The sequence below is a fragment of the Marinifilum caeruleilacunae genome (assembly GCF_013141825.1).
In the GTDB taxonomy this organism is placed as follows: Bacteria; Bacteroidota; Bacteroidia; order Bacteroidales; family Marinifilaceae; genus Marinifilum; species Marinifilum caeruleilacunae.
In genome coordinates this window covers 1-48,444 of sequence record NZ_RZNH01000043.1, presented here as the reverse complement: position 1 = coordinate 48,444, position 48,444 = coordinate 1, and the positions used below count along the sequence as shown (strand labels likewise).

The 48,444-nt window shown below is 37.7% G+C and carries 34 protein-coding genes; 5 read left to right on the top strand and 29 right to left on the bottom strand.

Annotated elements, in window-relative coordinates; translation table 11 throughout:
- Positions 1 to 424: 424 nt before the first annotated feature.
- From ELS83_RS18880 to prfA, 4 genes are all read right to left on the bottom strand, one after another.
- The gene (locus tag ELS83_RS18880; protein WP_171597101.1) at positions 425 to 1,459 is read right to left on the bottom strand and encodes a potassium channel family protein; all 1,035 of its coding nucleotides are present in this window, start codon (positions 1,457 to 1,459) and stop codon (positions 425 to 427) included.
- A 64-nt stretch (positions 1,460 to 1,523) separates the two neighbouring features.
- The gene (locus tag ELS83_RS18875) at positions 1,524 to 2,813 is read right to left on the bottom strand and encodes a DUF2851 family protein (protein ID WP_171597100.1); all 1,290 of its coding nucleotides are present in this window, start codon (positions 2,811 to 2,813) and stop codon (positions 1,524 to 1,526) included.
- A gap of 108 nt (positions 2,814 to 2,921) precedes the next feature.
- Positions 2,922 to 3,749, bottom strand: a complete 828-nt coding sequence (gene pyrF / locus ELS83_RS18870) for an orotidine-5'-phosphate decarboxylase (RefSeq protein WP_171597099.1) — start codon at positions 3,747 to 3,749, stop codon at positions 2,922 to 2,924.
- A gap of 63 nt (positions 3,750 to 3,812) precedes the next feature.
- Entirely contained in the window at positions 3,813 to 4,898 is a 1,086-nt protein-coding gene (prfA, locus tag ELS83_RS18865; RefSeq protein WP_171597098.1) for a peptide chain release factor 1, read from the bottom strand.
- Between the two features lie 417 nt (positions 4,899 to 5,315).
- Here prfA and ELS83_RS18860 point away from each other — a divergent pair, with 417 nt between their 5' ends.
- Positions 5,316 to 5,642 (top strand): hypothetical protein, encoded by a 327-nt coding sequence (locus ELS83_RS18860; RefSeq protein ID WP_171597097.1) that lies wholly within the window; start codon positions 5,316 to 5,318, stop codon positions 5,640 to 5,642.
- A 52-nt stretch (positions 5,643 to 5,694) separates the two neighbouring features.
- On the opposite strand, the gene ELS83_RS18855 is transcribed toward ELS83_RS18860, so the two are convergent.
- The 11 genes from ELS83_RS18855 to ELS83_RS18805 all read right to left on the bottom strand — a co-directional run bounded on the left by ELS83_RS18855 (position 5,695) and on the right by ELS83_RS18805 (position 24,435).
- Entirely contained in the window at positions 5,695 to 6,864 is a 1,170-nt protein-coding gene (locus ELS83_RS18855; RefSeq protein WP_171597096.1) for an AIR synthase related protein, read from the bottom strand.
- A gap of 99 nt (positions 6,865 to 6,963) precedes the next feature.
- Positions 6,964 to 9,321 carry a PorE family type IX secretion system protein gene (gene porE / locus ELS83_RS18850; RefSeq protein WP_171597095.1) on the bottom strand — a complete coding sequence of 786 codons (2,358 nt, stop codon included), beginning with the start codon at positions 9,319 to 9,321 and terminating at the stop codon, positions 6,964 to 6,966.
- Positions 9,322 to 9,444: 123 nt separating this feature from the next.
- On the bottom strand, positions 9,445 to 11,634 hold the full coding sequence (locus ELS83_RS18845; protein WP_171597094.1) for a glutamine synthetase III family protein: 2,190 nt from the start codon (positions 11,632 to 11,634) through the stop codon (positions 9,445 to 9,447).
- A 254-nt stretch (positions 11,635 to 11,888) separates the two neighbouring features.
- Positions 11,889 to 12,983: a hypothetical protein gene (locus ELS83_RS18840; RefSeq protein WP_171597093.1), complete on the bottom strand. Its 1,095-nt coding sequence runs from the start codon at positions 12,981 to 12,983 to the stop codon at positions 11,889 to 11,891.
- Between the two features lie 17 nt (positions 12,984 to 13,000).
- Complete coding sequence (locus ELS83_RS18835; RefSeq protein WP_171597092.1) at positions 13,001 to 14,188, bottom strand: metallophosphoesterase; 1,188 nt, start codon at positions 14,186 to 14,188, stop codon at positions 13,001 to 13,003.
- 244 nt (positions 14,189 to 14,432) lie between these two features.
- Positions 14,433 to 15,971 carry a RagB/SusD family nutrient uptake outer membrane protein gene (locus tag ELS83_RS18830; RefSeq protein WP_171597091.1) on the bottom strand — a complete coding sequence of 513 codons (1,539 nt, stop codon included), beginning with the start codon at positions 15,969 to 15,971 and terminating at the stop codon, positions 14,433 to 14,435.
- 19 nt (positions 15,972 to 15,990) lie between these two features.
- Positions 15,991 to 19,020 carry a SusC/RagA family TonB-linked outer membrane protein gene (locus tag ELS83_RS18825; protein ID WP_171597090.1) on the bottom strand — a complete coding sequence of 1,010 codons (3,030 nt, stop codon included), beginning with the start codon at positions 19,018 to 19,020 and terminating at the stop codon, positions 15,991 to 15,993.
- 34 nt (positions 19,021 to 19,054) lie between these two features.
- Positions 19,055 to 20,197, bottom strand: a complete 1,143-nt coding sequence (locus ELS83_RS18820; protein WP_171597089.1) for a dipeptide epimerase — start codon at positions 20,195 to 20,197, stop codon at positions 19,055 to 19,057.
- Between the two features lie 13 nt (positions 20,198 to 20,210).
- Complete coding sequence (locus ELS83_RS18815) at positions 20,211 to 21,386, bottom strand: C40 family peptidase (RefSeq protein ID WP_171597088.1); 1,176 nt, start codon at positions 21,384 to 21,386, stop codon at positions 20,211 to 20,213.
- A gap of 150 nt (positions 21,387 to 21,536) precedes the next feature.
- Complete coding sequence (locus tag ELS83_RS18810) at positions 21,537 to 23,000, bottom strand: glycoside hydrolase family 10-like protein (RefSeq protein ID WP_171597087.1); 1,464 nt, start codon at positions 22,998 to 23,000, stop codon at positions 21,537 to 21,539.
- A 1-nt stretch (position 23,001) separates the two neighbouring features.
- Positions 23,002 to 24,435 (bottom strand): transglutaminase-like domain-containing protein, encoded by a 1,434-nt coding sequence (locus ELS83_RS18805; protein ID WP_171597086.1) that lies wholly within the window; start codon positions 24,433 to 24,435, stop codon positions 23,002 to 23,004.
- A gap of 113 nt (positions 24,436 to 24,548) precedes the next feature.
- On the opposite strand from ELS83_RS18805, the gene ELS83_RS18800 reads away from it, so the two are divergent.
- Both ELS83_RS18800 and ELS83_RS18795 read left to right on the top strand, forming a co-directional pair.
- Complete coding sequence (locus ELS83_RS18800; protein WP_249414506.1) at positions 24,549 to 25,823, top strand: exo-beta-N-acetylmuramidase NamZ family protein; 1,275 nt, start codon at positions 24,549 to 24,551, stop codon at positions 25,821 to 25,823.
- Positions 25,824 to 26,082: 259 nt separating this feature from the next.
- A complete protein-coding gene (locus ELS83_RS18795; protein ID WP_171597085.1) occupies positions 26,083 to 27,009 on the top strand; it encodes a hypothetical protein in 927 nt (308 codons plus the stop codon).
- 61 nt (positions 27,010 to 27,070) lie between these two features.
- On the opposite strand, the gene ELS83_RS18790 is transcribed toward ELS83_RS18795, so the two are convergent.
- The 10 genes from ELS83_RS18790 to nagB all read right to left on the bottom strand — a co-directional run bounded on the left by ELS83_RS18790 (position 27,071) and on the right by nagB (position 41,170).
- Positions 27,071 to 28,180, bottom strand: a complete 1,110-nt coding sequence (locus ELS83_RS18790) for an acyltransferase family protein (protein ID WP_171597084.1) — start codon at positions 28,178 to 28,180, stop codon at positions 27,071 to 27,073.
- Between the two features lie 4 nt (positions 28,181 to 28,184).
- On the bottom strand, positions 28,185 to 28,712 hold the full coding sequence (locus ELS83_RS18785) for a GDSL-type esterase/lipase family protein (protein WP_171597083.1): 528 nt from the start codon (positions 28,710 to 28,712) through the stop codon (positions 28,185 to 28,187).
- 3 nt (positions 28,713 to 28,715) lie between these two features.
- A complete protein-coding gene (locus tag ELS83_RS18780; RefSeq protein ID WP_171597082.1) occupies positions 28,716 to 30,005 on the bottom strand; it encodes an MFS transporter in 1,290 nt (429 codons plus the stop codon).
- A 96-nt stretch (positions 30,006 to 30,101) separates the two neighbouring features.
- Positions 30,102 to 31,424 carry a SpoIID/LytB domain-containing protein gene (locus tag ELS83_RS18775; RefSeq protein WP_171597081.1) on the bottom strand — a complete coding sequence of 441 codons (1,323 nt, stop codon included), beginning with the start codon at positions 31,422 to 31,424 and terminating at the stop codon, positions 30,102 to 30,104.
- A gap of 117 nt (positions 31,425 to 31,541) precedes the next feature.
- Complete coding sequence (locus tag ELS83_RS18770) at positions 31,542 to 32,459, bottom strand: GNAT family N-acetyltransferase (protein ID WP_171597080.1); 918 nt, start codon at positions 32,457 to 32,459, stop codon at positions 31,542 to 31,544.
- Between the two features lie 50 nt (positions 32,460 to 32,509).
- Entirely contained in the window at positions 32,510 to 33,496 is a 987-nt protein-coding gene (locus ELS83_RS18765) for a DUF4922 domain-containing protein (protein WP_171597079.1), read from the bottom strand.
- Positions 33,497 to 33,529: 33 nt separating this feature from the next.
- Complete coding sequence (locus ELS83_RS18760) at positions 33,530 to 34,414, bottom strand: N-acetylmuramoyl-L-alanine amidase-like domain-containing protein (RefSeq protein WP_171597078.1); 885 nt, start codon at positions 34,412 to 34,414, stop codon at positions 33,530 to 33,532.
- Between the two features lie 93 nt (positions 34,415 to 34,507).
- On the bottom strand, positions 34,508 to 35,962 hold the full coding sequence (locus ELS83_RS18755) for a glycosyltransferase family 2 protein (RefSeq protein ID WP_171597077.1): 1,455 nt from the start codon (positions 35,960 to 35,962) through the stop codon (positions 34,508 to 34,510).
- Positions 35,963 to 35,983: 21 nt separating this feature from the next.
- On the bottom strand, positions 35,984 to 39,106 hold the full coding sequence (locus ELS83_RS18750; RefSeq protein WP_171597076.1) for a golvesin C-terminal-like domain-containing protein: 3,123 nt from the start codon (positions 39,104 to 39,106) through the stop codon (positions 35,984 to 35,986).
- Between the two features lie 81 nt (positions 39,107 to 39,187).
- Positions 39,188 to 41,170, bottom strand: a complete 1,983-nt coding sequence (gene nagB / locus ELS83_RS18745; RefSeq protein WP_171597075.1) for a glucosamine-6-phosphate deaminase — start codon at positions 41,168 to 41,170, stop codon at positions 39,188 to 39,190.
- Positions 41,171 to 41,442: 272 nt separating this feature from the next.
- On the opposite strand from nagB, the gene ELS83_RS18740 reads away from it, so the two are divergent.
- A complete protein-coding gene (locus ELS83_RS18740) occupies positions 41,443 to 42,273 on the top strand; it encodes an ATPase (RefSeq protein ID WP_171597074.1) in 831 nt (276 codons plus the stop codon).
- Positions 42,274 to 42,283: 10 nt separating this feature from the next.
- The gene (murQ, locus tag ELS83_RS18735) at positions 42,284 to 43,120 is read left to right on the top strand and encodes an N-acetylmuramic acid 6-phosphate etherase (protein WP_171597073.1); all 837 of its coding nucleotides are present in this window, start codon (positions 42,284 to 42,286) and stop codon (positions 43,118 to 43,120) included.
- 82 nt (positions 43,121 to 43,202) lie between these two features.
- Here the strand turns inward: murQ and ELS83_RS18730 are convergent, their stop codons facing one another.
- The 4 genes from ELS83_RS18730 to gpmI all read right to left on the bottom strand — a co-directional run bounded on the left by ELS83_RS18730 (position 43,203) and on the right by gpmI (position 47,992).
- Positions 43,203 to 43,919 (bottom strand): FadR/GntR family transcriptional regulator, encoded by a 717-nt coding sequence (locus ELS83_RS18730; protein ID WP_171597072.1) that lies wholly within the window; start codon positions 43,917 to 43,919, stop codon positions 43,203 to 43,205.
- A gap of 320 nt (positions 43,920 to 44,239) precedes the next feature.
- Entirely contained in the window at positions 44,240 to 45,613 is a 1,374-nt protein-coding gene (locus ELS83_RS18725; protein WP_171597071.1) for a dipeptidase, read from the bottom strand.
- A gap of 172 nt (positions 45,614 to 45,785) precedes the next feature.
- Positions 45,786 to 46,367, bottom strand: coding sequence for a DUF3109 family protein (locus ELS83_RS18720; protein ID WP_171597070.1), 582 nt, complete (start codon positions 46,365 to 46,367; stop codon positions 45,786 to 45,788).
- Positions 46,368 to 46,462: 95 nt separating this feature from the next.
- Positions 46,463 to 47,992, bottom strand: a complete 1,530-nt coding sequence (gpmI, locus tag ELS83_RS18715) for a 2,3-bisphosphoglycerate-independent phosphoglycerate mutase (RefSeq protein WP_171597069.1) — start codon at positions 47,990 to 47,992, stop codon at positions 46,463 to 46,465.
- Positions 47,993 to 48,444: the final 452 nt, after the last annotated feature.

Genomic DNA, 48,444 nt, shown 5'->3' with positions numbered 1-48,444 from the left:
ACTTGCAAATGTTTTTTTAACTTTTTTTCAAGCTAGATTCTCCCGAAAGCCTCATAGATACTAGTGCTCCAAAGAATCTTCTCTCTTACAAAAGCGGCTGCAAAGATAAACACTTTATTTTTACAAATCCAAAACTTTTTTGAAAAAATTAAAAAAAAATAAAATTGGATGCTTAGTAGGTGTAAACAATCATAAAAAAGATTCCTACGACCACCCTACCACTGCCTATAAAATACTACTAAACAACCATTTTATAAATCCACTCTCCGTTGAAAGTGGATGCAAATATAATAGACACGAAGGCAAACTTCCAAACATTTTTTAAAGAAAAATCGAAGAAAAATCACAAAGGCTTGATTTACAACAATAAAAAAATCACAATTATATTGTGATTTGAATACTAAGCTATTTTAACATGATAAAACTAAGTTCCATTTAGTAGTAATTCTTTCAAACTATTCAACTGTTCTTTATTCCCCAATACAAAAAGATGATAGTTTTTCTGTAACACCAATTCAGGTGAAGGATTATACACATACCCTCCTTGTTCATCTTTCAATCCAATAATATTTGCACCCGATAAATTACGCACATTTAAATCCTTTATTGATTTCCCGACAAAACCCTCAGAGAGATTTTGACAACTAACCTCTTCGAGATTAACACCTTTCATTGGCTGAAGCAGGATATTATCCAAAAACTCGATGACATCAGGCTGCGCAACCAGCTTTGCCATTTGTTGGCCACCTAATCGATCTGGCATAATCACATTATCAGCACCAGCTCTTTTTAACTTACTATCTGATTGACTATTAGATGATCTAGATATAATCTTTAGGCCAGGGTTCATTTCACGAGCAGTTAATACTACATACACATTCTCTGCATCGTTTGGAATGGCGGTAATAAGTGCTTTAGCTTCTGATATATTAGCCATATCAAGAACCTCTTCCATGGTGGCATCACCTTGAACAAACAGTAAATCAGAAAATGTACGAATCCTATCAATTGCCGATTCGTTAGAATCTACAACAACAACGTCTTCTCCATGCTCCACTAATTCAATACTAGCTTGTTTTCCATTACGACCGAAACCACAAACAATTACATGACCACTTAACTTTTCTATTTTCCTCACAATCCTATAATCTTTTAAATTTCTACGAAATACACCATCTAAAATGAACCTGGTTATGGCCGAAGCCAGGTAACCAAAAATCCCAAAGCTTATGAATATTAAAAATACGGTAAAAATTTTCCCCGATTGAGAAAGCGGGTGAACCTCCTGAAATCCTACAGTAGAGATGGTAATCACTGTCATGTATAAGGCATCGACAATACTGTAAGCTTCATTGATATACATAAAACCAGCAGTACCAACAAATACCGTCAGCACCAGAAAAAACATGGCAATACTTAAGGTTCGGATATTTTCTTCCCAGAGCTTTTGTCTATTCATACCGGTAATATCAATATTAAACTAAGATAAACAATATCCTCAAATGAGCGATAGAAGTGAAAATTTATTTATGGCAAGCCGAATCATTTTTCATACGGATGATTCGATTCCCAAATTCACAATGGAGGCATTTTGATTGATCGCAATAATTGAGTTTAAGCTGCAACAAGGCTTGTGAGTGCCATGCTGTCTTCACTTCTACACCACAACTCTTCCACTGATTGATAATCGAATTCTTTTCCGAAGGGATATTTTCCAATAAGCTCAGAACCTTTTCTTTTATATCCTCGTTGCGGTTTATTTCTCCATAGCAAAATAAGCATGGTACCACTGCATTAATCAGAATAGTATGAATGGTCATTTTTCCCAAATTCTTGTTTTGAAATTTGGACTCTATCCCAAACTGGTAATGAGTTTTCCAATAAACTGAAACTTCTACATTAAATAATCTCATAAGATCCTGCACTTCAACACCTGCCAACACCTTCGAAAAAAGGGCTGATGAGTTATGGATCAATGCCGCCAATTGCGCAATCCTAATCGTTGGGAAGTTTCCAGGCCTTAATCGTAACCATTTCCACCGATGTGCAGGTAATGGCCTGAGTTTGTATTTATTGGACAAAAATTGGTATTCACTTTGTAGCTTTATATAGTAATCATCATCGATAGAATCGAATAACATTCCTGCCTGGCCAAATAGTAATGCTTCAATTTGAAACAATGAATTCTTTTGTTTTGCTAAAATCTTTAGAGGCAACACCTGCGCCAACTGCTGAAAGGGATCTGCATTCACTCTCATTCCAAAATACCGGGCAAGCACCTGGTAAAATGTTTCCTCCCAGGAATTCTTATTCAACTCTAAAACTTTCTTTACATCTTCAGATTTTCTTTCGAGTCGCTCAAATATCATTCTATCGAGCCAGTTTCGAACAAAGAATTTTTCTACAGAGGTAATTTCATCATAACAAGGAATCCATTTTGAGGAATGCATTAGGTAGTTGTAGTTTTCCAGCAGGTTTAAATCGAATTTCAAAAGCAAACAAGGTAATTTCCTGCCTTCATTTATTGTCACATCAATATCCTCTTCGTAAACTACATGCAGAATCACATTGTCATATGAAGAATTTTGCTGATGATTGTGCTGGTACCACAAGGAAGATTTGATATGAATTTCTACATTTCCCGCCCACAATACGCCATTGATTTGAATTCGTGCATCGAAAAAATCTGGACCAGCATCGCGATTTTGCTTGCCAACATCAAGCACTTCAATCCGATCCCCTTTTGTCGAATATAAGTTCTGCTTATCGAATAGCTTATGATTCCATATAAATTGTAAAAATTCCTCAGTCATACAATAATATTTTATCGCAAAGCATCTAATTTAACAATTCATATAGAAAAAGACAATAAAAAAGCGACGCTTATACAAACGTCGCTTACTTATAATAGATTGATTTTCTTACAAAATTGACTTTTCTTTCAACAAATCCTCCATTTCCAATTGAAGCTCTTTGGCTTTTTGTCCTGCAACACTTGCAAAATTTTCAGAAGTGTCAGCAAAAATAATTCCTCGCGATGAATTCACTAATAAACCACATGATTGATTCATTCCATATTTTGCCACTTCCTGCAAACTACCACCTTGTGCACCTACACCAGGCACCAACAAGAAATGATCAGGAGCGATTTTTCTAATATCACCCAACATTTCTGCTTTGGTAGCACCAACTACATACATCATATTTTCCTTGGTTCCCCAATCTTGTGATTTTTCCAGCACTTTTTCGAACAATTTTTGCTCTCCTTCCTGGAAAAACTGTAAATCGAAAGCACCTTTATTAGAGGTTAAGGCTAAAAGGATTACCCATTTGTTGTCATACTCTAAAAATGGAGTTACCGAATCTTCACCCATATAAGGAGCAACTGTAATAGAATCGAAAGGCATATTTTCAAGAAATGCACTTGCGTACATTTTTGATGTATTTCCGATATCACCTCTTTTTGCATCGGCAATCAAGAAAATTTCAGGGTATTTTTCCTTGATATAATTTACTGTTTTCTCAAGAGTAATCCACCCTTGGGCACCTCGACACTCATAAAAAGCAATGTTTGGCTTATAGGCAACTGTATAATCGGCTGTTGCATCCACAATTGCTTTATTAAATTCGAACACCGGATCCTCTGAATCTAACAAGTGTGCTGGAATTTTTTTAATATCGCTATCCAAACCCACACAAAGGAAACTTTTCTTTTTCTTGATTTGTTCAAATAATGCCTGATAATTCATGTTACTATTGGTTGTTTACTAGTTAATACAAAAAAGGCAGCGGTAACACCACTGCCAATATCTTTATAAACCACTTTCTTTAAGTCGTTCTGCGTTTTCTTCAATTTGAAGCTTATCTATAATTTCCTGAACATCGCCATCCATGACTGCCGACAAGTTATATAGAGTAAGATTGATACGGTGATCGGTTACACGCCCCTGCGGATAATTGTAAGTTCTAATCTTAGCAGAACGGTCACCTGTTGAAACCATAGTTTTACGTTTCGATGAAATTTCGTCAAGGTATTTTTGATGCTCCATTGCATAAATACGTGAACGAAGCTCAACCATCGCTTTTGCAAGGTTCTTCAACTGCGATTTCTGATCCTGACATGTAACGACAATACCGGTTGGAATGTGGGTTAAACGAATAGCCGAATAAGTTGTATTTACCGACTGACCTCCAGGTCCGGAAGAACAGTAAGTATCTTTACGGATATCACTTTCCTTTACGTCTACATCAAACTCTTCCGCCTCTGGCAATACTGCTACAGATGCTGCACTGGTATGAACACGTCCCTGTGTTTCTGTCTGAGGAACACGCTGCACACGATGCACACCCGATTCGTATTTCAGTACACCATATACACCATCACCGTTAACATTCATTACAATCTCCTTGTAACCACCCGAAGTTCCTTCGCTAAAGCTCGATATCGAAACTTTCCATCCTCTGGCCTCACAATATTTGGTATACATTCTTGCCAAATCACCAGCAAAAATACTTGCCTCATCACCACCAGTACCTGCTCTAATTTCAAGAATTGCATTCTTAGAGTCTTCAGGATCAGCAGGAACAAGTAGAAGCTTAATATTTTGCTCCATACCCGGAAGTTTCACTTCCAAGTCTTCTAATTCCATTTTCGCCATTTCTCTCAATTCTTCGTCAGATTCATTTGCAATGATATCTTTCGACTCGGCAATTGTATCAACAGCATTCTTATATTCTTTGGCAGCTTCGGTTACTGCTTCCAATTCTTTATATTCTTTGCTTAATTTTACAAAGCGCTTCATGTCTCCCATCACCTCAGGGTCGGTAATCAATTGACCAACCTCTTTAAATCTGATGAAGACACCTTCTAATTTATCTAGGATCAAATTATTGCTCATGCTACAATATTCTAAATTTTGCACAAAATTAGAAAAATAAAACGACTTTGAAGCTTTAGTAGGAAATTATAGTTCATTAGCTACTTAAATTAGATCAGATTAGGAAAATTCAGATGAAACAAAAAGCTTACCAAAATCTTAATATTGGCTTGATACAAGCTTAAATTATCATGAATTTAAATTGAGAAAATTTTAATCTGCCTATTTACTTTTTAAAGATCAAAAACTAATTTTATTTATAGAGAAGAAGAAGCAATTCGGTAAATCTATTTACAAAACCAAATACCCTTTAACCAGAATGGTTTTACCGGATATCACATTTGCCAAAAGGGCAAATTGCAACTTCTAATTTTATCTGTAACAACAATTTTTTGAATTTTATTATTCGATTAGTTATCACCGCCTAATCTAATGCTTATGGTTAAAGTTAGAATACCCCGGAACGAAGATCAATTATTGGGATTGTTAGGAAAAATTAACAAAAGGCACGAATGCAATAAGAAAAAGAGTCTTTTGAATGGAGCTGTTAACATGGATCGCCTAGTTGAAAAATCTAAAAAAATCAGAAATTTTAAAGATCTGGAATCAGAACCAAGTGCAAAAAAACAATCTTTTGATCGCTCAAAGAACAATGATTTAAAGTTTATCTCAAGTGAAATTCGCAGCATTAGGAATCTACTTCTTGCTGTTTATCCTGACGAGCCCAAAGTGATTAAGGAATGGGGCTTCGAAATAAATGAATAAAAAAAATACCACTCAAGTTGAGTGGTATTTTTTTATATGTCGTGATTATCGATTAGTAAACGAATTCACCAAATTCGCTTTTAATCGTTAATTTCTTGCCTTCGTATGCTTCGCATCTACCAACAATTTTCGCATCTACATTAAATTCTTTCGAAATTGCAATAATATCTTCAGCAATTTCCTGAGGAACATACAACTCATATCGATGACCCATATTAAATACCTTATACATTTCGTCCCATGCGGTTCCACTTTGCTGGTGAATCAGCTTGAACAATGGAGGCACATCAAACATATTGTCTTTAACAACATGCAGATTATCAACAAAATTCATCACTTTTGTTTGCGCTCCACCCGAGCAGTGAATCATTCCATGAATTTGAGTGCGGTATTTATCAAGTATTTTTTTAACAATCGGTGCGTAAGTTCTTGTTGCTGACAAAACCAATTTTCCAGCATCAATATCAACACCTTCAACCGAATCTGTCAATTTGCAATTTCCCGAATAAACCAAATCTTCAGGAACTGCATTATCAAAACTTTCAGGATATTTTTCTGCTAAATATTTCGAGAATACATCATGACGTGCCGAGGTCAATCCATTCGATCCCATTCCACCATTGTACTCTGTTTCGTACGTTGCCTTACCCGAAGAAGAGAGACCAACAATTACATCTCCTGCCTGAATTTTCTCGTTGGTAATTACATCCTCGCGCTTCATACGACAAGTAACGGTAGAATCAACAATAATAGTTCTCACCAAATCTCCAACATCAGCAGTCTCACCACCGGTTGAATGAATATTTACTCCAAGTTTTGCATATTCCGCCAGCAGTTCTTCTGTCCCATTGATAATGGCAGAAATCACTTCTCCCGGAATTAAATTTTTGTTTCTACCAATTGTAGAAGACAATAGAATATTATCAACTGCACCTACACAAAGCAAATCATCGATATTCATAATCAATGCATCCTGGGCAATTCCTTTCCAAACAGAAATATCGCCAGTTTCTTTCCAATACATGTAAGCCAATGATGATTTGGTTCCGGCACCATCGGCGTGCATGATGTTGCAATATTCATCGTCGCCGGTTAAATAATCAGGAACTACCTTGCAAAAGGCATTAGGAAACAGACCCTTATCTAGATCTTTAATTGCACTGTGCACATCCTCTTTCGAAGCCGATACGCCTCTAAGATTATATCTTTCGTCTTTTCTCATGGTTGTTTAGAATAAAATGTAAAAGCAAATCAACAAAATCAAAAGTTCTTCATTTCACCAAAGGCAACATTCACAAGTACTTCCAATCTTACCGTTATATTACTCCTTCAATTTTTTAGCTTCGGCAAAGGTAATCTTTTTCCCTTTATAGTATGCGATTACGAATGCTTTAATTCCTTTCTTACTGATCTTTTGTGATTCCACTTTTGCTTCTTCGTAAGAATCATATATACCAGTGGTATATCTTACGGCTTTTTCATTAACCGGAGCTTTGAAAACAACCTTGAAGTTTTGAATAACACCAGGAACAGTATTTTTGCTAAAAGCTCCTATCTGCACAGTATAAAAAACACCTTGCACTTTATTTAAATCTTTGATTAAAGTATTTCCCAACTGATTTGGTGAGGAGCCAGGTTTTATCTTAGAATTTGGCCCTGGTACGTAGTTGGTTGATAAAACTTTAAACTCTGTTCTTCTATTCAATTGATTGGCAATTTCTTTCTGTTCCGAGGTCAGTTGCCAAATATTTTTTTCACTAAGAATTGTTTCCTCTGCCAGAAAATCATATTCTTCAGAAATATCTTTACTCACCACTCTTGGTTGCGATTCTCCATAACCATGGGCCACCAGGCGATCCCAATAAATGCCATTGTCTATCAAATAATCTACTACAGACTGAGCTCTTTTCTGAGAAAGACTTTTGTTCGTAGCTTCGCTGCCCACAAAATCGGTATGCGATCCCAGCTCTATTGTAATTTTAGGATTATCGTTTAAAGTTTCTACCAATCCGTCCAAAGCTTCTTTCGACTCTTCGCGCAAGCTCCACTTTCCAAAATCGTAGAAAATATTTGGCAATTCAATTGGTTTTTCGATCGGTTTTAAACCAATCATCGATTTAAAATTTCTACTCACCTGTATTCCAACAGTACTAACCTGCTCTTTTCCATTCAAATAACCATCCTTCGAAACCATAGCAATGTATTCTAAATCAGGTTTCAATTCAAAGTGGAAGTTTCCCTGATCATCAGTTTTTGCCTGCACTTGCTCACCATCGGTCGAAACCAGGTTGATACTTGCTCTTTCAACAGGTTCTTTCGATTCTGAGTCTACAACCTGGCCTAAAAAGGTGAACTGCAGTGGCACATAATCAAATCGATAGATATCATCATTTCCTTTTTTACGAGAGGAAGAAAACATCCCTTTTTCATTATTTGGTTGAAAATGAATTGCAAAATCATCGGCAGTTGAATTAATCGGATATCTCATATTGTCAACTTCCCACACTTCGGATTCAGTTCTTTTTGCCATATAGATATCCAAACCTCCCATTCCACCATCACGATCGGAAGCGAAATAAAGTTTCCCGTTGTCACGGATATGAGGAAAGAGTTCGTCCTTCTCTGAATTGATTGGCTTACCAAGGTTCTGAGGTTCGGTCCATCCACTCCCACTTTTCTTACTCATCCAGATGTCATTTCCTCCATAACCTCCCGGCATATCGGAAACAAAATACAAAATTGAGCCATCAGCTGATATGGAGGGATGACCAACAGATAAAGAATCTGGAACCAGTTCCTGAAGCGCCACTCTTCCCCATTCACCATTTTGTCTTTGCACTGCAAAAATCTTTGTTCCCTGGTTGTTCTTGTTCACTTTTTGAGAAGAGGTAAAATAGAAAATATCTCCTTCTGAGCTAAAGCAGGCTGCTCCTTCGTTCCATTCCGTGTTAATGGTATCACCTATTCCCGAAGGCTTGCTCCATTGGTATGTATCGGTTAAAACTTTACGAGTTTTGGCTTTTCTTCCCTTCTTCTTTCTTGATTTACGAACTACTTCGTTTGAATAATGCGATTCCAGAATGTTGGTGTAATACTCACCGGTAACACCATCTTTTCTAAGTTTATCTTTCAGTTTTCGATCCGATGTAAAAAAGATCACATTGGTATCCTGTCCCATATATATAGGAGCAAAATCGCTGGATCCAGAACTAAATTCCTTTAAAATTTCTACTTTATATCTTCCTGGAAATTCTTCCCAGTACGAAATTCTTTTCAAAATTTTGGCTGCATCATCATCCTGTTCTGCTTCCGGTTTTAAATCCAGATACTCCCAGAAATTCTCCTCTGCCTCCTCCAGTCTGTAATTTTTCAACTCGGCATATCCCAGATTTTTCACTGCATCAACAAAGGTATCCCTGTTCATAATTGCTTTCCGATACCACGAAGCTGCTTTTCGAGGTCGATTGATCTCATCAAAACAATTGGCATTCATAAATGCAATTTCAGCTTTTCGTTCTCTATCTTTTTCCTTTTTATATGCTTTTTCATACATAGTCTGCGCATGGAAATACCTGCCAGATTCCAACATTTTATTTCCACGATTTACGTATGATTGAGAAGAGCACGAAATTAATAAGCCTATGATACAGAGTAATCCTGTTAAAGAATGAATTTTCATCAGATGATATGTTCGATTATAAAGTATAAAAATAAATATTTTATTCTATTGGCAACCTATCAAAAGCGAAAAGGATGTCCATTATATATGAACATCCTTTTTCTATAAATATTATTGTGGGAATTAGTTATTGAATAACAATTCGCGATATTTCGGCAATGGCCACATTTCATTATCTACAACAAGCTCAAGCTTATCGATATGGTAACGAATATCCTCAAGGAAAGGACGAACTTTTTGGTCGTATGCAAATGCCATTTTGTGACCATCTTCGATCACATTACATTCTTTACGTGCTTCAACCATACCTTTCACCTTTGCTTTAATAGAAGAAATATGTCCTGAAATTTCCTTAATCAACTCTTTTCTTGCGCCAGCTAATTCTTCAAATTCATCAGCAGAGAAAATATCTCTTAATCCCTGAACGTTTTGGATAAGCTTGGTTTGATACGCAACTGCAGTTGGTACAATGTGGTTGATTGCTAAATCACCCAATACACGAGCTTCGATTTGAATTTTCATGGTGAATTTTTCCATTTCCACCTCAACACGAGCTTCAAGCTCTTTCTCTGTCATTACACCACTTTCGATCAGAGATCTTTTAGCTGGTGCGTCAAGATATTTAGATAGAGATTCAGGTACACTTGTAATATTTGTTAAACCTCGTTTTTTTGCTTCGATCACCCAAGCTCCTGAGTAACCATCACCATTAAAACGGATTGGTTCAGATTCAATAATCATTTTCTTAAGCACCTGGAAAATGGCCTCATCTTTTTTAATTCCTTCATTTACCAATCTGTCTACTGCCGCTTTAAAATCTTTCAACTGAACAGCCATTGCTGCATTTAAGGCAGTCATTGCTGCTGCATTATTAGCAGAAGATCCAACAGCACGGAACTCAAATCGGTTTCCTGTAAAAGCAAAAGGAGAGGTACGGTTACGGTCGGTATTGTCCAAAATAATTTCAGGAATACGACCAATACCCAATTTCAAGGCTGTCTTTTCATCTGGAGTCATTTTTTTCTCTCCAACTTCCTCAACAATTTTCTTTAACATTCTTGATACTTCATCACCAAGGAAAACAGAAACAATTGAAGGTGGCGCCTCATTAGCTCCCAAACGGTGACTATTCGAGGCTGTTAGAATTGATGCACGAAGCAGATCCTGATTCTTATATACAGCCATTAAAGTATTTACCACGAAAGTAAGGAATTGCATGTTTCCTTTTGGATTTTTTCCTGGAGCCATTAGCACAACTCCTGTATCGGTACTTAATGACCAGTTATTGTGTTTACCTGATCCGTTAACACCTGCATAAGGCTTTTCGTGGAAAAGAACACGGAATTTATGTCTACGAGCAACTCTCTTCATCACATCCATCACCAACTGGTTGTGATCATTCGCCAGGTTAGCCTCTTCGAAAATTGGAGCCAACTCGAACTGAGAAGGAGCCACCTCGTTGTGACGAGTCTTAACCGGAACACCCAATTTATGACATTCCAATTCCAAGTCGATCATAAATTTAGAAACACGCTCTGGAATAGAACCAAAGTAGTGATCATCCAACTGCTGATCTTTAGAAGAAGAGTGTCCCATTAAGGTACGACCTGTAAGTGCCAGATCTGGGCGAGCCTGGTACAATGCCTCATCGATTAGGAAGTATTCCTGCTCCCAACCTAAATTTGCATTTACCTTGGTTACATTTTTATCGAAAAACTGACAAACTTCAACCGCAGCTTCATCCACTGCATTTAATGCTTTTAAAAGAGGAGTTTTATAGTCAAGTGCTTCTCCTGTGTACGAAATAAACACGGTTGGAATACAAAGTGTTGTTCCAATTATAAAAGCAGGTGAAGAAACATCCCAGGCTGTATATCCACGAGCTTCAAAAGTCTGACGAATACCTCCCGAAGGGAAAGATGATGCATCAGGTTCTTGCTGAGCCAATAATTTACCTGAAAAATTTTCAATCATATTACCACCATCACCATAGTCGATAAAACCATCGTGTTTTTCTGCAGTACCATCTGTTAAAGGTTGAAACCAGTGAGTATAGTGAGTTGCACCTTTTTCAATCGCCCAGGATTTCATTCCCAAAGCGATACCGTCCGACATTTTTCGGTCGATCGATCCTCCTTTTTGATTCGCAGTCATAACTGCTTTAAAAGCATCTTTTGAAAGATACTTTCGCATGGATTCTACATTAAAAACTAAATCGGCATAATAGTCTGTCACCTTATTAGAAGGCAACGACACCGACTTCGGCTGTCTCGACAGCAATTCACTCAACGCTTGAAATCTAATGGTGGCCATAAACTTAAAAATTTTAGTTAATAGTTAATATTGTCTTTATTTTGATAGGGGTATTCAGTAAAATTTAGTTGTTTTTCACTCAATACCCCCATTTTGATATAGTACAAAAATGAGAAAAATTTTACTTTCTGCAAAACCACTCCTCTCATTTAAGGGGTTATTGATAAAAAAAATCGATAAAAACCTGGCAAGAACCCCAGTTTTTTATCGATTGCGCTAATATTTTTAAGTTTTTTCTAAAAAAACTACAATTTTTATCGAGTCTTAGGAATTTTTGGTGCTTTTTTCTCGATTACCTCTTTCACATCCTTTCTTGTGTTAATTAAATGGTAAAACTCTTCGATATAACCCAGGAGCTTATATCGATTGGTTTCTTTTAGGTATTCACATCCATTTAAAAGCTCCAAAAATGTCGGTTTTAGCTCATTAAAATTTGCAAAAGCCTGTTGTAATTCTTCCTGACTCCATCGCATCCCTTTATACAATCTTTTGTATTTGGCATCGGGTGCAATTTTTGGAGAAAGCGTAAAGTATGAATGATTAATGATACCAGACCAGTCGAAATCGTATGGAACCACAACAGGAATACTATGGTCGCTCACCGACATGATATCGATATTATGCAGCCTTCCAACATCCCAATCTGCATTTCCAATCATCAATTGAAACAATGAGAGCATCACCATATTTTCTCTCAGAATTTCGTATTGCTTCATGTTCTTGTAGTTTAGAATTTGTTTTCCATTCCTTAAAGCAACATCATCTTTATCTTCGAGAAAAAAGCCAAATTTCTTAATGGTATCAGAGGTGTTTGTATCAATAAAAGAAACCTGAGCCAAGCGTGCACGGTAACTATGATCTGAGACCAGGTTATACATTTTGTAAATGAGATATTCCTCGATTGTATGCTGTTCGTAATCTTCAATAAAAGATTGACAGTGGCTTACATATTTCAATTTAGATTGACCTTCGAACTCGGTTCCTTTTGCTTCCCTGGCAGGAATTTTAAATCGCAAAGGTGGAAAATTACAGTTTTGTTTTCTGCGGCGAAAGTTTCCTCTTGTTTTCACCTTCACACTTAATTGAACCTGCTCAGCGCCCTCATTTAATACAAGCAAATCACTTTCGTGATAGTCTCTTTTTTCAGCTATATCATTTATAAGAGTTGTCAAATCGGTTTTAAGTTCGATTTTAAGAAGGTGTTCATTTTTAAACAATGGCAAATTTAGAAGGCTATCTCGTTCTTTTGCTGTAAGCGGATTTGCCAATACTCCATTTCCTATGCATATCCAAAAGAATAACCACAATACTCTGTTCACTAAACTGTTTTTTACTATTCCGTACTTCATTTTCTTTACAGCAATGTTTATTTCATTAATTCTTTTGTACCATCCTTGAAGGTGCGATAGTATTGACCATCCTTAATCATCAACACTTGTGGTTTTATTTCATCGTATCCCATAGGAACATTTACAGCAACCAATTTCCCATTCTTCAAAAACCTGATAGCTTCCACCTCGGTATGTCCAAAAAATATTCTTTTTACATCATAATAGCTTAAAACCTTATCAAGTTCTTCATCTGTAATAATAGAATAGTTCCTTGTTTTCATAAGGTATCCACGATACCAAAGCGGGTTACCAGGGAAGTATATATCTTTCATTAATTCAGCCTGCGTTTTACCATGATCTGGCTTCAGGCTCATTCTTATCTCCTCATTAATCTGATTTAATGACATATCTTTTTCGATCATTTCCGGCGAAATTCCCGCATGAACAAAAAGTAGGTCGTTTAATTTAACAGCAGAGTTGAGCGATCTGAGCCATTTGCCCAATTCTGTATCTTCTTTAAAGAAACGTGAGTAATTAATCATCAATCGCTTACTCATTTTCTTATACTTTGGTGCAATATACCTTGCATCGTTCATCAAAACCATGATTTCATGATTCCCCAACAAGAGGTGCACCCTACCCTTATTTTCTTTCGCCTGGCGTTGTAATTTTTTTACCAGGTAAAGACTTTCAGTTACTTTATCTCCCCTATCGAAAATATCTCCAATAAATACCAAATGACCATCATCCCAACACCAATTCAAATCTTCATCGATCACTTGAGCCGATTTTAGGAGTTTCACCAGTGAATCATACTCTCCATGAACATCCCCAACCACCAGTATTTTATCTACTCCCGAAAACTCAGCCTTCTGAATCGGATAATCTCCTTTTCGAAGCCAATATCTATTCTTATCCCCTTTTAGTCCTTTCACCAAAACGGAATCGCTTTTTACCTTTACCCTTTTTTCTTTTATACTGATTGTATTTCCTTCGTGCAAGTGCTCGATATACCACATTCTTACTTCCTTTGAATCGATCCATGAGAAATGAGGCCCATCTAAATAGTCAGGTAAATTAATATCATCAACATTTCCTCTAAATACCTTATCATATTTAGAGAATGCACCTGAACTTAACTTTTTCTTCTGCCCAAAGCTCGGAAAAAGCGTACAAATACAAACTAATAAGGTAAAGTATTTAAAATGTTGAACTGAATTCATACAATCGATTTTTATATATCAAACAAAAGACCATTCTGTATAGTTTTCTTTAAATCAAAAACTAAACCAAAATTCGGCAAGCATTTGGAAAAACAAAATTGTTCGAAAGCATTACAAATTAACGCACGAAATCGAACAGAAGATATGTGTCCATGAAGTTACTAAAATATTTATAGAATAATAAGGATAAAAAAACAGGAGCCCTTTCGAGCTCCTGTTACACTACTACTACAATGTACCTGGATTAATAACCAGGGTTTTGAATGATTTCGCCAGTGGTGTTATCAATTTCGGCCTGTGGTACTGGCCAGTATTTTTTAGCTTCTGTCCAATAAGGAAGAATGTTAGCACGATTTGTACGTACAAGGTCATGGTAACGATCATTCTCACCAGCCAATTCTAAACGGCGTTCAGCATAAATTGCATCAATTAAAGCAGAACCCGAAGCAGTTACATCTGATAAGCCTGCGCGACTGCGAACTTCGTTTAATGCAACTCTTGCATTTTCATCATCAGAAGTTTGGGCACAAGCTTCAGCATACATCAACAAGACTTCTGCATAACGCATTACTCTAGTGTTATTTGCATTGTTTCGAATTGAAGCAGCACGATTTTCCGGAGCAACATAAATCTTCTCCTGATAGTAACCCGTTCTGTTGAAAGTTAAAGTAGCTTTCCACTGATCCAATGAGTCATTAGCGACCGTCATGTCTGTTTGCACATTATACCAATCCCAAACTTCTTGCGGAATCTCATTTGCATATACCTCATCTGTTGTTAATAGAGTTGCTTCTTTTCTTATTATATCACCTGCCGCATCAAAAGCATCAGCTAATTCTTGAGTTGGCTGATTAATACCATAACCATATGTGATATTTCTTGGTAATTGAAACAAAGTCTGAAAGTTTCCATTATTTCTAAATGCTGATGTTTCAGTATCAGATTCAATAAAGTCAATTTCAAAAACAGATTCAATACCATTTTCTCCATCAAATGAGAATATATGAGCAAAATCAGGATCTAATTCATATTCATTTGAATCCATTACTTTTTTAGCCCAAGTTTTTGCGGCATCATAATTCTCAGCATATAGATTAACCTTAGCCAACAATCCTTGTGCAAATCCTTTAGTGATTCTACCCAGATCACTTGCAGCATAAGAACTTTTTACAGGAAGATTAGGTTCTGCAGCTTCAAGTTCAGAAATAATAAATGTATAAACATCGTCAATTTCTGACTGACCAATTTTCTCATCGGCTGTTCTAATTAGGTGATCTAATACAGGGATTCTACCATAAGCTCTAACCAATTCGAAATGATAAAAAGCTCTCAAAACCTTCGCTTCAGCAATAATTCTCGCCTTCATTCCTGATTCGAACAATTCATCATCCATCGCTTCAGTTCCTTCAATTGTCTGACTTGACTTATTTATCCCTCTATAACACAATTGCCACTTAAGTCGAACCTGGAAAGCGTCAGCCGTTCCATTAAAAGTTTTTAATGGTTCAAAACCTGCGTTATCACCATCGCTTCCGCTATAAACAGCATTATCGCTTAAAGTTTCACCAAATGCCCAGAAAAACCAGCCAAAACGGTAGTCTTTCAAATCTGAGTAGGCTGCAGTTAAAGATGCCACCGCTTTTTCCTGACTGTTGAAATATACATCAGAAGTTTCCTCTCCTAATTTATCCTGATCAAGAAAATCATCACTACAATTGGTAAGCAACAATCCCGAAGCCAATACCAATAGTACTTTACTTATTGATTTTATATATACTTTCATTCTATTCAAATTTTGCAGACTAGAAGCCTAGTTTAACACCTACTACATAAGTTTTAGCCTGTGGATAAGTACCAATATCTACACCACGACTCAAATAATTGGTAGAAGAAACTTGTCCAATTTCAGGGTCCGCACCAGAATAATCTGTGATCGTCCATAAGTTTTGACCCGAGAAATATAATTTAGCTGAAGTAAGTTTCACTTTATCTAACAATCGTTTTGGGAAATTATATGCTACCATTAAGTTTTTCAAACGCATGTATGAACCATCTTCAACAAATCTATCAGAAGTACGATTGGTATCATTTACATCATAACCAGATAATCTTGGCATATTTGTATTGGTATTCGTTGGCGTCCACGAATTTAACATATCTTTATGTTTATTCGTTTCATCAAACTTGTACAAATGTGTTTTCATGGCGTTAAATACATCGTTTCCTTTTGATCCTTGGAAGAATGCGCTGACTTCCCAATTCTTATATTGAGCCCCAAGGTTTATCCCATATGTAAAATCAGGATTTGGATCGCCAATTTTAGTTCTATCATCACCATTAATTGTACCATCGCCATTTACATCAACAAATTTCATATCTCCAGGTTGCAATCCTGAGTTATCACCACCTTGTTGAATAGCATGAGCATCAATTTCTGCCTGATTTTGAAAAACTCCATCTGTTTTATAACCATAGAAGTAACCAATCGCTTCTCCTTCTTCGGTGCGTGTTGCGCTACCCAAATAATATGATCCACCTGTAATTGGCTCTCCTGATCCAAGGCTAACCATTTCATTTTTATAGGTTGATACATTCAAACCAATGCTATAGCTAAAATCAGATCCTATTTGATCTCTCCAGTTAAAAGACATTTCAACACCTTTATTATTCGCTTCCCCAACATTTACTGTAGGACCACTTTCGTATCCATAATAATAAGGAATTGGAATACTTAATAACATATCTTTTGTGTCTTTATCAAACCAGTCAAATGAAACTTCCAACCTAGCATCAAACAAAGCAGCATCAAAACCAATATTCAAAGACTCAACAGTTTCCCATTGAATATTTTCATCTTTCATGGCATTCACCACATAACCCTGATAAACATCCTCGTTTACTCCAAAAATATATCGATACTGTGAATTTCCATCCATGGTAGTTTGATATGGGTATGTACCAATATTTTGGTTACCAATTTGTCCCCAACCACCACGAAGTTTCAATATGGACAACCATTCAATATCTTTTAGGAAATCTTCTTCTGACATTTTCCATCCTACTGCTACCGATGGGAAATATCCCCAACGATTGCCATCTGAAAATCTTGAAGAACCATCTGCACGGAAACTTGCAGTCAACAGATATTTATTATCATATGCATAATTTACACGACCTAAATAAGACATTAGGGTATATTCTGAAGCAGAACCTGAAGCCAGATCACCATCAGCACCTGAATCTAAATACCAAAGAGCTTCATCTTCATTTGGGATATTATTCTTACTTCCCGACATCCATTCAGAACGGCTCTTTTCTTTGGTAAAACCAGCAAGTGCTACAATATCATGCTTCTCAATGGTTTTATGATATGATAATGTATTTTCCCAGGTTTGATATACTGATTTACTATATCCTCTGTACACATTATTAATATCATTACGCTGATTATTATTCACGTAATAAATTGGCGTAAAGTTATAAGTATCAGTAACGGTTCTATTTAAACCATAGCTTGTTTTAAATTTTAAATCTTTAATAATTTCAAGCTCAGCATATACATTACCTAACAATCTAAACTGTTCAGTTCTATAATTATCATATTCAATTTGAGCAACCGGATTTGGGTAATCTGTAAACTTTGAATAATCATATATTCCTTCTGCTTCATTTTTCCAAACAGGAACAACTGGCTCTAATTTGATCGCAGTATTTATGGTACCAGTATGATAACTTCCTTCCGTAATTGAATGACGTTTATTACTTTGAATATTTATATTGGTTCCTATCTTTAAATAATCCTTTGCCTGATAATCTGTTTTTAAACGTGCATTGATTCTTTCATAGTCGGAACCATAAACTGTCCCTTCTTCATCATAGAACCCAGCACCCATAATATATGTTAGCTTATCACTACCTCCTGAAACGCTTACATTATAATCCTGAACGGTTGCGGAGCGAGTAATTTCATCAAACCAATCCGTATTTACGGCAGGGTCAACCTGCGATAAATCAATAGGTGATGTTCTGGTTTTATTCATTTCTTCCTGAATAGCATACCATTCTGAACCCGATGTAGTTTCCCAATTGTTCAATACCTCCTTAACGCCATAATAAGCATCAACTTCGACTCTTGGAGATGTATTTGTTTTTCCACTTTTAGTAGTAACAAGAACTACTCCATTCGCACCTCTGGATCCATAAATTGCAGATGAAGAAGCATCTTTCAACACCTCAACAGATGCAATATCGTTAGGATTTAAAAAGTTAATATCTGATGTGGGCACACCATCAACTACATACAAAGGGTCTGAATTATTAACCGAACCAATACCGCGAACACGAATAGAAATTGATCCCCCTGGAGATCCACTGTTCGACATCACCTGAACCCCTGCAATTCTACCTTTGATTGCATCATTTACAGAGTTAATTGGTTGTGACTCCAAATCTTCAAAATCAACAGAAGCAACTGCACCAGTTACATCACTCTTTTTCTGAACACCATAACCTACAACTACAACTTCATCCATTGCTACATTGTCGGCTTCTAGTTTTACATTAATTTCAGTTTGGGTACCTACTGCTACCTCAAACGTTTTCATTCCAATATAACTGAATACCAATACCGCATCAGTTCCAACATTGATTTGATACTTACCATCAAAATCAGTAGTTGTTCCGTTGGTTGTACCTTTTTCTACAACCGAAACACCCGGGATAGTAAGCCCGTCTTCTGCACCGGTAACTACACCTTTAACCAACGCATCCTGTGCCCAGGATACTTGCCAGCCAAGTAGCATAATTAACGCTAAGCATGCAATTTTTCTCATAGTGTTAAATTTAGATTAGCAAATTTATCTTTAGTTACAATTTAATTATTCCTATTCCAGGACGACTTGGGAGCAATACCTTACCATCCTGAACTGTTACTCCTTTATATGGATCGTTAGAAATTAACAAGTTTCCATCCAAATCGGCCCAATCGACCATAGGCGATAATTGAGAAGCTGCACTCACTCCACAAGAAGTTTCTGTCATACAGCCAATCATGACTTTCATATCTAAAGCCCTGGCAACATTCAGCATTTTATGTGCTTCGCGCAAACCAGTACATTTCATTAGTTTGATATTGATTCCTGAATATGCTCCCTTTAGCTTCGGAACATCAGCTAGTCGTTGAATTCCTTCATCGGCAATTGTTGGTAGCGGACTATGCTGAGTTAACCAGGCCATTGTATCTAAATCGTACTTGTCCATCGGTTGCTCAACAAACACAACTCCCTGTTCTTTTAACCAGTGAATTTTATCCAGTGCTTCCTGCTTGTCCTTCCACCCCTGGTTTACATCTACACACAAAGGAATATCAGTAACCTTTCTAATGGTATTGATCATTTCTTCATCGCTTCCACGACCAATTTTCACCTTCAACATTTTATAAGGCGATGCTTCAATCACCTTTTCCTTTACAACTTCTGGCTTATCAATTCCAATTGTAAAAGTGGTTACCGGTGTATCTTCCTGGTTGTATCCCCATATCTGGTACCAAGGCTTCTCCACAATCTTTCCAATCAAATCGTGTAAAGCAATATCAACCGATGCTTTGGCCGCACAATTTCCTTCGGCAACACCATCTACATATGACAAAATTTCGTTCAATCTAAAAGGGTCGGTAAACTGATCCAATTTCAGGGAACTTAAAAATTTAGCAGCCGTTTTATGAGACTCGCCAAGGTATGGCGGCATGGAAGCTTCTCCATAACCAACAAATCCTCCCCACTCAATCTTCACCAACATTACCGGTGTAGTGGTTCTCGAAAAAGATGCAATTGTAAAGACATGCTTTAATTGCAGATCGTAAGGTTCGAAACTCAATTTTAGACCAGATCCGGTATAGGTTGATTCCGGTTTTCCTTTTTGGCCTTCACAACCACTAATCAGAGGAAGCAAACAAGCTGCTCCCGCCAACAAACCACTATTCCCCAGGAATTTTCTTCTATCTATTGTCATTCTTACTTAAATCTTAATACCAAGGATGTTCAGAAACTTTAATCATTCCTTCTTCCCCAATACGGGTTAGTACTCTGCGGCCACCTAACCAACTTACAGTTCTGTAATCGCTATAGTTTTCTGCTTTTGGGTCGAAACTATTTAGTTTTACCCGACCTGAAGAATGAATAAACTCGCCATCCTTTATATACATTCCAACGTGTGTTACTTTCTGAGTTTTGTTTTCACTTGCTTTTCTTCCGAAAAACACCAAATCTCCTTCTACTAACTTAGTAAACCCTTGTTCAGGAGAAATGGTGTCTCCATGAAGAAACTGCAATGAAGCATCACGCGCTAGTATAATTCCATTCATAAAATAAACCGACTTCACAAAACCACTACAATCAACACCCTTTGATGATGTTCCGCCCCATAAATATGGTCGTCCCATAAACTCTCTTGCGGTAGCGGTTAAAATTGCAGCATCTTCAATTTGAGTCGATTTCCACAGGTCAAAATCCTTACAAAAAGATTTCTCCACTTTAACCTTTCTCAAATCAGGTAATATCAGCTTATAAAAAGTTTTCTCTTCCTTCTCGACTTGTAAAATCGATCCTGCCACCAAATCGGTAACAGTTTGTTTTCCATCTTCGCCCCTGGCAATCTTAAAATCCGGAAGAAAAACAATACGTTTTGAATTTCTCCAAAGATCCATTTCGGTCTTGTTGCGAAGATTTACTGCTGCCTGATCGACCCAGGCAATGTATTTGTCTGGCGTTTGCACCTGGTACCAGGATCCTTTTTGATTTAAAACTTTAACTGGAGTTCCCATGATAGCTTGCGAAACAAGCTCTGCCGAATGCTTTGGATGAGACCTAAGGTTTACAACACTTAAATTTATCAATCCCCAAACCTTATCACCCATTTTTTTTGCTGGAAGTACAACCAAACTATCTACCAAATGAATTTTTAATCCTTCCAAATTTGAAAACAACGCTAACTTAGCTTTCGGCAAAGATGTTTCTCCACTAACCACCAGATTACCATTAGTAGCTACAGTAAAATTTGTAGTATAAATTGCCTCTCTACTATCTGGCGCAAAATCATTACCCACTTTCTGTGATATCTGCTCTGCTTTCTGCAATACATTCTTATCATTGCTACAAGCAAATGCAATAAAAATCAACAGTATATAATAAGTATATTTCATTTTTATTCTCTTCTCTAATTGGTATTACATGTTACATGATCCCAAATTTAAAACAGATCAGTTAATTTATTGGGTAACACACACATGTTTAAAAACACATATTTGTAATACAAGTAAACATCTTTAAATAATCTAATTCCAGAAAAGCAACTACTTTATCTTTATCCTGTTACTTTCCACACTCTCTACATGACCTCTGTTTACTGCAGCCACAGAATATTCACCACCATTTTCTTTCGCATTTAGATCCAATTCACAGAAACTTGTAATACAAAATACTTTCTTGTGTGATTTTTTCTCTTTTTTATAGACTACATAGTAAGTAGCAGCTTCCTGCTTTGTCCATTCAAGTTTGGAACCTTTCTTTTTTAATTCAGGACTGGCAGGAACCATTCCTTTAAATAGCGCATTCTGAATGTGCAAAGCCGGAACTTTATACACTTCTAGTGAAAGTGCTTCGTTAATCCCAAGCCTGTTCTCAACAAAATTTTTCGCAGAAAAGAACATGCTTCCATCAACAGCTTTTAACCTACGGTTTAGTTTAATTTGCTGAACAATTTCATCGGCACTATGCCATGCTTTAATGCTCGATTCGGGATTCAATCGGTAGGCACCTTGTCCAATGTAACATGGTTTACCATAGGAATTCTTGTTCCACCACTTTGCAATAACTTTATAGTTGGCTACTTTTTTACCCCTGTGCCAATAAATTTGTGGAGCTACATAATCAATCCAATCTTTCTTCAACCACAATAAAACATCAGCATACAAATCGTCGTAATTGGTTTGACCGGCCTGAGTTCTGGATCCTTTTTTGTCCATACTCTTATTTCTCCACACTCCGAATGGTGAAATCCCGAAAGGCATCCAGGGCTTAATCGATTTTATGGTATCATTAATTTGCTTGATCACCAGGTTTACATTTTCCCTTCTCCAATCGTCAACCTGATTTGGATAAAACTTTCCCCCATGTTTCTCAAAGCTTTCAGAATCGGGGAAAGCTTCACCCTCTATTTTATATGGATAGAAATAATCGTCGAAATGGATGGCATCAATATCGTACCTGCGCACAACATCCCCTACAATTTTCGACACATAATCTCTTGTTTCCGGCAATCCGGGATTAAAATATTTGTGCTTTCCGTAGGTCAGAAATAATTCTGGTCTTGTATTGCTAATATGATTGGGATCGGTCTTGGCATTCTTGTACAAAAACACAGCTCGGTAAGGATTCATCCATGCATGCAGTTCCATGGCTCTTTTGTGGCACTCTTCAACTGCAAATTGCAATGGATCGTAGATTGGATCAGGAGCTTTGCCCTGTTCACCTGTTAACCACTGCGACCAAGGCTCGTAAGCCGATTTGTAGAATGCATCGGTAGCAGGACGAACCTGGAAAATTACCGTATTCATTCCATTTTTTTTGTGCTGATCCAAATGCGTAATCAACTCCTTCTTTTGCTCCTCAACACTTAAACCCGGTTTTGATGGCCAGTCGATATTATCAACCGTTGCAATCCAAACCGCACGCATTTCCCTTTTGGGCGATTTCTTTTCCGCAAATACCCCAACTGCCATGATGAGTAATATGCTTACTAATACTATTCTTTTCATACTACTCGTAGCTAACTTTCATTTTATAGGACCAATCGCTGAAATACAGGTTTCCACCTTCCCATTCCAACTCACCACGCTGAAAATCGATAGGTTCGCTTCGTGGCCAATCTTTCTTTGGATAAAATTCTCTTGAGAAATCGTCATTCACAATCAAACGATGAGCATCAATTCCAGTTTTGTAAAAATGACGTACATAATCGTTTTCACTTTTTTGCATCTCGAATGATTGATCGAGCGGTACCCAACCAATTCCTTCGTAATACACCTCGCACCAATCGTGAAGATTTACCAGGCCAGGATGCAACATAAACCCCGACTGCCATTTGGCAGGAATTCCCCTGTAACGCGCCATACTCATAAAAAGTAAGGTTTGCATCCCACAATCGCCATGCATATTATCTAAAACATAACCAGGAATTTGAGGCATGATTCCATACTCCAGTGCACTTGCCCAGGGAATATTGATATCGATCCAGTTGTACAGCAAATCAACCTGCTTAAACGGATCAGTTTCCTCACCACAAATCTCATCGGCCAATTTTTTAATCTGGTCGGTAAATACAATCTGCGGAGCTCTCTCCTTTGTATTCTCTTTATAGACTTTAGTGGTTTTGTCGTAGGCTTTCAAGTTCATCTTTTCAGGATAAAAAACCTGGGCAAACGAAGTTGTTTTAAACTTGACATTAAAGATGGTTTCTTTGCCGGCTTGGGCAACTTTTTCTGTGTAAATACTGCGCTGTTGCAAAGAATCGGGCGCAATGATATAATGTTCAGTATTAATCGAAATCAATTCCACATTTTGTTGCCTTGCATGATTTTCTTTCGGATATGGCATCCAACAACGAATGGTTTCGCCTGCAGGTACAGCATCAGCTTTTACCGTTATGGTGTAATCGAAAAAGTTATTTACCGGATTGATTAGTTCACCTTCACCATTTGTATGCTGTACCAAATCGGTAGTATGTTCCAAACAGTAGGCAATTAGCGGATCGATATACGCTCCTTTTAATTCTTCCTTTCTGGCCTTGGCGAATTGACTCACTCTAAACAAATTGGAAACGCCATTTTTGAAATACCTCTTCTGACCATTAATCAATCTATATTCCAAAGATTTATCTGCTTCCCATTTAGGCATATAAACTGTAGTTGAATCTCCGAAATATTCACTTAAACGATCAATTACATCTGCTTCGGTAAGAGAGAATTCTCTTTCAATTCGTCGCATCATATCCAGTTGATGCAAAAATTCTCTTTTTTGTGTTTCGGTAAGAAATTCATCTTCTAATTTGTCTTTGATCATGCCAGAAGCAATCACAAAGTCACCTCTTTCAATTAAAAGACTTAACTTGCCATTTTCCTGATCCTTTGAATCACAGGCAAAAAACAGTAGCGCAATGGCAACAATTAAATAGTGGGTTAGGTTTTTTATCATTTCAGCATTCCATTAAGATGTCATACATGTTACAAAAATAGAAATTTTATTAGTTTTGCAATGAAAAAATGTAAAAAACAACATTCTAAATTGTTAAAACCGTTATCGATACTATGAAACTGAACAACAAAATGATGCGAACGAAAAGCATAAGTTTACGAGGACTTGTAATATTCATGCTGATTTTCGGACTATTTCAAGCGAATACAAATGCCCAAAGGGTAGAAACCGGGATAGATGTACTACAAAAATCCAATTTCGAAATCCTGGCAGGTAAAAAGCTTGGTATTATCACCAACCCTACAGGAGTGAATCAAAATATTGTATCAACAATCGATTTGCTTCACGAAGCACCAAATGTTGAGGTAAAAGCTTTGTATAGTCCCGAACATGGAATTAGGGGAGATCATGCTGCCGGGGCAAAAGTGGGAACATACACCGATGAAAAAACCGGCCTAACAGTATATTCGCTGTATGGGAAAAATAAAAAACCCAATGCCGAAATGCTTAAAGGCTTAGATGCCCTGATTTACGACATACAGGATATTGGCGTTCGTTCTTACACCTACATCAGTACAATGGGATTGGCTATGGAAGCCTGCCAGGAAAATGATATTGAATTGATTGTTTTGGATCGTCCTAATCCGATTGGTGGTTTAAAAGTTGAAGGCGGATTGGTTGAAGCAGACTACATTTCATTTGTGAGTCAGTTCCCTGTACCTTATGTATACGGATTAACCTGTGGCGAGCTTGCCAACTACTTAAACGAAGAAGGATTATTAAAAGATGGCAAGAAGTGCAAACTTACTGTGATCGAAATGAATGGCTGGGAAAGAGATATGATTTTTGAAGAAACCGGCTTGCCATGGGTGCCTACATCGCCGCACATTCCAAATTCCAATACCGCCATTTACTATGCCATTTCAGGAATTTTAGGAGAGCTTTACACGGTATCTATTGGCGTTGGCTACACTCAGCCATTTGAATTATTTGCAGCCACATGGATCAATGCCGACAAACTGACCGCCCGCCTGAATGCATTATCGCTTCCGGGAATTATTTTCCGACCTGTACATTACAAACCATACTATTCGGTAAGTAAAGGAGAAATGATTCATGGTGTACAAGCTCATTTTACGGATGTAAAAAAAGCAAATCTGTCTTTGGTTCAATTCTATATTCTTCAGGAATTACACCAATTGTATCCTGAAAAGAATGTTTTTGAAATGTGCGAAGCATCTCACCTTAAAATGTTCGACCTTGTGTGTGGCGATCAAAAAATCAGAACGGAGTTTTCTAAAAACTTTTTGGTGAAAGACATTGAAGATTTATGGAACAATCCTGCCAAAGATTTTAAAGAAAAATCGAAAAAATACTGGTTGTACTAGTACATGTTAAGGTCGCTTTGTAGCGGCCTTTTTTTATGCTTACCGCAACTTTTTGCGATAAGGTTCGCAACTTTTTGCAATCACTACCGCAACTTTTTGCGATCACTATAATTTTATTGCTCCTTCGGCGTAAAAAGTTTTTGCCCTCCTATTCCCCCGAAAGAGTCATGCCTTTCATCCCATCATAATCTTATGAATTATTTCATCAGATCGAGTGTATATTTTTCTATTTTTAGGGCTCAAAACTAAACCTATACTTATGAAACAAATCGTAAAGATTAGCCTGCTATTTTTTATTTTTTCATTGGCTCAATCAGCATACGCACAAATCAACATGGCTGATTCTTCGGCCCAGGTGATTGGCTATTGGAATTTAAACGAAAAACAGAGCTATTCGGTAAAAGAAGAAAAAATTAAAATCAAAGAAACCGATACCATTTCGCGAGAGTTTTCAAGCTACGATGTTGATATCACCATACTCGATTCTACCGCCAACAGCTACACAATCGAATGGTTTTATCACGATTATAATATTGATACCGATAATGAAATAACGAAAGAATTGGTATCGATCACCGACAGTCTTCGTGTGGTAATTAAAACCGATGAACTTGGAATGTTGCAGGAAGTGGTAAACTGGGAAGATATTAGATCATTGGTTTCGGAAGCGGTTGTGGTACTACAGGAAAAGTTTAAAGAAATTCCCAATATCGATAAAGTCTTAAACCAGGTGAAAACCATGTTCAGCTCTAAAGAAGTTATTGAAGCAGCTGCAATTAACGAAATCAAACAATATTACAGTTTTCATGGTGCAAAATATACACTTGGCGAGAAGTACAACGCCAACTTAAAAGCGCCAAACATATATGGTGGCGAACCATTTGATTCGAACATAACTGTTTACCTCGATGAAATTAATGAGGAGAACAATAATTTTATTTTAAGAACAGAGCAAAGTATCGATGAAAATCAGTTGAGCGACGCTGTGTTTGCATACATTTGCAAACTTGCAGAAAATATGGGCGGTCCTGCTCCAAAAAAGGAGGACATTCCGCCCGTATCGAATAACACATGGACCGCTTCGAGAATTCATGGTTCGGGTTGGATAATTTACTCGGTACAGACCAAAGAGGTAAGTGCAGATAACACCACAAATGTAGAAGAGGTGATTATTGAAATCCTGTAAAGAAATAATTGATCGACATATCATTCAATGAAAAAAGCTTCGGGATTCCGAAGCTTTCTTTTTATATCTTAATGAAAATGCGTTTTCGATACAGGAACAATACAATGAGCCAGTACACCACAATATGCGAAAGGGCAAAAAACAAGGAACCATTTAGTGGTCCGGCCCAGGATGCAAATGCATTTTTATACAGCCAGGCATATCCGGTGATTGACTTCCCCGATGCATCGCTAAAGTGAACCAGGTAAATAATTACTTTTACCCATACAATGGAAAGCACATAAATAAAGAGTGGATTCATGCCGAATACCAAAAAAGGATGTGCCCATTTTTTGTAATCCATCATATCGATTAAAAAGATCATTACTGCCATTACCAACTGTGCCAATCCCGCTGTATACAGAACATATGAACTCGACCAGATTGGCTTGTTTATTGGAAACCCGAGATTCCAGATCAGGCCTGCGATTACACCAATGGCTCCGAACAGGAACAGTTTAGGAACAATCATTTTTCGTTCGGAAGAGGAAATTAAACTCCCGGTAAGGTAACCTAATACAACGGTAACTATGGCTGGAAGAGTACTGAATAATCCCTCAGGATCGAAGGGAATTCCAAAGCCCTGGTACAAATGACTTTCGCCCAAAATGGCAGCATCGAAAGCGGTAGTTACATTGCCTTCCAAACTGTATGGATTATCACCGCCAAGGAAATGAATTAATCCCCAATAGGCAAAAAGAATAAGCCCGGAAATAATGAGCAGCCTGCTTTTGCTAAAAGTGAGGCACAACAAACTTCCCAAACCATAGGCCAGAGCAATGCGCTGCAAAACGCCCATAATTCTTAGATTCTCGATATTGATGTGTACAAATGGAAATGCATTCATCAACAAGCCAATTCCAAAAATCAGTACAGTTCTTTTCAGGATTTTTTTCCCTGCATCGGCACTCAATTCATGATTGAATTTTCCAAATGCAAAAAACATGGCCACACCTACTGCGAACAGGAAGAAAGGAAAAACCAAATCGGTTGGCGTGCAACCATTCCATTTGGCGTGCAATAGTGGTGCATAAACATGACTCCAGCTACCCGGTGTATTTACCGTTATCATTGCAGCAATGGTTAATCCCCGAAAGGCATCCAAGGCCATTAATCTTTGTGATTTTGCCATAATCTTATATCAATTTTTCCGATTGTAAACAATTGTGCCAAATCCTGTAGCCGGCTTCGTTCAGGTGAAGTCCGTCGTAGGTATATTCTTTCATCAACTCATTGGAGTAGGTCGATAAAGAGGCATACAAATCCACGAAAGTGATATTTTCCTCTTTACACAGGTTTATCAACAGCTTGTTAATAAGTCTGATTTTTTCCGAATTGAATTCTTTGGTCGGAAACAATTGAAAATTGACAGGTAAAACAGACTGCACCACCATTTTGATATCAATCTTACTGATCACCTGTGCAATCAGTTTTGAATAATTTTCAATAATGCTTGCCTCATCAATGCCATCTCCCAAATCATTGATACCCATCATTACGAATAGAACATCAGGATTTTCGCTTAGCACTCCAGGCAAACGCTGTAGAATTTCATTCGATTTCTCACCCGGAACACCATGATTGGAAACCTCGTATGCAGGAAAGAATTCATCCCATCTTCCTGCATGAGTCAAGCTATCGCCCAGAAATGCCAGTTTTTTCATTTTTTATTTCTTTTTGATGCCGAATTTAGGATCGATCTTAATCAACTTCACCATGATAAAACTTGGAATGGTACAAAGGATTACCCAAACAAAGAAATGCTGGTAACCAATCATCTCTTGTATCCATCCTGAAATCATACCTGGAACCATCATTCCCAAAGCCATTAAACCGGTACAAAATGCAAAATGTGCTGTTTTGTGTTTTCCTTCTGAAACATAGATTTGATATAACATGTAAGCCGTGAATCCAAATCCATAACCAAACTGCTCTACTGCAACTGAAGCACAAACCAATACAAATGACTCTGGCAATACATAAGACAAGTAAACATATACCAGGTTAGGAAGGTTTATGGCAATTACCATAGGCCACAACCAATATTTCAAGCCTTTTCGTGAAGCTGCATATCCTCCTAAAATTCCCCCAATGGTTAAGAATAAAACCCCGATTGTTCCATACACAATCCCAACATCGCTGGTAGATAAGCCTAATCCGCCAAGCTCTCTCCCATCCAATAGGAATGGTGAAGCCATTTTAACCAATTGTGATTCTCCCAAACGATAGGTTAAGAGTACGCCCAAAATTAACCAGATGTCCTTTTTGAAAAAGAATGTTGTGAAAGTCTCTGCAAAATCTGAAAACACATTGGCAAATCCTTTCATTTCTCTCTCCTCATCTTCGGCAGGATGTGGCAAGGCAAACTTGTGATAGAAGGTGAACAAAAGGAACAATCCGGCCAAAATCACAAAAATCATCGACCAGGCCATTGGAATATTTTCTCCTTCTCCAAACAAGTTAGAGGTTTCAAAAATCCCCGCAAGGTAAACCAGAGCACCCTGCCCAACAATCATTGCCAAACGATAAAAGGTACTTCGTATGCCAATAAAATAGGCTTGCTGACTGTCGTCCATTCCATACATGTAAAAACCATCGGCAGCAATGTCGTGGGTAGCCGAACTAAAGGCCAGCAACCAGAAAAATGCCAATGTAGATTGGAAAAACAGGGTAGTTGGAATGGTAAAAGCCACTCCGGCCAAGCCTGCTCCAATAAACAACTGCATGGTAACAATCCACCAGCGTTTGCTTTTTAAAATATCTACCAATGGACTCCAGAAAGGTTTGATTACCCAAGGCAAATACAACCAAGATGTGTACAAGGCAATATCGGTATTTGAAATTCCTAATCGTTTGTACATGATTACAGCAACTGTCATCACAACAACATATGGAATTCCCTCGGCGAAATACAAGGATGGAATCCATGCCCAGGGCGAGCGAGTTTTTGATTTCATTTTATTGAGTTTTGAATTTTGGCATTCTCACTTCCAGTAAAGAGTACCAATATATGATTCTAATGAGAGTTTCACTTGAAGTGATACTTTCCAATTTTAATATCTTTTCTCTAAATCGGCTCCTCTAAAATAGTGAAGCAAAATTTCATTGTATTTGTATCCTTTCGCTCCCATTACAGCAGCACCAATTTGGCAAAGACCAACTCCATGTCCCCAACCTGCGCCAATCAATACAAATTTCGAAGGAATATCATTCACAACATCCAATTTGTCTACCACAAATTCTGAACTGTACAAATGCGATTCGGAAAGTACTTTGCGAATTTCAAGCTCTTTTCCAATGGTTAAAGAACGCTTGCTTCCTACAATTTTAAGGGTAATTAATCTTCCCGATTCTCCTCTCTCCTGTGGGATAAGATCTAAAATCTGCCCAAATTCTTTTCCTGTTTTTCTTTCGATTAATTCAGCAATTTCATCCTGTGTATACTCCACTTTCCAGCGATAGAAATCCATGGTTTCCTGATCGTAATCGTTTAGAACCTGCGACAAGATTTCCTTGTCGGTGGTATTACAGAATGCATCTGGCGAAGTACGAATAAATCGATCTGCAGCTTCCTCTTTGGTCAAATCCATATCGTATCCTTCGGGAGCTTGTGGATTATCGATTACTGCCTGCAAGTACTTGTGATTTTCCGGTTCCCAAACATTCTCGAAAGTTTCGGCTACACCACCACAACATTTTGAAAATCTTGCATCGCAAATTTTTCCTTCACTGGTTAATACCAAACCACGTGTTTCGTTAATTGCATCAACTACCAAAGGAGTCGATTGCTTGGTCATTCCCTGGTAACGCTGGCAATGATCATCGGCACAAACATCAAAATTCACATGGTCTTCCCTGTCGTACCAACGAATAAACGAATCTTCAGTTTCTACAATACTTTGATATTGGGTGTTAGATTTTTGTAATTCTTCCCCTTTAATCACCTGGGCCATTAACCATGAACGGGAAATAACGGCATGTGCTTTTAGCAATTCATAACTGCTGGTTGCACTCATTTCTGAAGAAATTACACTCACCAGGTAATCCTCAAGCGACAGTACGTTTATTGCCGTTAACTTCTCATCTTCGCAGATAAAATGAAGGCTTCCTTTAAATCGCTGATCCTCCTTACGCTCCCAGTGGAACTTAATTCCGATGGTAACACCGAACAGGTCAAAGTTCCCTGTTTCGTATTCTTTAGGATTAAAAATCATCTCCTCTTCAATGATACCATCAAAAGAGATTTTGCCATCGATATATTTTGCCTGCTGTTTTCCTGTGTATTCTTTTCCATTTTGTTGAAGCACGTAGGTTCCATTCAGCTGAAAGGAAATTTCCTTTTCGTACATGATTCCAACTCGTAATTGTGGTTCCATAATGATTAGATGTTTGATATGCGACCCTCACCAATGGCAAGGGCAGTAATCTGTTTTTATGAGCTCATTCTGTATTCCTGTTCGGATATTTTGAGCCAGTTTTGTTTTATTATTCTTCTAGTTCAATTTCTTTTCGTATCGCCAAAAAATTCTTTCTACCACTGCGCCAGTATGGTGCGAATAGAAATCGATTGGACCAACCCAAGGTATAATTGCAGTTTCGTATCCCAGGTTTTTTAAATCTTCTAAACAATGATACAATAAAACCTTTCCCATGCCTTTACCTCTTAAATCGGGATGAGTTCCCATTGGGCCAAACCAAGGCAAGCCTTTATTATTGGCCGAATGTGCCGAGAAAGCACGAATTTTACCATTTAGTTTTGCAATATGAATTCCTATTGGTTCAGCCTGGTAAGCCATTTCCAACTCGTATTGCCACAACTTCCATTCATCTTCTACAAAATCCATCAACTCTTGCTTGTCTTCCGGTTTTGCCCGGCAAACTTCGATCTGATCTGCCTTTAAGGCTTCAATTTTCTTTTTATCGCTCCATTCACGATCATCAAGATCTACCAAAAGATTTGAGGTATCCATAAAACGATCGAAGCCCATTCTGATGGCAAAGCAAAGCGCCGGCGTATATCTCGGATCAATTCCAGGCATGAAATAGTTCATGGGCACATCACCCAAACGCATTACATCTACTTTTCTTTGTTTCAGCTCTGTTTCCAGAAGCTCATACATCGATCGTGCAATTCGGTTTCGTCGGTATGCCTCATCAACCGCCATCATTTTTACATATCCATAGTTCACCCCACGAATATCCATGCGACAAGTTCCCATCAGGAAAGCAACTACTTTGTCCTGATCGCAAGTTACCCATACCAAATCTTGTTCATAGAAAGGATCTTTATAGATCTTTTCGCGAAGTAATTCCTCGCTAATTACATCTAAATGGTAGCTTTTCTGACACAATTTTAATACCTGGTCGAAATCGGAATCCTGGTATTGACGAATGGTACAATTCATTTTCATAAATGAGTATTGAGATAATAGAGATTTATTTTTTGAGTATTTTGCTACGATTATCCTGCTATCTTTTCACAAAGTGCAGCAAAAACTTCCTCATCAACGCACACCTGTTTGAACATATCTTCGATATCGGCAGCTGTAATTTTTTCAAAATCCTCTCTTCGTGGGGTAATAAATACACCACCAAAATCGACTGATGCAGGACTTATTAGCAACTGATCATCGCCTTCGGCAAAATATTGAGTCGGACGATGCAGTTTTCTTGGAAACAAATGCATGATGTATTTGCCATCGACATAGGAGCAGATCACATTCAGCATTGGCTCTTTTTCTTCTGCTTGCATGGCCGCAAATGCTTCGTAGAATTTGGCAACCACCGCAATCAGTTCGCTTGCATTGGCAGTTTCAACACTTATCATTTTTCTTAAGTAATGATTGAATGCACGAACTTCCAAATCTTCCGATTTCAATAATAAATCAGCCTTTTCTTTCAAAGAGAAATACTCTTGCTCTACAGGCATAAATCCTTTATTTCCTCCCTGGAAGTGCATATGATCGGGTGCCGAAGCGCCACACTTTGGTCCGTTATAGAACAAAGTATATCCTTGCATATCCTTTACCAGTGATAGCATGCCTTCCAAATTGTCCATGAAGGATTGATCGACATGATCGACCTTAGGAATGGTGAAATGCTGAGGAATAATTGGGAATGGGTTTACCAAAATAACGTATTCCTTACCCTGTGCAATTCCCCCTTGTTCAGCTGGTAATTTATCCAAACACAAGAAACATGCACGATTCTCAATGCTCTTCTTGTCTACTTTGGCAGCCGACGAGCGAATTCTTTCCGGATTAAACTGAACTTTCATTCTAAATCCGTCGAAAGCGAACTCTTTCTCCTCTACTTTTTCCAATCCTTTAAAGTTTCCATTGGCAAGAGGCCAATCTCTCACTTGCTGGTTCAGGAAATCACTTAATATTTCTACTGACGATTTTTCTTTCAGCAGATCTTCAATTCTATCTATGCTAGCTGTATTCATTTTCTTATAATCTTCCTACAATTATTTTGGCATTTATTCGATCACTCGCGAAACCATGATCCCCGATTGCAATTTGCTTTCCTTTAAGATATCAGCCAAAGGAATATCTGAAATCACCACTTTTTTGGCCAGGCTCGAGGCATGCATCAGGTGCAAACGATCACCTACATGAATTGCAATTCCTACATGAGAAATGTCCAGGCCTTTAATTTTCGTTGTAATGGCAATTAAATCTCCGTTATGAATTTTATTTTCCACACTGTGAACCTCATCTTCAGGGATGTAAAACAGATCACGCTCATTGATTGCATTTTCAGTATTTCTGATCGATACAATCAATGAAGAGTCTGCTTTTAGGGCTGCATAAGAATCAACATGATTGCTCATAAAATTGATCTCTTTTTGATATGCTACGCCTCCAATCTCCCTTGTTACATTCTTCACAATTCCTTTCTGCTCATTTTCAAAAATCCAATCAGAGAAATAGTGTAATCGGGATGAATAATCGCTAAGCTCACCTTTTCGATAACGAAGCTTCTTTAGTTTGTGTAAAAAATCATTTTCGCTAAAGTCGTTCTGCCTGGCAATTGAAGAAAGCACCACCACATTTTCAAGATATGTAGTACAATCCAACTCTCTTAAATTCACCACCAGTTTCTCGCCACCTTCACTTTCGAGGGTTCCTCCAACATAAGGAGTTTGCAAAAACAATTTACCTACTTCCAGAATTCGATCGGCATTTTCGAGCTGGGCAAAAGAATTTTGCCTTGCCAAATTTTTTATCGAATTAAAAATTGACTGATCAAGAGTATCAGAAAACTGAACCAATTTATTGGGTTCACTCTGTTGAACAACTTTCCCTTTACAGGCCACTACAGCAAACAAAAGAATCAATAAATGAATACTCAATCGTCTCATAATTTTAGTTTTTTATCGATAAAAATTCCAAATGCTATAAAAGGAACCAGGAGAGCAAACCCCCGATTCCTCATTAAGCTTAACTATTCTAATTTATTTCACTAATAACTTTCTAGCTTTTAGCTCAATTGTGCGAACTCTATCTTTATAGGTGTTGTGTACATTCATTTTTTCGATATCCAAAGAAGCATCCGAGTTATCTTCCCAACGACGACACAGGTAAATTGGATCGTAAATTCTTCCAATTTGATATTTACGAGAAATTGCCAAACCTAATGCATAATCTTCACCATAATTCACATTTGGAATTGGATTGTTACGCAACACCGGAGTATAGAAAGCACGTGGAGCACCCAAACCATTAATGCGAAGTGCATTGTTTCTACCATTTTCTGGAGTCCACTCTCTGTGATCGATAATTCCAGGAGGAATTTCTTCCAATTTGAAATTTACCATTTGGTAAGTACCAACAACCATTGCGCAGTTTTCTCTGTAGAATGCATCTACCACTTGCTGAATTGTTGTTTCATCGGCATACAAATCATCACTATCCAACTGGATGGCAAACTTACCACAAGCTTCGTGATTTACAGCTTCGTTCCAACAACCACCAATTCCCAGGTCTTTTCTTTCAGGAATTACATGAATTAATCGTTCATCCTGCTCTGCATATTTTACAATAATTTCGGTAGTTCCATCGGTTGAGTAATTGTCAACAATAATTAAGTTGAAATCTACATTTGCTTTCTGAGAAAGAACCGATTTGATTGCATCTTCGATTGTTTTTACACGATCGCGAACCGGAATTACAACCGAAGCTTCTACTTTAAAATTGCCTTCATTAAAAGCAACATCGGCAAATTTAGGCTCTAAATAAGCACCAATTCTTTTCAGGTGCTCGGTACAAGCTTCTTCCATTTCGATTTGTACAGCACGGTTTTTTGGATCTACATAATCGAAAATCTTTTCTCCCGATTTTCTTGTATCCATTTCTTCTTCGGTGTACAATACCTCTGGCACTCTCATAAATTCAGAGCGAGCGGCTACTGCCAAACGCAATGCATACAAACCTGCATGTTCGTATTTAGCATCAACATCTTTTACTGCTTCTTTTAACACAGTAGCATCGTAGAAAAGAACCGATCCAAAGTTGAAATCGTCTCTCAAACTACCTTCCTGGTAATCGATAACAGGTAGGTTTTCTACTTTACCCTCTTTAATGGCACGGTGGTTCGAATAAACCAGGCCGCTATTGGTATCAGTTGCCACTTGATAAAAACGTTCAACCGCCAATTGGCCCAGGGTTAATGCACTTGTTTTTGTGTAAATCAAAACATAGTCCGAATCCGATTTCTCCGCAATTAGCTGAATGGTTTTTCCATTCGATAAAGCTTCGCAATTCAAAACTTCTGCACCCTCAATTTCTTCAGCATTGTTCCCAACAATAAAAATGTTAGATACCAATTCTGATTTTCTTAACTCACTTACAGTAATCGTTGTTTCTTCTTTTGTTCCAAAAGGCAGAAAACATGTAATTTTTGCACTCATTCTTTTATAATTAGGCTTTTGTTATTTTTCTTCTTCATTAAAAAATCGAAAGATTTTACGCATCAAGTCATTTCGATCTTCCTTTGTTTTTAGCGTTTCAAAAGGAAATCCTAAAATAATTGATTGGTAATCTCCATCGTAAACAACACCAGCACTTTTGGTATTGTTTGTATATCTCATAAACACCTTTGCGTTCTTACCCACAGGTTCGATGGCATCAGGAGCTTCTACTTTGTAAATATCTTTATGATATCCTGTTTCGAACTGGTAATTTCCAGTAAAATTTTCTCTTACCTCATTCGGATGAGAAACGGCACCCGATTTACTCGCATAATTGGTTCTGAACAGGAAGTGAAGTTCTTTTTCGGTAAAATCTTTCATTAAAGTATCACCACACTCCACAACATCTGTTCCCAGGTAGGCTCCCGAAAGAATCAGTTTTGCATCTTTCGATTGAATGTATTTTCTGATGGCCTTTACCATTCCAGGTGTATAAATCGTAAAATCTTTATTCTCTTTTCCGTATAGTCTTCGAGTAGTTTTCTCCTCACCAAAAATCAGATCTAATGCTGCGTAATCCGAAACTTCCCAATTCCCTTTTTCAAAAGACTCATCGCTCATCGACACAAAACCGTATCCTGCGGCTTGAATCGCTTCACCATGCACATAAGGGTAATCAAAACGATTTCCTGCAACAATTTTTTCTTCCTGGTCGGCATAACTTGAACCGTGACCCGAAGCATCATCGTCCAACCAAGGCGATTTTCTATCGAAATCGTACTGATCACCAACATAGGCAATATTTCTAACGTAAGCTACTCCCTCATCAACAGCACTGTTAAAGCCGGCAAAACTGCCATCGTCAAATCCATGTGGAGAAGCAATTCTGTCAAAACCATTTACAATTAAAACAGGTTTTTCTCCATTTTGGGATTTGCGATAGGACAAAATCTCCGAAGGAAAACTTTCACCTCCTTCATTCAGGGCTGTAATTTTAAAGCTGTAGATATTTTCAGAACTCAAGTTTTCAAGTATCAATTCTGCTTTGTCTACCAATACGCCATTATCAAATCCGCCATTGTTCAACCTGGTGTATACTTTGTATTTTTTAGCTAGTGCACTTTCTTCCAGTGGATCAACTACCGCTTTCCAACTCAGTCTGATTCCATTCTGTTTTTCATCAATTCTAAAATGATCGACAGGCAAAGGCTGCACCACATAATCCTTTCCTTCCTGGGAAGCTAAGAATCTCAACACACCTTTGTAATAAGCACGACTAATGTGGAATTTAAATTTCGGATCCATTCCCTGGTACATGTCTGCAAAATTGTGATGCGACAGCATTTCAGACAACATGGTAGGCACTTTAGGTCGATATGCTTCGGAATATTGCTTGTTCCACATTCCTCTTCTTGTCCATTTTGGCTCGAAGAGTTTTCGAATATCTTCTACAACCTGCGTTTGCACAATGTCCGTTAAATCACGACTTGCCCATTTCGATTGTCCATTTACAAATCGATCCTTACCATCCCTGGTTGTATTATAAATTGCCAAAGTCCCAATAATGGAATCGTTGGGTGTAAATCCGGCATCGGTATGAAATGCCAATGCCATATCAACAGGAATTCCCAGTCCTTTTGCATTTACATGTTTTGTAGGACCATTGGGAGCACCAATTAAATAATCTACCCATTCACCACGCGACATGTAATCATCCTTATAATCGTCTTTCCCATTTTCACGCTTTTGAAACTTGGCAGCATCTTTTCCACGATTGCTATAATCTGCCTTATAATCTTTATTGATACTATACACAATAGAATCGGGCATTCCTGCATACTGCAAATAGTAGCGGGCAGCTTCGTGATACCTCGGACGATTACTTGTATATTTTTGCCACTTTGAAGAATCCATCGCAAAACCCAATTGGTTTCTTTCTTTGGCCAACTCCTCCAATTCTTCAATCGTACCTCTTGCAATATTTCCGGTTCCTCCGCCAAAACGAACAGCATCGGCCGAAACCCAATTGCCCTCTTCCTTACTTTCGTTTGTAAGCAGAACTTTACCCCTTGTCGGATTTTTTCCGTGCTCAAACAGGAAGGTCCCCAGGTAAATCCAGGTATTTCCTCCCATACTCTGGTTTACAAGAAAATCCGTTTTTCCACCAGCATGATAAACCGAATAATGAGCATCGCTAACATTATCATCATCCACCGAATAAGATACATAAACAGCATATTCCCCTTTTTCGGGAATAAATGGCGTATATTCCACTCTAGCTGTTTCAGACGAAACTGCTTCAGTCTGTTTACTACTTCCCATTTCGAATGGATTTTCTCCTTCGATGTAAAAAGGATACTTATTCGTAAATCCTGCTTGTGTGTTGGTTTCCCAATTTCCTGTTTCCTGATAGTCGGACTGAATTGAACACCAATCAGCATCCACAATTACTTCATTGCTTTGAACATCCCGTTCTCTTGGGAATAAAACGTTTGCACCTGCATTTTCGAGCATAGGCGCAATATAAGGAACCACAAATTCCATGGTCCACATGTCCTCAACTGTAGTATATACCCTGGCCCTTTGCCATTCCCAACGGTCCAGTGTATTTTCGTAGTACCAACCATGCGAATGCCACAAGGCAATGTGCTTATTTTCTAATCCAAACTGATAATTTTCATCTCCAGGCTTCCTTACCAATGGTTTTATTGCATCGCCTTCAACCGACAATCGATTTTTTGCCAAAGGGAAAGAATCATCTCTATAATAATTAGGAATCAATTCACCAATCTCCATCCCCATACACTCAATTCGCACATCGTAATTTCTGAATTTCCGCCCAAGAATTTCCTTTAAATCAGATTGATATTGCTTTACAGTGTTTGGTCTGAAAGGCACATATGAAAAAGTTGAATTTACATATACCACTATTTGCTTCTTATCTGCATTTAGGTCAAGGCTATCCAGCTTAAAGCGATACACAAACTCTTGAGAGGCTTGTTTTAAAAATTCAAGCGCTGCCTTTTCGGCTTTCCTGTTTAAGCGATTTGATTTTTCAGCCGCCTGAACACTATAGCTCAGCAATAAAAAAGAAAATAGGACCAGTAAAGTCGACTTTAAAAGTGTGTTCGATAGAGAATTCATATTCCTAATATTCAATGCAATTTTATCTGATTATATACCATTGGGCAGAATTTCTTCTGCCCAAAAATTGTAATGATAAATCTAAACAATAAACCTGACAAAAGCTTCGATTGCTTCATATTCTGCCAAGCCTAATTTATTAAATAAATTTGCGGTCGCCCTGTTTCTTGCTTCCGATCTTTGCCAGAACAATCTTGAATCGTTACCCATATATGGAGCACTTTCCATTTGCGATTGGTGACGCAGAATTGCATTTCTTTTGTGTTGCAATTCTTCAGGGCTAATTGGCACTGCCATTTGAATTTCATCCAAATCCCACTCTTGCCAAGCACCTCTGTACAACCACACATAGCAGTCTTCCATCCATTTTTCATCTTTTACAATCTGAAGTGCCTGGTAAATGCCTTCCCAACAAACTCGGTGTGTACCGTGTGGATCTGACCAGTCTCCAGCAGCAAAAATTTGTTGTGGCTTCACCTTTCTTAATAAGTTCACAATGATTTGAACATCTTCCTTTCCAAGTGGATTCTTCTTTACCTTACCCGTTTCATAAAAAGGAAGGTCAAGAAAGTGAAGGTTCTTAGAACGCAGACCAACAAAACGACAAGCAGCTTTTGCCTCTCCTCTGCGAATTAGTGATTTCATTCTACGAACTTCAACCGTATCCATTTCGCCAGGAGCTTTATTCTCCAATAAGAATTTACGAATATCTTCAATCACGCTTGGCAGGTTTCCTTCGTTGGTGTCATGCGTTTGCGCAAAACTTTTTACGAAAGACAAATAACGAATTGCTTCGTCATCGGCTACCGCGATATTTCCCGAAGTTTGATAAGCAACATGTACTTCGTGACTCTGATCAACCAATCTTTTTAGTGTTCCCCCCATCGATATTACATCATCATCAGGGTGAGGACTAAATACCAGGACTTTTTTCTGAGCAGGCTCAGCTCTTTCCGGACGATTTGAATCATCGGCATTTGGTTTACCTCCCGGCCAACCGGTAATGGTATGTTGTAAATCGTTAAATACCTTGATGTTTACTTCATATGCCGATCCATACCAGGCAAGCAGCTCACTCAAGCCATTATCGTTATAATCTCTGTTGGTGAGTTTTAAAACCGGTTTCTCCAATTTATTACAAAGCCAAACCACAGCTTTACGAATCCAGTATCGATCCCACTCAACACTACCAACAAGCCAAGGTTTTTTTACTCTTGTCAGTTCTCCTGCCGCAGGTACATCCAATACAAACTGCACATCATTATGGCGCTGCAAATAACTTGCAGGAACTGAATCGCTCTGTCCTTCCTCCAATGCTTTCTTAACAATAGGAGCCTTTCCTTCGCCCCATGCCATCAAAATCACACGCTTTGCTTTAAAGATGGTGCCAACTCCCATTGTAATTGCAGCTTTTGGCACTTTATTTAAACCGTTGAAATCCTTTGCAGCATCACGCCTGGTTAAGGAATCGAGCATGATTAAACGAGTTTTCGAATCTAACTGTGAACCCGGCTCGTTAAAACCAATATGTCCTGTCCTACCAATTCCTAATATTTGCATATCAAGTCCACCAAAAGAATCGATTTTGGCTTCATATTCGGAACAGTAATTAAAAATTCCTTCTTTACTCACCTCTCCATTCGGAACATTAATCTGATTGCGAGGAATATCAATATGATTGAAAAGAACATCGTCCATATAGTAGTTATAGCTCTGTGCGCTCTCATTTGTCATTGGATAATATTCATCCAAATTAAATGTAATTACATTTTTGAACGATAGACCTTCTTCTTTATGCAGTCGCACCAATTCTGCATATACCCCCAATGGTGTTGCACCAGTAGCCAGGCCAAGCACACAAGGACTATTTTGCTCTGCCTTGTCTTTGATTAGGTTTGCGATTTCATGAGCCACCCACTTTGCACCCTTCTCAGCTGTAGCAAAAATATCAGCAGGCATTTTCTCATATCTTGTTTTTACCGTTTTATCGAATTCATCCGATGGTTGGTAATACAACTTAGCTTCATCCAGCTCTTCTCTAAATTGTAATATTTGATTTTCCATATTGCTAACTCCTGATTTAAATTACTTTCGCATCAAAAATAGAACAGAAATTTAAAAAAACCAAAATTGGTATTACATGTTATATAATACTTTTTGAATGGGATTTATTTTTCTATATTTGTATCATGAAAATAAAGTTCCTTTTAATACAGGGTTTTCAATGCGATTGATTTTAAAAAACAGATTGCAATATTTGTTACAAACTCTTCTTTAAAATGTAATTTTATTTTTCTGCAACACTCATCATACATGTTATAAAAACAAAAGCGGATATGATTTTAATTGCCGAAAGCGGATCAACAAAAACCGATTGGGTTCTATTGCAGGAGGGCAAAATCCTAAAGCAACAACAAACTTTAGGAATAAATCCTTTTCACCAGGACATCAGTTCAATTATTGATAATGTAAGATCACTGGAGAATTTCAACTCCGTTGAGCAAATCTATTTTTATGGAGCGGGATGCGCTACTGTTGAAACCAAACAGAAAGTGAAAGATGCATTACTGGAAGTATTTCCTTCTGCCACATGTGAAATTCATAGCGATGTACTTGCTGCTGCAAGATCGGTGTGTGGAAGAGAAAAAGGAATTGCCTGCATTATAGGTACAGGATCAAACTCTTGCTTGTATGATGGAAAAGATATCATTCACAATGTTCGTCCGTTGGGATATATCCTGGGAGATGAAGGAAGTGGTGCTGTCCTGGGTAAAAGACTTATTGCTGATATTTTAAAAGGAGTAGCTCCGGAAGATATCACAAAAGCTTTTTATACAAAACACGACCTGGAATACGGCTATATTATTAATAAGGTATATCGAGAAGAAGCTCCAAGTCGTTTCCTTGCTCAGTTTACTGTTTTTCTTTCTGAAAACGTCGAGCATCCATATGTTTCGAACCTATTACAGGAAGAGTTCACTAAATTCTTTGAGCGAAACATCAAACAATACAATGATCACTCACAGCTTCCTATTCATTTTATTGGTAGTATCGCATACTATTTTAAGAATGAATTAAATAAAGTGGCTGAGAAATTAAACTTACAAACTGGAAAAATCATCAAAAGTCCACTTGAAGGATTGGTTGAATTCCATATTGCAGAATAAAATTTGAATCATGAATAACACACCAAACAAGAAAACCGATAACAAAATAACAGAAGCACCTTCAAATTTCTCCAACCTGGAAAAGATGTCGGTATGCGAACTATTGAATGGAATTAATCAGGAAGATGGACAAATTCATTTGGCTGTAAACAAAGCAATTCCAGAAATAGAAAAATTTGTTAGTCGTTTAATTGACAGAATTAAGGCTGGAGGAAGATTGTTTTACCTGGGAGCAGGAACTAGTGGAAGATTAGGAGTATTGGATGCCTCTGAATTGCCTCCTACATTTGGTGTGCCTGCCAATATTGTAATTGGATTGATAGCGGGTGGAGAAAAAGCATTAAGAAGCGCTGTTGAATCTGCCGAAGATGATCCTGAAAAGGCATGGCAGGAATTACAGGATTACGATATCAATGAAAATGATTCAGTTTTAGGAATTGCGGCTTCGGGAACTACTCCTTATGTAATTGGAGGCGTTAAAAAAGCACGCGAAAATGGACTTTTAACTGCATGCATTACCTGCAATCCAGATGCTCCGGTATCGAAAGAGGCAGAGATTGTAATTGAAGCCATTGTAGGACCCGAATTTGTAACAGGTAGTACAAGACTAAAAGCGGGAACTGCTCAAAAAATGATCCTGAATATGATTACAACCAGTTTGATGATTAAGTTGGGAAGAGTGAAAGGCAACAAGATGGTAAACATGCAGCTTACCAACAAAAAATTGGTAGAGCGAGGCACATTAATGATCATGGATGAGTTAAAACTTGATAAAGAAACATCGAAATCATTACTTCTTGAACATGGATCTGTAAAGAAAGCAATAGAAGCCTACAAAAAGGCTTAAAAGATACCACACACGTAAATACGAAAAGCGGAGTCTGAAAATTATTTTCAACTCCGCTTTTCACTTTCTCAAAACCTGAGAACTACTTCAAATATTGAGTGTATATTTCTAATGTACGATCAATTTGTCCGGCCATTTCCTTATAAGCCTGTTCGCCTTCTTTATCGCGAATGGCTTCATAAATTGCGCGATGTGCTTTTACGGTAAAATCTTTTTCACCATCAACATTGGCATAAATTAAATTACGCATTCTTGGCAGCAAAGAATAGATCGGTTCCATTGAGATAATCATTACTTTATTCCCTGTTGCCTTTGCAACATTCAAATGAAATTTGTTAATGATATCGGCTTCCATCTGCGTATTATCTGGATCACAGTCTGCAAGGTCCGCAATATTTCGGTTCAAGGCTGCCAAATCCTCATCGGTTCTGTTTGCCGCGGCAATTCTTGCAATTTCGGGTTCAAAAACTCTTCGAACTTCAATAATCTGAGAAATCAGGTCGCTATCGAAACTTAAATCATAGTATAGATTTAAAGATTCAATTGCATCCTCGATTTTTAGCTCACTCACAAACATTCCGCTCCCTTTCTTGATTTGAATTAATCCTCGGGCGCTTAATCGACGTAAAGCTTCACGCAATGCTGTTCTACTTACAGCAAACATTTCGCATAGCTCACGCTCCGAAGGCAGCTTAGTTCCTACCAGTAATTTTTTCTGTCGGATTGCCTCTTCAATTCTACGTTCTATTTTTTGACTGAGAGTTTGAGCCGTACCAATTTTTCCAAATATTTCGTCCATGTATTCAAATTTACTTCAACTTGTATGATCTCTGATATTCTATCATGCTTTTGTGCATTAATTGAAGATAAAGCATGGTTTAAATCACACATAAAGACACAACACTAATTTAGCTATAAATACTAGTAAATCCAATAATATCAACACATATCAGATTTTTAAACCATATCACAAAGGAAATATAATAATTATTTTCTCCATAATGTAAAGAATACTACATACTTTATAGCAGGATACAAAGTTATCATACCAAAATGTGAATTCCAACAAAAAAGGGCATTTCGATTAGAAATACCCTTAATTTATAGTCATTTAACGAACTATTTTTTCATCATTTCTGCATAATTCTTGAAAAACAATGGAATTGAGTTAATACCATTAAAGAATTGTTCCAATGGATAGTTCTCATTTGGTGAGTGAATTGCATCACTTTCCAATCCGAAGCCCATTAATACAGATTTAACTCCTAAGATTTTTTCAAAATCAGAGATAATTGGAATAGATCCTCCTGAACGAACTGGAACCGGACGCTTTCCATATACTCCTTCCAATGCTTTTTCGGCAGCTTTGTATGCTGTTAAGTCGATTGGACAACCGTAAGCCTGACCACCATGCAGATGCTCTACTTTAACTTTTACACTCTTAGGTGCAATAGACTCGAAGTGCTTACAGAATAATTCAGCAATTTTTTCATGATCCTGATCTGGAACCAAACGAGAAGAAATTTTAGCATATGCTTTAGATGGCAATACAGTTTTTGCACCTTCTCCTTGATATCCTCCCCAAATTCCACAAATGTCGAATGATGGACGAATACCGGTTCTTTCATTGGTTGAGAATCCTTTTTCTCCTGCCAACTCTTCAACATCCAATGCTTTTTTGTACTCTTCTTCGCTATATGGAGCTTTAGCCATTAATGCACGCTCTTCGTCTGACACTTCAATTACATCATCGTAGAATCCTGGAACGGTAATATGACCATTCTCGTCTACCATTTGAGTAATCATTTTAGCCAATACGTTAATTGGGTTTGCTACTGCACCACCAAATAATCCTGAGTGAAGATCGCGATTAGGGCCAGTTACTTCAACTTCCCAATAGCACAAACCACGTAAACCAGTGGTAATTGTAGGAACATCAGGAGCAATCATTCCTGTATCCGATACAACGATAACATCTGATTTTAACAATTCTTTATTGTCTTCACAGAATTTTGGTAAACTTGGAGAACCTACTTCCTCTTCCCCTTCAATCAAGAATTTTACGTTACACTCCAACTGATTGGTTTTTACCAAATATTCGAAGGCTTTTGTATGCATAAAACCTTGTCCTTTATCATCATCAGCTCCACGAGCGAAGATCTTTCCGTCACGAATTTCTGGCTCAAATGGTGGCGAAGTCCACAACTCCAAAGGCTCAGCTGGCTGCACATCATAGTGAGCATAAACCAATACTGTAGGATAAGATGGATCAAGAATTTTTTCTCCGTATACTACAGGATTTCCTTCTGTTTCCATTACTACGGCCTTATCAGCACCACCATCAATCAATAGCTTTTTCCAAAGTTCAGCACAACGATACATATCGTCCTTATGCTCTGGCTTTGAGCTAATTGAAGGAATTCTAATTAATTCAAAAAGTTCATCTAAGAACCTTTGCTTATTCTCTTCGATATATGTTTTAAGATTATCCATATTAAAGTGTTTATTGGATTTAAATATTTTCGGAAGGTAAATATACAATAGATCGCGAGATTTTAAATATCCAAGTGCAGAATTATTTACAAATTCCAACCAAACAAATCATTACACAAAAAAACAGCAACCCAAAAGGTCACTGTTTCTCTATTATTGTAAGCTTATTCTTTTATCTCATTTTCATGATTTCGCCAATATTCTCGGCTGCATATTCCAGTTCTTTGTACCAGTCTTCGCCATACTTGCGAATTAATGGCTCCTTCAGGAATTTATACACCGGTGTTCCATTCTTAAATCCTAACTCTCTGGCAGGCTTGCAAATGTCCCACTTGTTGTAATTTACTGCATCGAATTCAGCATACTTATCAATTCGAATCGGATATAACTGGCAGGAAATTGGTTTGCGATACGAAATCTTACCATCGAAAAATGCTTTTTCTATCCCACACATGGCATTGCCATTTTCAAATATTGTGTAGGCACACTCTTTCCCATCAATAATTGGAGTTACCAAATCACCATCATTATCGATTACCGAAGTTCCCTGTTTCTCAACCTCTTCAATTCCTCTTTCGGTAAGATATTCTTTAATATCAGGATAGATATCTTCGATGATTTGCTTCTCTTCCTCATCCAACGGAGCCCCCGAATCTCCTTCAACACAACAAGCTCCACAACATTTTGAAATGTCGCAAATGAACTTTTTCTCAATCACATCGAGGCTGACTATGGCTTTTCCTATCTGTAACACTATTTCCCTATTTAAATGTATCCCTTAAACGGATAAAAAAATCCGTACCATCGCGCAAAGATAGTACGGAATGTTTTATATACGGTTACAATCTTTTATTTTATCAAAGATTTTCCTGTCATATCTTCTGGCTTTTCGATGTTCATGATATCCAACAATGTTGGAGCTACATCAGCCAAAATACCATCTTCCAATTGTTTTGGATTTTCAGTTACCCAAATACATGGAACCGGATTCAATGAGTGAGCTGTATTAGGAGAACCATCAGCATTTACTGCGAAATCAGCATTACCGTGGTCTGCAATAATAATTACATCGTAAGCATTTGCTTTGGCTGCCTCTACAACTTGTTCAACACAATTATCTACCGCCTGAACAGCTTTCGAAATTGCTTCGTAAACTCCAGTATGTCCAACCATATCGCCATTAGCGAAGTTCAAACAAACAAAATCAGCCGATTGAGCATTCAACTCAGCAGTAATTTTATCTGCCACTTCAGGAGCCGACATTTCTGGTTGAAGATCGTAAGTTGCAACTTTTGGAGATGCTACCAACAAACGGCTTTCACCTTCGAATTCATCTTCACGACCACCCGAGAAGAAGAAGGTTACGTGCGCATACTTTTCAGTTTCGGCGATACGAATTTGCTTCTTACCTGCTGCAGCAACAACTTCGCCCATTGTGTTCTGAACGTTCTCTTTATCGTAAATTACATTTACACCTTTAAAGTTAGCGTTGTAACAAGTCATGGTATACCACTCAACATCCATTGTGTGCATACCAAATTCCTGCTTATCTTCCTGAGAGAAAACTGTCGTCATCTGACGCAAACGGTCGGTACGGAAATTAAAACAGATTACAACATCGCCTGCTTCAATTTTAGCCAAAGGAGCACCAGCTTCATCTACCACCACTACTGGTTTGATAAACTCATCGGTTACACCTTCTGCATATGATTCCTCGATTGCAGCAACAACATCAGTTGTAGCCTTACCTTCACCTTTTGTGTAAAGATCGTAAGCCAATTTTACACGATCCCAGTTGCTATCGCGATCCATTCCAAAGTAACGACCAATCAAAGAAGCAAATTTTGCAGTTCCTTTGCTGGTAATATCGTTCACAAAGGTTTTTACAAATTGCAATCCTGATTTTGGGTCAGTATCACGTCCATCTGTTAAACCATGAACAAATACATCTTCCACTCCAAATGCTTTTGCTGCATCACAAAGCGCCAAAGCGTGTGAGCTCAAAGAGTGAACACCACCGTCACCAATCAATCCGATTAAGTGAACTTTTTTGCCATTCTCTTTAGCGTGAGTAAAAGCCTTAACAACTTGTTCGTTATCTTTTAAAGTATCTTGCTCTACAGCCATATTGATTTTTACCAAATCCTGGTAAACCACACGTCCGGCACCAATATTTAGGTGACCTACCTCTGAGTTACCCATCTGACCTTCAGGCAATCCTACAAATCTTCCAGCAGCTTGCAACTGTGAGTTTGGATATTTTTCCAATAGTCCATCCATATAAGGAGTTGCTACCGATGAAATCACATCTGAATTTGATTTGTCTCCGATCCCCCATCCGTCAAGGATCATCAATAAAGCTTTTTTGCTATCTGCCATTTTAAAGTATTTTATATCTTAAATTCTGTTTTTACTTGGTCTTAGTGATGCAAAAATATCTTATTAATTCTAATAAAAAAAGCACTTAGACAGTTGAAAGTCTTTATTTTAGACCGAAAACGTTTGTAATTTAAAAATTGTTCAAAGCCGAACAGAATAAGTATCAGAAATTGAGGAGAAATTGGACAATTTGGGGAAAATCTGTAGCACAATCTCTTAACGATCCACTTTTCACCATTTCTATTGAAAACACTCAAGAGGAAAAGATTGTAATCTTTGAAGAATCTCTACATTAAATTAATTGCTGAGTCGTCCTAAAATAGGTTGACACATTTATAAATTAATTATATGATCCAGTGAGGCTAGCCTCACTGGATTTTTGATGTATAAAATTAGGTGTTTTATAATTCAAACTCAAATGAGGTCTCTTGTTATTATAGATCCAAACAGAT

Bases quoted from the DNA above. Each gene is read 5' to 3' on its own strand.
- ELS83_RS18860 (WP_171597097.1), top strand. From the start codon at position 5,316: ATGGTTAAAGTTAGAATACCCCGGAACGAAGATCAATTATTGGGATTG.
- ELS83_RS18765 (WP_171597079.1), bottom strand. From the start codon at position 33,496: ATGAATACAGCTAGCATAGATAGAATTGAAGATCTGCTGAAAGAAAAA.
- ELS83_RS18730 (WP_171597072.1), bottom strand. From the start codon at position 43,919: ATGGACGAAATATTTGGAAAAATTGGTACGGCTCAAACTCTCAGTCAA.
- murQ (WP_171597073.1), top strand. From the start codon at position 42,284: ATGAATAACACACCAAACAAGAAAACCGATAACAAAATAACAGAAGCA.
- ELS83_RS18790 (WP_171597084.1), bottom strand. From the start codon at position 28,180: ATGGCAAAATCACAAAGATTAATGGCCTTGGATGCCTTTCGGGGATTA.
- ELS83_RS18740 (WP_171597074.1), top strand. From the start codon at position 41,443: ATGATTTTAATTGCCGAAAGCGGATCAACAAAAACCGATTGGGTTCTA.
- ELS83_RS18775 (WP_171597081.1), bottom strand. From the start codon at position 31,424: ATGGAACCACAATTACGAGTTGGAATCATGTACGAAAAGGAAATTTCC.
- ELS83_RS18855 (WP_171597096.1), bottom strand. From the start codon at position 6,864: ATGAGAAAAGACGAAAGATATAATCTTAGAGGCGTATCGGCTTCGAAA.
- ELS83_RS18760 (WP_171597078.1), bottom strand. From the start codon at position 34,414: ATGAGACGATTGAGTATTCATTTATTGATTCTTTTGTTTGCTGTAGTG.
- nagB (WP_171597075.1), bottom strand. From the start codon at position 41,170: ATGGAAAATCAAATATTACAATTTAGAGAAGAGCTGGATGAAGCTAAG.
- ELS83_RS18725 (WP_171597071.1), bottom strand. From the start codon at position 45,613: ATGGATAATCTTAAAACATATATCGAAGAGAATAAGCAAAGGTTCTTA.
- ELS83_RS18815 (WP_171597088.1), bottom strand. From the start codon at position 21,386: ATGAAATATACTTATTATATACTGTTGATTTTTATTGCATTTGCTTGT.
- porE (WP_171597095.1), bottom strand. From the start codon at position 9,321: ATGAAAATTCATTCTTTAACAGGATTACTCTGTATCATAGGCTTATTA.
- prfA (WP_171597098.1), bottom strand. From the start codon at position 4,898: ATGAGCAATAATTTGATCCTAGATAAATTAGAAGGTGTCTTCATCAGA.
- ELS83_RS18780 (WP_171597082.1), bottom strand. From the start codon at position 30,005: ATGAAATCAAAAACTCGCTCGCCCTGGGCATGGATTCCATCCTTGTAT.
- gpmI (WP_171597069.1), bottom strand. From the start codon at position 47,992: ATGGCAGATAGCAAAAAAGCTTTATTGATGATCCTTGACGGATGGGGG.
- ELS83_RS18845 (WP_171597094.1), bottom strand. From the start codon at position 11,634: ATGGCCACCATTAGATTTCAAGCGTTGAGTGAATTGCTGTCGAGACAG.
- ELS83_RS18755 (WP_171597077.1), bottom strand. From the start codon at position 35,962: ATGAGTGCAAAAATTACATGTTTTCTGCCTTTTGGAACAAAAGAAGAA.
- ELS83_RS18785 (WP_171597083.1), bottom strand. From the start codon at position 28,712: ATGAAAAAACTGGCATTTCTGGGCGATAGCTTGACTCATGCAGGAAGA.
- ELS83_RS18805 (WP_171597086.1), bottom strand. From the start codon at position 24,435: ATGATAAAAAACCTAACCCACTATTTAATTGTTGCCATTGCGCTACTG.
- ELS83_RS18795 (WP_171597085.1), top strand. From the start codon at position 26,083: ATGAAACAAATCGTAAAGATTAGCCTGCTATTTTTTATTTTTTCATTG.
- ELS83_RS18770 (WP_171597080.1), bottom strand. From the start codon at position 32,459: ATGAAAATGAATTGTACCATTCGTCAATACCAGGATTCCGATTTCGAC.
- ELS83_RS18810 (WP_171597087.1), bottom strand. From the start codon at position 23,000: ATGAAAAGAATAGTATTAGTAAGCATATTACTCATCATGGCAGTTGGG.
- ELS83_RS18800 (WP_249414506.1), top strand. From the start codon at position 24,549: ATGAAACTGAACAACAAAATGATGCGAACGAAAAGCATAAGTTTACGA.
- ELS83_RS18835 (WP_171597092.1), bottom strand. From the start codon at position 14,188: ATGAATTCAGTTCAACATTTTAAATACTTTACCTTATTAGTTTGTATT.
- ELS83_RS18880 (WP_171597101.1), bottom strand. From the start codon at position 1,459: ATGAATAGACAAAAGCTCTGGGAAGAAAATATCCGAACCTTAAGTATT.
- ELS83_RS18875 (WP_171597100.1), bottom strand. From the start codon at position 2,813: ATGACTGAGGAATTTTTACAATTTATATGGAATCATAAGCTATTCGAT.
- ELS83_RS18830 (WP_171597091.1), bottom strand. From the start codon at position 15,971: ATGAAAGTATATATAAAATCAATAAGTAAAGTACTATTGGTATTGGCT.
- ELS83_RS18825 (WP_171597090.1), bottom strand. From the start codon at position 19,020: ATGAGAAAAATTGCATGCTTAGCGTTAATTATGCTACTTGGCTGGCAA.
- ELS83_RS18840 (WP_171597093.1), bottom strand. From the start codon at position 12,983: ATGAAGTACGGAATAGTAAAAAACAGTTTAGTGAACAGAGTATTGTGG.
- ELS83_RS18820 (WP_171597089.1), bottom strand. From the start codon at position 20,197: ATGACAATAGATAGAAGAAAATTCCTGGGGAATAGTGGTTTGTTGGCG.
- pyrF (WP_171597099.1), bottom strand. From the start codon at position 3,749: ATGAATTATCAGGCATTATTTGAACAAATCAAGAAAAAGAAAAGTTTC.
- ELS83_RS18750 (WP_171597076.1), bottom strand. From the start codon at position 39,106: ATGAATTCTCTATCGAACACACTTTTAAAGTCGACTTTACTGGTCCTA.